General features: G+C 70.7%; 43 protein-coding genes (2 of these 43 only partly in view). 14 read left to right on the forward strand and 29 right to left on the reverse strand.

Annotated elements, in window-relative coordinates; genetic code table 11:
- A protein-coding gene (locus ACFT4A_RS21360; RefSeq protein WP_382832401.1) for a DNA topoisomerase (ATP-hydrolyzing) subunit A crosses the window boundary here: on the forward strand, nt 1-223 show its 3' end. 2234 nt of this gene lie to the left of the window's left edge; only the last 223 of its 2457 coding nucleotides appear in the window; its start codon lies beyond the left edge, outside the window; the stop codon is at nt 221-223.
- Between the two features lie 16 nt (nt 224-239).
- On the opposite strand, the gene ACFT4A_RS21365 is transcribed toward ACFT4A_RS21360, so the two are convergent.
- On the reverse strand, nt 240-1316 hold the full coding sequence (locus ACFT4A_RS21365; protein ID WP_382832402.1) for a CobW family GTP-binding protein: 1077 nt from the start codon (nt 1314-1316) through the stop codon (nt 240-242).
- Between the two features lie 322 nt (nt 1317-1638).
- Between ACFT4A_RS21365 and ACFT4A_RS21370 the strand changes: the two genes are divergently transcribed.
- Nucleotides 1639-2196 (forward strand): DUF6082 family protein, encoded by a 558-nt coding sequence (locus tag ACFT4A_RS21370; protein ID WP_382832404.1) that lies wholly within the window; start codon nt 1639-1641, stop codon nt 2194-2196.
- A gap of 59 nt (nt 2197-2255) precedes the next feature.
- On the opposite strand, the gene ACFT4A_RS21375 is transcribed toward ACFT4A_RS21370, so the two are convergent.
- Nucleotides 2256-2495: a hypothetical protein gene (locus ACFT4A_RS21375; protein ID WP_382832405.1), complete on the reverse strand. Its 240-nt coding sequence runs from the start codon at nt 2493-2495 to the stop codon at nt 2256-2258.
- 278 nt (nt 2496-2773) lie between these two features.
- Nucleotides 2774-3937, reverse strand: a complete 1164-nt coding sequence (locus ACFT4A_RS21380) for a citrate synthase/methylcitrate synthase (protein ID WP_382832407.1) — start codon at nt 3935-3937, stop codon at nt 2774-2776.
- Between the two features lie 110 nt (nt 3938-4047).
- On the opposite strand from ACFT4A_RS21380, the gene ACFT4A_RS21385 reads away from it, so the two are divergent.
- The 4 genes from ACFT4A_RS21385 to ACFT4A_RS21400 all read left to right on the forward strand — a co-directional run bounded on the left by ACFT4A_RS21385 (nt 4048) and on the right by ACFT4A_RS21400 (nt 8806).
- Nucleotides 4048-5304: a citrate synthase gene (locus ACFT4A_RS21385; protein WP_382832409.1), complete on the forward strand. Its 1257-nt coding sequence runs from the start codon at nt 4048-4050 to the stop codon at nt 5302-5304.
- A 53-nt stretch (nt 5305-5357) separates the two neighbouring features.
- Nucleotides 5358-6302 carry a sucrase ferredoxin gene (locus ACFT4A_RS21390; protein WP_382832411.1) on the forward strand — a complete coding sequence of 315 codons (945 nt, stop codon included), beginning with the start codon at nt 5358-5360 and terminating at the stop codon, nt 6300-6302.
- Between the two features lie 153 nt (nt 6303-6455).
- Complete coding sequence (locus tag ACFT4A_RS21395; RefSeq protein ID WP_382832412.1) at nt 6456-8126, forward strand: ATP-binding protein; 1671 nt, start codon at nt 6456-6458, stop codon at nt 8124-8126.
- Nucleotides 8126-8806, forward strand: coding sequence for a response regulator (locus ACFT4A_RS21400; RefSeq protein ID WP_189721818.1), 681 nt, complete (start codon nt 8126-8128; stop codon nt 8804-8806). Before ACFT4A_RS21395 ends, ACFT4A_RS21400 begins: the two co-directional genes overlap by 1 nt.
- A gap of 32 nt (nt 8807-8838) precedes the next feature.
- On the opposite strand, the gene ACFT4A_RS21405 is transcribed toward ACFT4A_RS21400, so the two are convergent.
- From ACFT4A_RS21405 to ACFT4A_RS21415, 3 genes are all read right to left on the reverse strand, one after another.
- Nucleotides 8839-10431, reverse strand: coding sequence for a cation acetate symporter (locus tag ACFT4A_RS21405; protein ID WP_382832414.1), 1593 nt, complete (start codon nt 10429-10431; stop codon nt 8839-8841).
- Nucleotides 10428-10988, reverse strand: coding sequence for a DUF485 domain-containing protein (locus ACFT4A_RS21410; RefSeq protein WP_382832532.1), 561 nt, complete (start codon nt 10986-10988; stop codon nt 10428-10430). The genes ACFT4A_RS21405 and ACFT4A_RS21410 overlap by 4 nt, the downstream gene beginning before the upstream one ends.
- A 319-nt stretch (nt 10989-11307) precedes the next feature.
- Entirely contained in the window at nt 11308-13431 is a 2124-nt protein-coding gene (locus ACFT4A_RS21415) for a type IIA DNA topoisomerase subunit B (RefSeq protein WP_382832416.1), read from the reverse strand.
- A 440-nt stretch (nt 13432-13871) separates the two neighbouring features.
- Between ACFT4A_RS21415 and ACFT4A_RS21420 the strand changes: the two genes are divergently transcribed.
- Nucleotides 13872-14102, forward strand: coding sequence for a hypothetical protein (locus ACFT4A_RS21420; protein WP_215118116.1), 231 nt, complete (start codon nt 13872-13874; stop codon nt 14100-14102).
- A 134-nt stretch (nt 14103-14236) separates the two neighbouring features.
- Here the strand turns inward: ACFT4A_RS21420 and ACFT4A_RS21425 are convergent, their stop codons facing one another.
- The 7 genes from ACFT4A_RS21425 to ACFT4A_RS21455 all read right to left on the reverse strand — a co-directional run bounded on the left by ACFT4A_RS21425 (nt 14237) and on the right by ACFT4A_RS21455 (nt 25834).
- Entirely contained in the window at nt 14237-15073 is an 837-nt protein-coding gene (locus ACFT4A_RS21425; protein WP_382832417.1) for a S1 family serine peptidase, read from the reverse strand.
- Nucleotides 15074-15212: 139 nt separating this feature from the next.
- A complete protein-coding gene (locus tag ACFT4A_RS21430) occupies nt 15213-16754 on the reverse strand; it encodes an RNA polymerase sigma factor (protein ID WP_382832419.1) in 1542 nt (513 codons plus the stop codon).
- A gap of 429 nt (nt 16755-17183) precedes the next feature.
- Nucleotides 17184-18071 (reverse strand): FadR/GntR family transcriptional regulator, encoded by an 888-nt coding sequence (locus tag ACFT4A_RS21435; protein ID WP_382832421.1) that lies wholly within the window; start codon nt 18069-18071, stop codon nt 17184-17186.
- 161 nt (nt 18072-18232) lie between these two features.
- Entirely contained in the window at nt 18233-20593 is a 2361-nt protein-coding gene (locus ACFT4A_RS21440; RefSeq protein WP_382832422.1) for an ATP-binding cassette domain-containing protein, read from the reverse strand.
- A gap of 110 nt (nt 20594-20703) precedes the next feature.
- A complete protein-coding gene (locus tag ACFT4A_RS21445) occupies nt 20704-21462 on the reverse strand; it encodes an NUDIX domain-containing protein (RefSeq protein WP_382832424.1) in 759 nt (252 codons plus the stop codon).
- A gap of 143 nt (nt 21463-21605) precedes the next feature.
- Nucleotides 21606-23474, reverse strand: a complete 1869-nt coding sequence (locus ACFT4A_RS21450) for a glycogen debranching N-terminal domain-containing protein (protein ID WP_382832426.1) — start codon at nt 23472-23474, stop codon at nt 21606-21608.
- Between the two features lie 683 nt (nt 23475-24157).
- Nucleotides 24158-25834, reverse strand: coding sequence for a DUF4192 domain-containing protein (locus ACFT4A_RS21455; protein WP_382832428.1), 1677 nt, complete (start codon nt 25832-25834; stop codon nt 24158-24160).
- Between the two features lie 143 nt (nt 25835-25977).
- Here ACFT4A_RS21455 and ACFT4A_RS21460 point away from each other — a divergent pair, with 143 nt between their 5' ends.
- Together ACFT4A_RS21460 and ACFT4A_RS21465 are read left to right on the forward strand one after the other, a co-directional pair.
- A complete protein-coding gene (locus ACFT4A_RS21460) occupies nt 25978-28143 on the forward strand; it encodes a RecQ family ATP-dependent DNA helicase (protein ID WP_382832429.1) in 2166 nt (721 codons plus the stop codon).
- 344 nt (nt 28144-28487) lie between these two features.
- Nucleotides 28488-29102, forward strand: coding sequence for a hypothetical protein (locus ACFT4A_RS21465; protein ID WP_382832431.1), 615 nt, complete (start codon nt 28488-28490; stop codon nt 29100-29102).
- 227 nt (nt 29103-29329) lie between these two features.
- Here ACFT4A_RS21465 and ACFT4A_RS21470 read toward each other — a convergent pair whose 3' ends face one another.
- From ACFT4A_RS21470 to ACFT4A_RS21480, 3 genes are all read right to left on the reverse strand, one after another.
- Nucleotides 29330-29959: a hypothetical protein gene (locus ACFT4A_RS21470; protein ID WP_382832433.1), complete on the reverse strand. Its 630-nt coding sequence runs from the start codon at nt 29957-29959 to the stop codon at nt 29330-29332.
- A 68-nt stretch (nt 29960-30027) separates the two neighbouring features.
- Nucleotides 30028-30729, reverse strand: coding sequence for a ribonuclease HII (locus ACFT4A_RS21475; RefSeq protein WP_382832435.1), 702 nt, complete (start codon nt 30727-30729; stop codon nt 30028-30030).
- Between the two features lie 82 nt (nt 30730-30811).
- On the reverse strand, nt 30812-31432 hold the full coding sequence (locus ACFT4A_RS21480; protein WP_382832437.1) for a TetR/AcrR family transcriptional regulator: 621 nt from the start codon (nt 31430-31432) through the stop codon (nt 30812-30814).
- A gap of 187 nt (nt 31433-31619) precedes the next feature.
- Between ACFT4A_RS21480 and ACFT4A_RS21485 the strand changes: the two genes are divergently transcribed.
- Nucleotides 31620-33167: an MFS transporter gene (locus tag ACFT4A_RS21485; protein ID WP_382832438.1), complete on the forward strand. Its 1548-nt coding sequence runs from the start codon at nt 31620-31622 to the stop codon at nt 33165-33167.
- A gap of 291 nt (nt 33168-33458) precedes the next feature.
- On the opposite strand, the gene ACFT4A_RS21490 is transcribed toward ACFT4A_RS21485, so the two are convergent.
- The 3 genes from ACFT4A_RS21490 to ACFT4A_RS21500 form a co-directional block, all read right to left on the reverse strand.
- The gene (locus ACFT4A_RS21490) at nt 33459-34364 is read right to left on the reverse strand and encodes an ADP-ribosylglycohydrolase family protein (protein ID WP_382832439.1); all 906 of its coding nucleotides are present in this window, start codon (nt 34362-34364) and stop codon (nt 33459-33461) included.
- Between the two features lie 12 nt (nt 34365-34376).
- Nucleotides 34377-35036, reverse strand: a complete 660-nt coding sequence (locus ACFT4A_RS21495) for a histidine phosphatase family protein (protein WP_382832441.1) — start codon at nt 35034-35036, stop codon at nt 34377-34379.
- Between the two features lie 156 nt (nt 35037-35192).
- Complete coding sequence (locus tag ACFT4A_RS21500) at nt 35193-35798, reverse strand: YdbC family protein (protein ID WP_382832442.1); 606 nt, start codon at nt 35796-35798, stop codon at nt 35193-35195.
- A 155-nt stretch (nt 35799-35953) separates the two neighbouring features.
- On the opposite strand from ACFT4A_RS21500, the gene ACFT4A_RS21505 reads away from it, so the two are divergent.
- Nucleotides 35954-36487 carry a TerD family protein gene (locus tag ACFT4A_RS21505; RefSeq protein ID WP_382832444.1) on the forward strand — a complete coding sequence of 178 codons (534 nt, stop codon included), beginning with the start codon at nt 35954-35956 and terminating at the stop codon, nt 36485-36487.
- Between the two features lie 89 nt (nt 36488-36576).
- Here the strand turns inward: ACFT4A_RS21505 and ACFT4A_RS21510 are convergent, their stop codons facing one another.
- Together ACFT4A_RS21510 and nrdR are read right to left on the reverse strand one after the other, a co-directional pair.
- Nucleotides 36577-39456 (reverse strand): vitamin B12-dependent ribonucleotide reductase, encoded by a 2880-nt coding sequence (locus ACFT4A_RS21510; RefSeq protein ID WP_382832446.1) that lies wholly within the window; start codon nt 39454-39456, stop codon nt 36577-36579.
- Between the two features lie 164 nt (nt 39457-39620).
- Complete coding sequence (gene nrdR, locus ACFT4A_RS21515) at nt 39621-40181, reverse strand: transcriptional regulator NrdR (RefSeq protein ID WP_382832448.1); 561 nt, start codon at nt 40179-40181, stop codon at nt 39621-39623.
- 631 nt (nt 40182-40812) lie between these two features.
- On the opposite strand from nrdR, the gene lexA reads away from it, so the two are divergent.
- On the forward strand, nt 40813-41592 hold the full coding sequence (gene lexA / locus ACFT4A_RS21520) for a transcriptional repressor LexA (RefSeq protein ID WP_184589888.1): 780 nt from the start codon (nt 40813-40815) through the stop codon (nt 41590-41592).
- A gap of 218 nt (nt 41593-41810) precedes the next feature.
- Here lexA and ACFT4A_RS21525 read toward each other — a convergent pair whose 3' ends face one another.
- The 4 genes from ACFT4A_RS21525 to ACFT4A_RS21540 all read right to left on the reverse strand — a co-directional run bounded on the left by ACFT4A_RS21525 (nt 41811) and on the right by ACFT4A_RS21540 (nt 48803).
- Nucleotides 41811-43787, reverse strand: coding sequence for an ATP-dependent DNA helicase (locus ACFT4A_RS21525; protein ID WP_382832450.1), 1977 nt, complete (start codon nt 43785-43787; stop codon nt 41811-41813).
- Nucleotides 43788-44132: 345 nt separating this feature from the next.
- Nucleotides 44133-45080 (reverse strand): GNAT family N-acetyltransferase, encoded by a 948-nt coding sequence (locus tag ACFT4A_RS21530; RefSeq protein ID WP_382832451.1) that lies wholly within the window; start codon nt 45078-45080, stop codon nt 44133-44135.
- A gap of 81 nt (nt 45081-45161) precedes the next feature.
- Nucleotides 45162-47192: an IucA/IucC family protein gene (locus tag ACFT4A_RS21535; RefSeq protein WP_382832453.1), complete on the reverse strand. Its 2031-nt coding sequence runs from the start codon at nt 47190-47192 to the stop codon at nt 45162-45164.
- Between the two features lie 90 nt (nt 47193-47282).
- A complete protein-coding gene (locus ACFT4A_RS21540; RefSeq protein ID WP_382832533.1) occupies nt 47283-48803 on the reverse strand; it encodes an aminotransferase class III-fold pyridoxal phosphate-dependent enzyme in 1521 nt (506 codons plus the stop codon).
- Nucleotides 48804-49149: 346 nt separating this feature from the next.
- Here ACFT4A_RS21540 and ACFT4A_RS21545 point away from each other — a divergent pair, with 346 nt between their 5' ends.
- Both ACFT4A_RS21545 and ACFT4A_RS21550 read left to right on the forward strand, forming a co-directional pair.
- Nucleotides 49150-50379, forward strand: a complete 1230-nt coding sequence (locus ACFT4A_RS21545) for a trypsin-like serine peptidase (RefSeq protein WP_382832454.1) — start codon at nt 49150-49152, stop codon at nt 50377-50379.
- 221 nt (nt 50380-50600) lie between these two features.
- On the forward strand, nt 50601-51803 hold the full coding sequence (locus ACFT4A_RS21550; protein WP_382832456.1) for a trypsin-like serine peptidase: 1203 nt from the start codon (nt 50601-50603) through the stop codon (nt 51801-51803).
- A 110-nt stretch (nt 51804-51913) separates the two neighbouring features.
- On the opposite strand, the gene hflX is transcribed toward ACFT4A_RS21550, so the two are convergent.
- The 4 genes from hflX to dapF all read right to left on the reverse strand — a co-directional run.
- Nucleotides 51914-53407: a GTPase HflX gene (gene hflX, locus ACFT4A_RS21555; RefSeq protein ID WP_382832458.1), complete on the reverse strand. Its 1494-nt coding sequence runs from the start codon at nt 53405-53407 to the stop codon at nt 51914-51916.
- A 126-nt stretch (nt 53408-53533) separates the two neighbouring features.
- Complete coding sequence (locus ACFT4A_RS21560; RefSeq protein WP_382832460.1) at nt 53534-55042, reverse strand: M1 family metallopeptidase; 1509 nt, start codon at nt 55040-55042, stop codon at nt 53534-53536.
- 91 nt (nt 55043-55133) lie between these two features.
- Complete coding sequence (locus tag ACFT4A_RS21565; protein ID WP_382832461.1) at nt 55134-57326, reverse strand: RelA/SpoT family protein; 2193 nt, start codon at nt 57324-57326, stop codon at nt 55134-55136.
- 295 nt (nt 57327-57621) lie between these two features.
- Nucleotides 57622-57671 carry the end of a diaminopimelate epimerase gene (dapF, locus tag ACFT4A_RS21570; RefSeq protein ID WP_382832463.1) on the reverse strand. The gene runs 829 nt beyond the window's last position, so 50 of the gene's 879 nt are visible here — the last part of the coding sequence; its start codon lies off the right edge, out of view; the stop codon is at nt 57622-57624.

Below are 57671 nucleotides of genomic sequence, written 5' to 3' on the forward strand. Positions count from 1 at the left end.
GTTCGACCAGTACCCGCGCAAGGGCCGCGCCACGGGCGGCGTTCGCTGCCAGCGGTTCCTGAAGGGCGAGGACTGTCTGTCCCTGGCCTGGGCGGGCCCGGTCCCGGCCCTCGCCGCGCAGAAGAACGGCACTCCGGTCGACCTCCCGGAGATCGACCCGCGGCGGGACGGCTCGGGCGTGTCCCTGGCGAAGACCGTGTGGGTGGTGGCGGGGCCGGTGTAGGCGGGCCCCGGCCGTTCTAGACGGGCTCCCCGAGATCCTCCTCGGTGCCCGGTACGTACCGCAGGACGCCCCACATGCCGTGCTCGTCGGCGTGTGGGGCCTCGCTCCGGCACGCGTCGAGCTGCTTGTCGAGGGCGGCGGTGTCGATCCCGGAGCCGATGAGGACCAGCTGGGAGAGGTGTTCGTCGCCGGCCGGCCAGGGCTCCGGGTAGAAGCGCAGGAACCGTCCGACGGCGTGGACGGCGTAGCGGTTCCGGACGTCGTGGGGCCCGAAGTCGACGTACCCCTTGATCCGGTACAGCCCCTCGGGCCGGCTGTCGAGGAACTCCATCAGCCGGCGTGGGTCGAGGGGCTCCCGGGAGGCGAACGACAGGCTGTCGTACGCGCTGTGCAGATGCCCGGCATGGCCGTCCGCGCCGGTCTCGTGCAGGTCGTCGAAGGACAGCTGCCCGACGCGTTCCGCGCTCGGCCGGCAGTCGAAGAGGAACTCGGGGTCGATCCGGCCGTAGGTGGCCGGGACGACGGCGGCGCGGTCGACGAGGGACCGGACCAGTCCGAGGACGCGCTCGCCGTCCGCCGCCCGGTCGAGCTTGTTGACCACGACGAGGTCGGCCAGCGCGAGATGCCGGTCGATCTCGGGATGCCTGGTCCGGGTGTCGTCGAACTCGGCGGCGTCGACGACCTCGACGAGCCCGCCGTACACGATCCGCGGATCCTCGCTCGCGAGCACCATCCGCACGAGTTCCTGCGGCTCGGCGAGACCGCTGGCCTCGATGACGATGACGTCGATGCCGAGGGACGGCTCCGTGAGCCGCTCGAGATAGAGATCCAGTTCACCGGCGTCGACGGCGCAGCACAGGCATCCGTTGCCGAGCGAGACGGTCGAATCGCCGAGCGCGCCCGCGACGGCCATCGCGTCGATCTCGATGGCCCCGAAGTCATTGACGACCGCGCCGATCCGGCTGCCTCCGCTGCGGTGGAGGAGATGGTTGAGCAGCGTGGTCTTTCCGGATCCGAGGAATCCGGCCAGGATCACGACCGGGATCTGCCGCGGACTCGTGCTCGTGCTCTGACTCGGGCTCGGCTGGCTCACCGTGCGACCTCTCTCACGCCGACGCGTGCACCGGCTCGCGTTCTCGGCACAGGGACGAAGAATGAATGCCGAACCAGGATACGAGCCGTAAGAATCGCGCCGAAGTGAACGATTGTTAGCAGCACTTGCGGGGCAGACGTTCGGCAAGGCGCCGGATCGTGCGACCCTCGCTTCCCTCCGTGCGCCGCCTCTCCGCCTCCCCGCCGATCAGAGCCGCTCGGCACTCTGGGGAGACGGCAAGCGCCGCCCACTGCTCGCCGGTCCCCTCCAGTCGACCCGCATCCCGACGACCGGCGGACGGCCGCCTGACTCGGGGGTTGACATGGCCACACGGAAAATTGGGATACAGGGACTGCGCTCCGCCGCCGCGGCAGGCCTCGGCATGGCGGCCGGCGCTCTCGTCGCCATGGCGGCACAGAAGCAGGCGATGGACACGCTGCACGAACGCCTGGACCAGCTGGAACAGCACGCTCGCACGCAGCAGCGCTCCAACCTGGCCAGGCAGCAGCGGCAGCACTGGGAGCTGCTGAGCAAGGCGATCGACGATCCCGAACTCGCCGAGGTCCTGGACATCTTCGAGAGGCCCGTCACCCCTGAGCGGCGTCGGCAGTACCTCTTCGCCAACGCCCTGTACACCAACCTGCTCTGCTACTACCGCATCGGCAACATGGGAAAGGACGAGTTCTTCAAGCACGTCCGGGGCATCTTCCAGAACCCGATCGTCAGGGAGTACTGGTACGCGACCCAGCAACAGCGCGCGAGTCTCACGGGCACCGAGGAGGCGGAACTCGGCCGGCTCGTCGACGACCTGCTCCTGCAACTCGATGAAGCGGACACCGATGAGTGGTGGGTGGTCGGAGAGCCTCCCACCGACCCATGACGCGAGGAGCCGGGCCGTACGGCACCACCGGGACGGACCGGCTCCTTACGACGACACCGCTAGGCGTCGGGGATGTCCTTCTTCGCCTTGACCAGGGTCTCCCGGGTGATGACGACGATGCGTTCGTAGTCGGCGCGTCCGGCGTCGTCGGGCAGTTGGGTCTCGAGCGAGTCGGTGACATCCGTGCCGATGACCGCGAAGTTCCCGTCGGCCAATTCAAAGATGTCGGGACATGTCCCGCCACCGGCACTGCCTCGATAGCGGGGAGCGACACCAAGGCGGCGGATGATCTGACTCACTGTTGAATTCCCTCTGTTCTCAAGGCACAAGCGCCTGCGCCCGCGGCCGCGCGAGCGGTGGCATCTTCGCAGGCCCGAGCCCTGGCCGCCGTGCGACACGCACGCACTCCACCCCCGCGCCCCAAGGAAGCAAGGCACCTTTGCGGCCCTGTTTTATCACCCGTGAGGGTGGGGGCACTCGTGTTCCTGGAGAACATCCGCAAGAGTGACGGAAGGCAGTGAAGAATCGATCATCAGCCCGTTTAGGATAGTTGTGGCTGTTTATCCAGTCGGCGCGATTACACAGTCGGCACCGACACCGGCGCCTCCGGCCCCACATACCGCGCCACCGGCCTGATGATCTTCGTGTCCTCCGCCTGTTCCAGGATGTTGGCGCTCCAGCCCACCGCGCGCGCGGCGGCGAAGGTCGGGGTGAACATCTCTCTCGGCAGGCCGCAGAGCTCCATGACCACGCCCGCGTAGTACTCCACGTTGGTGTGGAGTTCACGGCCGGGCTTCAGCTCCGCCAGGATCGCCTCCACATGACGCTCGACCTCCACGGCGAAGTCCACGCGCGGACCGCCGAACGCCTGGGCGACCTCGCGCAGCATCCGGGACCGCGGGTCCTCCGTGCGGTAGATCGCATGGCCGAAGCCCATGATGCGATCCCCCGCGAGCACCCGCTGACGCACCCAGGAGTCGATCCGGTCCGCGGTGCCGATCGCGTCCAGGGTGTCCAGCGCACGGCTGGGGGCACCTCCGTGCAGCGGCCCGGACAGCGCCGACACCGCACCGGCGAGGCACGCCGCCACGTCCGCGCCGGTCGACGCGATGACCCGGGCCGTGAAGGTTGACGCATTGAATCCGTGATCAATGGTTGAGATCAGGTATTGCTCGATCGCGCGTGCGTGCTGCTCGGCCGGTACCGAGCCGGTCAGCATGTAGAGGTAGTTCGCCGCGTACGACAGGTCCTCGCGCGGCTCCACGGGCTCGAGCCCTTGCCCCAGCCGGTGCAGCGCGGTGAGCAGGGTGGGTACGGCGGCGACCGCCTCGAGCGTGTCCCGCAGGCGCCGCTCGGCGTCGACGTCGTACACGGGACGGACCCCCTTCGCCGCACCCAGCAGCGACAGCGCCGTGCGCATCCCGGCGAGCGGGCCGGAGCGCCCGCCGGCCGCCGCGATGGCCGGCAGGGCGGCTCGGACCTCGTCGGGGAGCCGCCGCAGCGCGGCGGTCTCGGCCGCGAAGGCCGCGCTCCGCCCGGCGTCCGGCAGTTCGCCGTGCACGAGCAGGTGCCAGACGTCCTCGAAGCCGCGGGTCCGCGCGAGGTCGACGGCCGAGTACTGCCGGTAGTGGTAGAAGCCCTCGAGACCGCGGACGTCGCCGATCCGGGTGTCGGTGACGACGACCCCGGCGAGTCCCCGTGGCACGTCGAGAAGAGTGGTTGCGGACCTGTTGACGGACATGTCTTCCTCCCTGGACTTGATTCGACTGTCCATGATTGACTCAAGACGTGTCAATATTGATTCAATCAATACATCAATCAATGGGCCGCTAGGCGGATACGGTGACCCCCATGCGCGATCAAGAACCCGTCCCCCGCCACGCGGACAGGCGGCTGAGCACCAAAGAGGCCGCCGAGCTGCTCGGTGTGAAGCCGGAGACCGTGTACGCGTACGTCAGCCGCGGTCAGCTCAGCAGCCGGCGGGTGACCGGCGGCCGGGGCAGCACCTTCGACGCCGGGGAGGTCGAGGCGCTCGCCCGGCGCAACAAGCGGGAGGGCGCGGGCAGTTCCGGATCGGGCGGCGAGCTGTCCGTACGGACCCGCATCACACTCATCGAGAGCGACCGCTACTACTTCCGCGGTGTCGATGCGGTCGACCTGGCCGCACGGCACACCTACGAGGAGGTCGCCGAGTGGCTGTGGACCGGCCGGATGCACCCGGGCGGCACGTTCACCGCACCCCCCGCCTCCGTCGCCGTGGCCCGCCGTGCCGTCGACGCACTGCCCGAACACGCCGCGCCCACCGACCGGCTGCGCGTCGCGACGATCGCCGCCGCGACCGCCGACCCGCTGCGGTTCGACCTGTCCGAGGAGGCCGTGCTCGGCACGGCGCGCACGCTCATTCCCACGCTCGTCGACGCTCTGCCACTCGTGAGGCACGACCGCCGCGACGAGGGCCCCCTGGCCCACCGCCTGTGGTCCCGGCTGTCCGGGCAGGACGCCGACGAGGCGTCCCTGCGCGCCCTGGACGCCGCTCTCGCCCTCCTCGTCGACCACGACCTGGCCGCGTCCACGCTCGCGGTGCGCGTCGCCGCTTCGGCCCGTGCCCACGCCTACGCGGCCGTCTCCGCCGGGCTGGGCGTGATCGAGGGCCCGCTGCACGGCGCGGCCAGCGGCCTCGCCCACCGGCTGCTCCTCGACGTGCTCGACCAGGGCGACGCGGCGCCCGTCATCGCGGACGAGCTGCGCGCCGGCCGCCGTATCCCGGGACTCGGCCACCGGCTCTACCCGGGCGAGGACCCACGCGCGCGTACCCTGTTCACCTTCCTGGAACAGATCCCGCGCGCCGAGCCCGCCCTCCTCGCGGCCCGCGACATCGTCGAGACCACCGCCCGCCACGCCCCATTGCACGCCAACGTCGACCTGGCGCTCGCCGTGCTCACCACGGCCTGCGGCATGCCCTCGACCGCGGGCGAGACGATTTTCGCCGTGGCCCGTACCGCGGGCTGGATCGCTCATGCCCTGGAGGAGTACGGCGAACGCCCGCTGCGCATGCGCCCGAGCGGTCTCTACGCGGGTCCGAAACCGCCTCAGCCACTGCCGGAGTAGGGCACGGCGGGCCCGGACGTCGCCGCGCACCAACTCAGGTTAGGCTCACCTGTGTGAGTACGTGCACGAGCGTCTCCCGGGACTTCGACGAGCCCGTTTCGGCGACCGCGGCCACCGCGAGGACCTGGCTGTTGCTGGAACAGCCAGGTCCATGGGGTGCCAAGGCGCTCACCTCGAGCCATCTGGACCCCGCGCTGGGCCGTGCCCTGGAGGCGGCCGCGAAGGACACGGGCGTGCGGATCGTGCTCATCCGCCGCCCCGGGCGCCACGCGGACCGCCGTATGCCCGCCTCGCGCCGGGTGTACGCGGCCCACACCGTTCCGGGAAACGTGTGGCTGCACGGCGCCACGACCTCGGACCCGGAGCAGCTGCTCGACCTCGACTTCGCCGCGCTCGGCCGGGGCGACCACCACACGTTCGACGCGGTCCTCGGCGGCCGGCCCCACGACGGTGATCCGCTCGCCCTCGTCTGCACCAACGGCAAGCGGGACCGCTGCTGCGCCCTCCTGGGCCGGCCTCTCGCGGCCGAGCTCGCCACGTCGGGGGTCGAGGGCGTCTGGGAGGTCACCCATCTGGGTGGTCACCGCTTCTCCCCCACCGTGCTCGTGCTGCCGTACGGATACGCGTACGGCCGGGCCGAGGCCCACACTCTCAAGGAGGTCCTGCACGGCGCCGGGGAGGGGCGGATCGTCGTGGAGGGCTGCCGGGGCGGCTCGGCCTGGGAACGGCCCGGTCAGGCGGCCGAGCTCGCCGTGCGCACCCGGACCGGCGAGTATGCCGCGGAGGCGCTGAGCGTCGTACGGACCTCGGGCGCTGCCCCGCGCTGGGAGGTGACCGTCGCCCACACCGACGGGCGCCGCTGGCAGGTCGAGGTGGCCCAGGGTGCGGCTCTGCCGCCCCGCCCGGAGAGCTGCGGGGCGTCCGTCCTCGGTTCGCCCGCGCGGATGGACGTCGTGGCGGTGCGCGAGATGAGGGTGACGACGGCGCTCGCAAGCTGACCGGCAGGCCTCCGGGGGGGGCAGAACCGTCCCGATCAAGCATGGATGCCGCCTTCGCCCGGTTCGAGGCCGCGCCGCCTTCGCAAGCATTGATCAAGAGATCCACGCCACACCCGTTACGGCAGGTAGCCGGCCGCACGTACCGTCTTGGGTATGAGCCCCACTCCCCCCGCACGCCGCCTGCGCCTCGGCCTCCCTCGGCGGGTGTTCTCGCAGGTGCTGCTGATGCAGGTGGCGATCGCCGCGGGAGTCGCGGTCCTCGCGACCGGGCTGTTCCTCGCGCCTCTGAGCAACCAGCTGGACGACCAGGCGATGCGCCGCGCGCTCGCGATCGCGCAGACGACCGCCCAGCAGCCCGATCTCGCACAGGACCTGAGGGACACCCCTCCCTCCCCGAACGGTCCGGTGCAGCAGGAGGCGGAGCGGATCCGGAAGGCGACGCAGGCCGAGTACATCGTGGTGATGGACTGGCGCGGTGTGCGCTGGTCGCACACCGACAGGAAGCAGATCGGCGGCATCGTCTCGACCGACCCCGGCCAGGCCCTGGCCGGCAAGGAGGTCATGGAGATCGACAGCGGCACCCTGGGCCGCTCCGCCCGGGGCAAGGTTCCGCTGCGCGACAGCGACGGCTCCGTCGTCGGCGCCGTCTCGGTCGGCATCGCCTACGACAGCGTCCGGGCCCGGCTGATCCACGCGATCCCGGGGCTGCTCGCGTACGCCGGCGGCGCCCTGGCCGTCGGTGCGATGGCCGCGTGGCTCATCTCCCGGCGGGTCCACAGGCAGACCCGGGACCTGGCCTTCTCCGACATCGCGGCGCTCCTGTCGGAACGCGAGGCGATGCTGCACGGCATCCGGGAGGGCGTCGTCGCCCTGGACCGCACCGGCCGCATTCGCCTCCTCAACGACGAGGCGCAGCGGCTGCTGAGCATCGGCGACGCGGCGGTGGGCCGTTCCCCGGACGAGGCCCTGGGCACGGGCCGCACGTCCGATGTGCTGGCCGGGCGCGTGACCGGCACGGACCTGCTCACCGTGCGCGGCCAGCGCGTGCTGGTCGCCAACCGCATGCCCACCGACGACGGCGGCGCCGTGGCCACCCTGCGCGACCGCACCGAGCTGGAGCAACTGGGCCGCGAACTCGACTCCACCCGTGGTCTGATCGACGCCCTGCGCGCCCAGGACCACGAACACGCCAACCGTATGCACACGCTCCTGGGGCTGCTCGAACTGGAGATGTACGACGACGCCGTCGAGTTCGTCGGCGAGGTCGTCGGCGATCACCGGGCCACCGCTGAGCAGGTCACCGAGCGGATCAAGGATCCGCTGCTCGCCGCCCTGCTGGTCGGCAAGGCGACCGTCGCGGCCGAGCGGGGCGTCGCCCTGTGGGTGTCGGACCGGACCCGGCTGCCCGACCGGCTGGTCGACCCCCAGGGGCTCGTGACCGTCGTGGGCAACCTGGTGGACAACGCCCTCGACGCCGTGGCGGGCAAGCCGCACGCGCGCGTGGAGGTCGAGCTGCGCGCCGAGGGGCGCACGGCGATCCTCAGGGTGCGCGACACGGGCCCGGGAATCCCGCCGGAGCAGCGGGAGTTGATCTTCACCGCGGGATGGTCCACGAAGAAGCCGCCGGCGCACCGCGAGCGGGGCATCGGCCTCTCCCTGGTGCGCAGGCTCGCCGAGCGGCAGGGTGGCAGCGCGACCGTCGACGAGGCGTACGGCGGCGGCGCGGAGTTCACCGTCGTCCTGCCCGAGGCGCTCGCCGAGCCGGGTCCCGAACCGGCCCTGACCGTGCCGTCAGCTCCGCAGACCGCCAAGAAGGAGTCGTGATGATCGAGGTCCTGGTCGTGGACGACGACACCAGAGTCGCGCGGGTCAACGCCGCCTACGTCGAGAAGGTGCCGGGCTTCCATGTCGCCGGCGAGGCCCACAGCGCCGCCGAGGCGCTGCTCCAGCTGGAGACGCTGCCCGGGCTGGACCTGGTGCTCCTGGACCACTACCTGCCCGACGAGACGGGGCTGGCGGTCGTCCAGGAGATGCGGCGGCGCGGCCACCAGACCGACGTGATCATGGTGACGGCGGCCCGGGACGTGTCCACCGTGCAGGCGGCGATGCGGCAGGGCGCGCTGCAGTATCTGGTCAAGCCGTTCGCCTTCGCCGGCCTGCGCGCCAAGCTGGAGGCGTACGCGGAGCTGCGCCGCACCCTCGACGGCGGCGGGGAGGCCGAGCAGGCCGAGGTGGACCGCATCTTCGGGGCGCTGTCGACCCCGTCGGAGCCCGATCTGCCCAAAGGGCACTCCCCCACCACCGCGGAGCTGGTCCGACAGTCCCTGATGCACGCCGACGGGCCCCTGTCCGCCCAGGAGATCGCCGAGCGCACCGGGGTGAGCCGCCAGACCGCCCAGCGCTATCTGAAGCTCCTGGAGCGCACGGGACGGGCCAGGCTGACCCTCAAGTACGGGGACGCGGGCCGCCCCGAACACCGTTACGTGTGGGCGACCCGCGCCTAGCCGACAACAACCCCGTGGGAAGGCGGCTGCCCCTACGCCGCTCCCGCCCCGGTCAGCGACCGCACCTCGGTCTCCGCGTGCTTGGCCTCGTCCGGGACGTCCTCCGAGGTGACCGTGCCCAGCCAGCCCGCGAGGAAGCCGAGCGGGATCGAGACCAGGCCCGGGTTCTGCAGCGGGAAGTACTGGAGGTCGACGCCCGGGAACAGCGAGTCCGGGCTGCCCGAGACCACCGGTGACAGCACCACGAGCACCACGGCCGGAACGAGACCGCCGTAGACGGCCCATACGGCGCCACGGGTCGTGAAGCCGCGCCAGAACAGGGAGTAGAGCAGCACCGGTAGGTTCGCCGACGCGGCGACGGCGAAGGCGAGACCCACCAGGAACGCCACGTTGAGATCCCGCGCCAGCAGCCCGAGGGCGATCGCCACCACGCCCACTCCGACGGCCGCGACACGGGCCACCGCCACCTCGCTGCGCGGCTTGCCGCCCCGGCGCCGCAAGGACGCGTACAGGTCGTGGGCCACCGAGGCGGAGGACGCGAGCGTGATCCCGGCGACCACGGCGAGGATGGTGGCGAACGCGACCGCGGCGACGATCGCGAAGAGAACTGTTCCGCCCGTGGAGCCGGCACCTCCGCCCAGATCGAGCGCCAGCAGCGGAACCGCCGTGTTCCCGGACGCGTTCGACCCTCGTACGGCGTCCGGCCCCACGATGGCGGCGGCGCCGAAGCCGAGCACGATCGTCATCAGGTAGAAGCCGCCGATGAGTCCGACGGCCCAGACGACCGAGCGGCGTGCGGCACGCGCGGTGGGCACCGTGTAGAAGCGGGACAGGATGTGCGGCAGCCCGGCCGTACCCAGCACCAGGGCCAGTCCCAGACTGATGAAGTCGAAGCGAGCGGTCCAGTCCCCGCCGTACTTCAGGCCTGGCGCCAGGAACTCCGCCCCGTGACCACTGCGCTCGGCCGCCGTGAGCAGCAGCCGGTCCAGATCGCCGTGGAAACGCATCAGGACGAGCACCGTCAGCAGAACGGTGCCGCCGAGCAGCAGAACCGCCTTGACGATCTGAATCCACGTGGTCGCCCGCATCCCTCCCAACGACACATAGATCACCATCAGCGCGCCCACACCGATGACCGTCCAGGACCGCGCCGCCTCGCTCGTACCCCCCAGCAGCAGCGCCACCAGACTGCCCGCGCCGACCATCTGCGCCACCAGATACAGAACGGACACGGTGACCGAGGACGTTCCCGCCGCGATCCGTACCGGCCGCTCCCTCATCCGCGCCGCCACGACGTCGGCGAGCGTGAACCGGCCGCAGTTGCGCACCAGTTCGGCGACGAGGAACAGCACCACCAGCCAAGCCACCAGGAACCCGACGACATAGAGCAGCCCGTCGTAGCCGAACAGCGCGATGAGCCCGGTGACTCCCAGGAAGGAGGCGGCCGACATGTAGTCGCCCGCGAGGGCAAAACCATTCTCCATGGGTGAGAAGAGCCGCCCGCCCGCGTAGAACTCCTCCGCCGAACCACGCCGTTTACGACTCACCCAGGTCGTGATCGCCAGCGTGACGGCGACGAACGCACTGAACAGCAGCAGCGCCAGCGTCTGGTGCTCCCCGGTCACGAGACACCGCCGTTCGCTCCACGTGTCAGTTCCTGTGTGTCCCAGCGCAGTTCGAGCGCCGCCCGGTCCCTGCGCAGCCGCGCGTGCCGGGCGTACGCCCAGGTGAGCAGGAACGTGGTCAGGAACTGCCCGAGCCCCGCGGCCATCGCCACGTTCACCGCTCCCGCCACGGGCCGGGCCATCAGCTCCGGCGCGGTCGTGGCAGCCACGACATAGCCCACGTACCAGGCGAAGAAGGCCACGAAGGCCGGCACCACGAACCTCCGGTACCGCCGCCGCACCTCCTGAAAGGCCGCACTGCGCTGCACCTCCAGGTACACCTCGGCCGGTGCGGCCCCGGTCTCGCCCTCCCTTCGCGCCGACGGCACCACCGCCGGAGCGGGCTCCCCGGCACCGGCCGACTCGCCCCAGCCGGAGGCGAGGGCGTCGTACCAGGGGTCGTCGTACCTGAGGTGCCCGGCCTCTTCGGCCGGGACCGGGTCATGAGCGTCGAGAGTCTCGACCCAACTGTCCTGCCCGGCCCCGCTGTCACGGGGACGGTCCTTGCTTGGCTGCATACCCAAGGATGGACAGAACGGGAAGATCCCCGACTCTTCTTCCCCTCTCGCTTCACCCCTTCAGGTGACTCAACCCGCTGGTGGCCGCACCAGACCCTTTCGATAGGCGTAACGCACTGCGGCCGACCGAAGAGGCCGACACGCAGTCCGATGCCGACGCCCCAGACGGCGGCGGGCAGGGCCGGGGGCGTGTCCGGCCGCCTCATTCGGACACCGCTGACGCCGCCCCTGAACCAGGGCGGCACAGCGACGTCCACGAGCGGTTCACGCCGGCTGCCGACGACGCCCCGCCCCTGCCAGGCCTCAGCCCGCGCAGCGGCTACGCGTCGATCCGCGACCGGTCCAGTATCGCCGCCGAGTTGGAGATGAACTCCTTGCGCGGCGCGACGTCGTTGCCCATCAGCAGGTCGAAGACCTGCTCGGCCGACTCCAGGTCGGAGAGGTTGATCCGGCGCAGAGTGCGGTGGCGCGGGTCCATGGTCGTCTCGGCCAGCTGGTCGGCGTCCATCTCGCCGAGACCCTTGTAACGCTGGATCGAGTCCTTGTAGCGGATGCCCTTGCTCTGGAACTCCATGAGCTTGTCGCGCAGTTCCCGGTCCGAGTACGTGTAGACGTACTTGTCCTGGCCCTTCTTCGGCTGGACGATCTCGATCCGGTGCAGCGGCGGCACCGCCGCGAAGACCCGGCCGGCCTCGACCATGGGCCGCATGTAGCGGTGGAACAGGGTCAGGAGCAGGGTGCGGATGTGCGAGCCGTCGACGTCGGCGTCGGTCATCATGATGATCTTGCCGTAGCGAGCCGTGTCGATGTCGAAGGTCCGGCCCGATCCGGCTCCTATGACCTGGATGATCGCGCCGCACTCGGCGTTCTTCAGCATGTCCGTCACGGACGACTTCTGGACGTTGAGGATCTTGCCCCGGATCGGCAGCAGTGCCTGGAACTCGGAGTTCCGGGCGAGCTTCGCCGTACCGAGCGCGGAGTCGCCCTCGACGATGAACAGTTCGCTGCGGTCGACGTCGTCGCTGCGGCAGTCGGCGAGCTTGGCCGGCAACGAGGAGGACTCCAGGGCCGTCTTGCGCCGCTGCGCGTCCTTGTGCTGACGGGCGGCGATGCGCGTACGGGCCGCGGCGACGGCCTTCTCCAGCACCACACGGGCCTGCTGCGCGGCGTCCCGCTTCGTGGAGGTCAGGAACGCCTTGAGCTCCTTGACGACCACGTTGGTCACGATCCGGCGAGCCGCCGAGGTACCGAGCACCTCCTTGGTCTGGCCCTCGAACTGGGGCTCGGCGAGGCGCACCGTGACGACCGCGGTGAGGCCTTCCAGGGCGTCGTCCTTGACGATGTCGTCCTCGGCCACGCGCAGCAGCTTCTTGGTGCGCAGCACCTCGTTCATCGTCTTGGCGACGGCCTGCTCGAAACCGGCGACATGCGTACCGCCCTTGGGGGTGGCGATGATGTTCACGAACGACTTGAGCGTCGTGTCATATCCCGTGCCCCAGCGCAGCGCGACGTCGACGCCGAGTTCGCGAGTGACCTCGGTGGGCGTCATCTGGCCGTGGTCGTCCAGAACGGGGACCGTCTCCTTGAAGGTGCCCTGCCCGGAGAAGCGGAGGACGTCGCAGACCGGCTTGTCGTTCGCCAGGTACTCGCAGAACTCGCTGATTCCGCCGTCGAAGCGGAAGGACTCCTCGCCCTTGCTGCCGCCCTCGCCGAGCCCGTACTCGTCGCGCACGACGATGGTCAGGCCGGGCACCAGGAACGCGGTCTGGCGGGCGCGCTGGTGGAGCGTCTCCAGGGCGAGCTTGGCGTCCTTGAGGAAGATCTGGCGGTCGGCCCAGTACCGCACGCGCGTGCCGGTGCGGCTCTTCGGGATCTTCTTGGTCTTGCGCAGCCCGCCCTTGGCCTCGAACTTGGCGTCCGGGCCGTTCCCGGCGAAAGCGCCCGGGACGCCGCGCCGGAAGCTGATGGCGTGGGTCTGCCCGCCGCGGTCCACCTCGATGTCCAGGCGGGCGGAGAGGGCGTTCACCACGGAGGCGCCGACGCCGTGCAGGCCGCCGGAGGCGGCGTACGAGCCGCCGCCGAACTTGCCGCCGGCGTGCAGCTTGGTCATGACGACCTCGACACCGGAGAGGCCGGTCTTGGGCTCGACGTCGACCGGGATACCCCGGCCGTTGTCCCGGACCTCGACGGATCCGTCGTCCTGGAGGATGACCTCGATGTGGTCGCAGTAGTTGCCCAGGGCCTCGTCGACGGAGTTGTCGATGATCTCCCAGAGGCAGTGCATGAGACCGCGGCTGTCGGTCGACCCGATATACATGCCCGGGCGCTTGCGCACGGCTTCGAGCCCCTCAAGGACGAGCAGGTGCCGCGCGGTGTAGTTGGATCCGTCCCGGTCTGCTCCTGCCAGCAGAGCTGTGGACGGCACGGACGATTCGGCGGTCACGCGGTTCGCTCCTCGCTGAATTTCAGATGGGGCCCTTGTGGGTAAGGGCGCGGCTTCAGTCACCGGTGAGAGGGTACCGAGGCCTGGTAGAGCCGTTGTAACGCCACCCTCGTCAGAGACTCAGACTAGTCCAGGCTCGCATGTGTGTTCGATCCCTCGATGGAGTGAAGTACACATCACGTTCCCTTCCAGGCATGAACCATTTAGGCTCCGGGCACGTCCTCATGAACAACCGGCAACCCAGCCGGGAGGACCGACCACCGATACAACGCGAAGCCCCGTAAGCACATAGACACGCAATACGGCACATTCGCCGCCAACCGGCAGCAGACAGCCGCCTCGCAAGATTTTTTCGAGGAAAAGCCACGAGCGGGAACGTTTTATGGCTGGTTGGATGTTGACCCTGGTACGACAGCTCGTCGAGCTAGAGAAGAGGCGACGTGACTACTGTTCTGACCCCCGCGAGCCACCTGACGGCCGCTGATCGCTGCGACCGCTGCGGCGCCCAGGCGTACCTGCGCGTCGTGCTGCTCAGCGGCGGAGAACTGCTCTTCTGCGCCCACCACGGCCGCAAGTTCGAGCCGGAACTCAAGAAGATCGCCGCTGAGATACAGGACGAGACGGAGCGGCTCACGACCGTTCCCGCGACCGCCTCCGAAGAAGAGCGCTGACACCTCGCGTTCCGACGACGAGCCAGCCCGGCACAGGCCGGTGAATGGGCGGCTGCCTCTGACAGCAGAGGCAGCCGCCCATCCTCGTCCGCACAGGCCCGCCCAGGCTCCGCGGGACACCCTTCGAGCCTTCCTCACCCCCGCGTCCAGCGGAGCGCCCGCATGATGTCGGACACACGCATGTAGACCCCGGGGCTGCCGGCCCGCCCGCAGCCGATCCCCCAGGACACGAGCCCGATCAACCGCCCCCGGGCCACCAGCGGCCCCCCGCTGTCGCCCTGGCAGGCGTCCCGGCCTCCCTCCCTCTCCCCCGCGCACAGCATGCTCTCGGCTTCGTACGTGCCGTCGGATCCGCCCGGATAGGCGTCCTCGCACAGCTCATCGGAGATCACGCGCACCCGCGCGGCGCGCAGGCTGTTCGGATACTGGCCGGCGCCGGAGGTGTCGCCCCACCCGTAGACCATCGCGGTCCCGCCCACCGCGTACGCGGGATCACCGTCGGCCGCCATACCGATGATCGAACCGGCGGGCAGAGGTTCGGCCAGGGTGAGTACGGCGTAGTCCCCGAAGTTGCTGACGCCGTCGTACGCCGGGTTCACCCAGGAACGCCGCACGGCGATCTCCCGGCCGCTGCGGTCCGAGAGCAGGTCCGTGCGCCCCGCTATGACCTTGAGGTCACGTACGCGCTCCGGCGCCACACCCAGGACCTCCTTGTCCAGGCAGTGGGCGGCGGTGAGCACCGTGCTGCGACCGACCGCCACACCGCCGCAGAACTGTCCCGCACGCGTACCTCCGAACCGGTCACGGCTGGACAGAGCGACCGTCCACGGGCTCTGGGACACATCGACAGGGAAACCGCCTATGACCACGCTGTCGGCGGCCACAGGGGCGCTGGAGGCCACTGATATGGCGGCTGCCGCGGCTGCCAGGACCAGCGGTCGGGCCAGGGCCCGGGCAAGGCGACGACGCATACGCACTCCTCACTCCGTGGTGTTCGCTGAACACCCAGAGTGATTCACCCCGCGCCACGCCGCACCCCCGGGGAAGCAGGGCACGACGAAGGCCCGGCCCCCTGAGGGGGCCGGGCCTTCCGCGTCGTACGACCGGCGACTAGTCGAGGTAGTCGCGCAGCACCTGCGAACGGGACGGGTGGCGCAGCTTCGACATGGTCTTGGACTCGATCTGGCGGATCCGCTCGCGCGTGACGCCGTAGACCTTGCCGATCTCGTCGAGGGTCTTCGGCTGACCGTCGGTGAGACCGAAGCGCATGGAGACGACGCCCGCCTCGCGCTCGGACAGCGTGTCCAGGACGGAGTGCAGCTGCTCCTGGAGGAGCGTGAAGCTGACCGCGTCCGCCGGGACGACCGCCTCGGAGTCCTCGATGAGGTCACCGAACTCGCTGTCGCCGTCCTCGCCCAGCGGGGTGTGCAGCGAGATGGGCTCGCGGCCGTACTTCTGGACCTCGATGACCTTCTCCGGGGTCATGTCGAGTTCCTTGGCCAGCTCCTCCGGGGTGGGCTCGCGGCCCAGGTCCTGGAGCATCTGGCGCTGGACGCGCGCGAGCTTGTTGATGACCTCGACCATGTGCACCGGGATACGGATGGTGCGGGCCTGGTCGGCCATGGCGCGGGTGATCGCCTGACGGATCCACCAGGTGGCGTACGTGGAGAACTTGTAGCCCTTGGTGTAGTCGAACTTCTCGACCGCGCGGATCAGACCGAGGTTGCCCTCCTGGATCAGGTCCAGGAAGAGCATGCCGCGGCCGGTGTAGCGCTTGGCCAGGGAGACCACCAGGCGGAGGTTGGCCTCCAGGAGGTGATTCTTGGCCCGGCGGCCGTCCTCGGCGATGATCTCCAGCTCGCGCTTGAGCTTGGGGGCGAGCTTGTCGGCGTTGGCCAGCTTGTCCTCGGCGAACAGACCGGCCTCGATGCGCTTGGCGAGCTCGACCTCCTGCTCGGCGTTGAGCAGCGGGACCTTGCCGATCTGCTTGAGGTAGTCCTTGACCGGGTCGGCGGTGGCGCCGGCGGCGGCGACCTGCTGGGCGGGCGCGTCGTCCTCGTCCTCGTCGGACAGCACGAAGCCCGCGTTCTCCGGCGTGCTCTCGGGCTCCTCACCGGCCTTGCCGGGGGCTGCCTCCTCGAGCACCTCCTCTTCCAGGAGTTCGGCGTCGTCCTTCTTGGCGCTGGTCTTCTTGGCCGCCGTCTTCTTGGCGACGGTCTTCTTCGCGGCCGCCTTCTTGGCGGTCGTCTTCTTGGCGGCTGCCTTCTTGGCGGGCGCGTCGTCCTCGACGCCTGACTCGGCAGCGGGCGCCGTCGGCGTGGCGGTGGCGGTGGCCTTCCGGGTGGTCACCGCCTTGGCCGCGACCGTCTTGGTGGCGGTGCGCTTGGCGGGACTCTTCGCTGCGACGCTCTTTCGGGTGCGCTTGGGCTCTGCGGCACTGACCATCAGCGTCACACCCTCTTCCTCGAGGATCTGGTTGAGGCTGCGCAGTACGTTCTTCCACTGAGTGGCCGGAATCTGGTCAGCTTCGAAGGCCCGACGCACGTCATCGCCGGCGATCTGCCCCTCAGCCTTTCCCCGCTCAATGAGCGCCATGACAGAGACGGACTCGGCGATCTCCGGCGGGAGCGTACGGGATGTGCTGGCCGACACGAACAACCTCTCGGAACGTTGGAAAACGGCTTCCGGCTCCGTCCACGGTGGACAGGGGCCGACCGCCGGCTTGGGGATGGGCCGACGGCGCGGGCGGGGGCCGGGAAGATGCACAGCGCCGTGAACGGCGTCCGTATTCCCTCCGCGGCTGTCACCTCTTAGGTCATCGCGTTCTTCCCGCGAGCGTTACGCCCAATCCGCGTGGCCCGAGTCACACCCCGTAAGCGAATAAAAGCGGTCAGATACGGATAGAGGCAGTCACTCCTGGACGTGACTTTACCGCTGCGGCGGACGGGCGGCCCCCTTCGCGCCGTCGGACCCCGCAGGATCGCGAAGGATCCTGCGGGGTCCGACGGGAGGCGGTCCATCGATCGGGCGCTGCCACAGGAGGGGGGTGGCACACCCGACCGCGCCGCCCGCGGAACGCGGTCAGTGCTCGCGCGGGGCGGGCACTACCCGTTCCACCTCGGGGTGGACCGTGAGGAGTTGGCGCATCGCCGTCTCGGCCGCGGCTCCGTCACCGGCGGCGAGGGCGTCACAGATGCGGCCGTGGTGCGCCAGCGACGCCTCGTTCGGACGGTCACAGCCCGTGACCGGACCGCCCGAGACCTGGAGGGCCGAGGACACGATCCCCGAGAGGTGCTCCAGCATGCGGTTGCCCGCGACCTGGATGAGCAGCGAGTGGAACTCGGAGTCGGCGCGGGAGAACGTGAGCGCGTCGCCCTGAGCCATCGCGTGGCCCATGATCTCGACCATGTCCACCAGGCGCTGCTGGACGTCCTCGCGCCCGTGGCCGGCGGCGAGGCGGGCGGCGAGCGGCTCGATCGTCCACCGCAGCTCGCTCAGCTCGCGGCGCTGGTCGTCGCGCTGCGGCCCGAAGGCCCGCCACTCGATGATGTCCGGATCGAGGAGGTTCCAGTCGCTGACCGGGCGCACACGCGTGCCGACGTTCGGGCGGGCGCTCACCAGGCCCTTGGCCTCCAGGACGCGGAGCGACTCGCGGACGACGGTGCGGGAGACCTCGAAGCGCTGGCCGATCTCCTCGGGCACCAGCGGGCGGTCGGCGCCCAGATCGCCGGAGACGATCATCTGACCCAGCTGCTGGACGAGTTGGCCGTGCAGCCCGCGTCCGCGGCTGCCCGCGGCGCGTCGGCCCACACGGCCCAGCTCTGGGTCCGCGCCGTCCCAGGCAGAGACCCCGACGCGGTCGACGGCGGGCGCCTCGGCGTACGGGTAGCGGTCGAGTTCGCCCGGGCTCGTGAGGCCGGAGTCAGCGGAGCGGGCGGCGGTCATCATGGTGTGCGCAAGGGTACTCACGCATCCTTTGTCGGCGCCGTCTCCAACTCCCTTGAGGTCTTTGGTGAAAAGCACACGAAAGGGTGATCGCTCACCCCGTCGCAATTGACGCCTTATCGGAAAGAAATGGGCGTTCTGCGGGGAGTTGTGCGCATGGCTGGACGAGGGGTTACGGACAGTCGTCACCGGAATCTGCTCCGCAGGGTGGCGAGCAGGTACGCGCAGAGCAGTGCGGTCAGCGACAACGTCATTGCGCCGCCGACGGGTTGGGACAGCACTCCGAGCGCGGCTTCCAGGTAGCGCTCCCCTCCGAAGGGCCACCGCGGCACGAGGACCTCTCGCAGCCGCATGGGCAGCCCGGCCGCGGTTCGAACGGACGGTCCGTCCAGGAGCTTGTGCACGACGGGTACGACGAGGAGGGGTACGGCGGCCACCGCGGCGAGGCCCGCCGTCGTGGACCGGAAGACTCCGGCGGCCAGTACGCCCGCCCAGGCACAGCCGACGACGAGACCGATCCAACTCGCACTCAGCGGCAGCCAGTCGGCGGGAACCTGCGCGAGCTCCCGTCCGTAGACGAGATAGAGCACCTCGGTGTCGCAGCCGACGGTGAGGACGGCCAGCACCAGCGCGGTGGCCGAGGCGACGAGCAGTTTGGCGGCCAGCAGCCCCAACCGGCGGGGCACGGTGCCGCGGTCCGCTGCCAGGGCAGGGTGGCGGAACTCGTCACCGAAGGCCAGCGCGCCCAGCAGTCCCGCCCCGAGCGCCGCGGGCGGCAGGGGCAGCTCCCGCGGCCACGCGGCCAGCAGACGCGGCTGCGGCGTGTGCCCGATACGGGCGAGCACGACGGCGGTCACGGCGGACACGACGAGCACGACGGCCCCGGTGAGGAAGCCGGTGCCGATCCCGGCGGCACGGCGGATCTCGTAGCGGAGGGGGCGGAGCGGGCTGGGGGCGGGGCGGACGGAGATGGGAGGCGGCAGAGGGGGCAATGAGTCGAGGGCGCGCGCCATGCGGGCTTCGACGGCGTGGGGCACAGGGCGTGAGGAGGGGGCTGTCGCCTCCTCCTGGGGAGGGGCGGCGGCATTGCCCACGCGGTCGGCCGCGGGCGCGTCTGGGCGCTCGTGAGGCTCGGCGTCGGGCTGCGCAGGGCCGGAGGGGGGCAGCGCCTTGCCGGCGGCTGGTTCCGGTGCGGCAGCGGTGGGCTGCAGTTCGAGGGTGGGGCGCAGTTCAGGGGCGGGCTGTGCATGCCCGGGGGTGGGCAGCGGCTCGTCGACGGCTGGTCCTGGAACGTCGGCGGCAGACTTCAGCTCGATGCCGGGTCGCAGCTCCGGGACGGTGGCCACTGGCTCCGCTACGGTCGGCGTCGACGCGTCGAGGGAGGGCTCCGGCTCGTCGGCCCGGGGGGCGGCGGTTGGCCAGAGTGCGTTGGTGACGTGACCCGGCTGGGCAGGGATTCGCTCCGGCTCGGCACTGGCTCCCTCCGGCTCGACGCTGTTGTGATCCGGCTCGGCGTTGTCGTGATCCGGCTCGGGGCCGTCGTGATTCAGCTTGTCGGCGGAGGCTCGCGCCGCGTCGGCCCGCTGCCGCTCGTCCGCGGGTGGCTCCGATTCACCCCGGCCCTCATCACGCTCGCTGCACGGCTCACCCGGCCGCACAGCTCCCGCTCCGGGGCCCATGTCGCCGATCTCGTCGGCGAGTTGGTGGACGACGATGCCGTGGCGGAACGCGGTCTCCCCGACGTCCGCGCAGGTACTGCCGTACACGGAGAGGCGGTTGTCGCCTTCTCGTGCGACTTCGACGGAGCGCTGCGCGGTGCGGGCCTGCTTGGCCAGGAGAGCCGCCAGACGGGCCGCGTGCGGGCTGCGTACGGCTACACGGGGACGCAGGCGCGTGCGCGAGAACTCCGCGGCCTCCTGGTCGGCCACGAGTCTGCCCTGCTCCAGCGTGACGACCCGGTCGGCGGTGCGCGCGGCCTCCTTGGGGTCGGCCGTGGTGAACAGGACCGTGCCGCCGTGGCCGGCGTGTGCGCGAAGCATGCCGTGCAGCCAGCCACCCTCACGGACGGAGAGCCCGTCGGCCGGATCGTCCAGGACGAGGGTGTGCGGGTCGGCCAGCAGGACGCAGGCCAGGCCGAGGCGGCGGTCCATGCCGCGCGAGAGGGCACCGAGGCGTTCGTCGCGCAGGCTCACGAGTCCGACCGCCTCGAGGACTTCGTCAGCGCGCCGGACCGGAACCCCCGCGGCGGCGCACAGCATGCGCAGGTGGCCACGGACCGTGCGGGCCGGGTGCCCCGGCACGTCGCCCAGCAGCACGCCGACCTCGCGTGAGGGGTGGGCGATGCGGTGCAGAGGACGGCCTCGGAAGTAGGTGATGCCACGGCCTTGTTGGAGCTCGAGCATCAGCCTGAGGACTGTGGTCTTGCCGGCGCCCGGTGCTCCGAGCAGCGCGGTGACGCGGCCCGCTCGCGCCTCGAAGGAGACGTCGTCGGCGGCGGGCGGAAGCTCTTTGCGAGGGTTGCTGGTCAGTCCGAAGGCCTGGATCACTCACAGCAAGATAGCGCGCTATGTCCGTTTTTCCGGGCAGCGCGAGGCCGTCTCGAGTGGGGCAATCACCCTGGTCCGGGCTACGGGCGGGTCGCGTGCCAGGCCCGGCGTCACACTTCGGGGCGCAGCATCGGAGGGTTGAGCAGTGTCGCGCCACCTGCCCGGAAGAGCTGTGCCGGGCGGCCGCCCTGGCGGGTGGTCGTCCCACCGGTGGGCACCAGGAAGCCCGGGGTGCCCGTGACCTTGCGGTGGAAGTTGCGCGGGTCGAGCGCCACGCCCCACACCGCCTCGTAGACACGACGCAGTTCTCCGACCGTGAACTCGGGCGGGCAGAAGGCTGTGGCCAGCGACGAGTACTCGATCTTGGAGCGGGCTCGTTCCACTCCGTCCGCCAGAATCTGCGCGTGGTCGAAGGCGAGCGGGGCGACCGGCTCGGCGTCCCGCCCGAAACCGCCCTGCTGCAGCAGTTCCTCGACCGGGGCCCAGCGCGCGTTGCTGGCGTCGCCGCCCGCTCTGGGCGCGGGCAGGTCGGGAGCCAGGGCGAGGTGGGCAACACTGACGACCCGCATCCTGGGGTCCCTCTTGGGGTCGCCATAGGTGGCGAGCTGCTCCAGGTGCGCGCCGTTGTCCTGGGCGGGGACGGCCGGGTCGTGGACGCGCAGCCCTGTCTCCTCGGCCAGCTCGCGCGCCGCGGCCTGTGCCAGGTGCTCGTCGGCCCGTACGAAACCGCCGGGGAGCGCCCAACGCCCCTGGAACGGTGGTTCGCCCCTCCGTACCGCCAGCGCGCACAGGGCATGGCGACGCACGGTCAGTACGACCAGGTCCACGGTGACGGCGAAGGGCGGAAACGCTGACGGGTCGTAGGGCATGCGGCGATCATAGTCGTCTGCCTGACGATAAACACTCCCTTCGCGGCTCGCTTCGCTTACTGATCCACTTCGGTCGGGTATGCACTGCACTGTCGACTCCCGGTGATCAGGCGGTGGTCTGTCGTGGCAGGTCAGGTGGCAGGTCAGGCCCCCAGCTGCAGCCCTTCGGCCGCCTCCTCGACCATGACGAGGCCGAGTCGGCTGACCCGCACGGAGAACGGGGCGCCCACCACGCGCAGTCCCGTAAAGCCGACCTCGCCCAGGGGTGCGCTGCGCACCGGGCGCAGGGTGACGGTCCCGGCCGGGGCGTCGGGGCGGATACCGGCGAGCGTGGTGAGCAACAGGATTCCGGCCGCCGCAGGGGTGGCCGCGGGGCGGCAGGCCGCCGGGTGCGGGAGGGGAGCGCTTCCCTCCGTGCGCTGGTCCCCCGCGTACATCTCGGGCAGGCGATGGGCGAACGTCTCGGAGGCCTCGAGTACACCGCGCAGCAGCGAGCTCGCCTCCTTCTCGTAGCCCGCGGCGGCCAGACCGGCGACGGCGAGTGCCGTCTCCCCTATCCGTACGGCCCCGGCGCGGTGGCCGAACGGATTGAATCCCGGTTCCTTCGCGCCCAGTCCACGCAGGCCCCAGCCCGAGTCCATGACAGGGCTGCCGAGCAGCCGGGCGAGCTTCTCGGTCTGGACCTTGTCGAGCAGACCGGGTGCCACCGCGCCCCCGCCCAGCAGGCCGGTATCGAGGAGGTGGACGGCGGCCGCACCCAGGTGAGGCACGGGCCTGCCGTCAGGGGCACGGGCTGCCGCGGGCCGGCCGCCCCCGCGGTCGTCGAGCCAGAAGTCCTCCCGGAACGCGGGGCGTAAGGTCTGCGCCCACTCCCGGAGTGCCGCTCCGCCGGTACGGCCGCAGGCGTCGAGCAGATCGGCACCGAGCAGTGCGGCACGGTGGGCGTGGGCCTGTGTCTCGCAGCGAATGGGTCCGCCAGGGTGTGGGTCGCGCAGGTACGCGTCGTCGCCCACGGTGGTCCGCAGCCAGGTCAGGCAGCGCTCGGCTGCGGGCAGCAGTTCCTCCGTCTCCTGCTCGCCGAGCCCCCAGCGTCTGGCTTCGGCGAGCAGTACGGGGAAGAGCAGCGTCGCCTCCGTACCGGTGCACTGCGGCGGAAGGTACGGCCCGGCGTCCCGTCTCGGGCCGGGAATCATCCCGGACTGCGGTCCCGGGCCGGTGAGTTGGGTCCGGGCGAGGATCCGCAGCGTCCCCGCCGCCAGGCCGGTGCCGAGCGGCAGGGCCATCCGGGCGGCGACGAGCGCGTCGGCGGGTGCCAGACCGCAGCGCCAGGGTGCACCGGCCGCGAGATGGGTGTCGGCGGGGTTCGCGGAGTCACGCAGTAAGAGAGATTGGAGGTCCTCGATGCTCGTCCGTAAGAGGGCGGAGATTCTGGGGTCGTCGCCTTCCGCACACGCCGCGGCCAGAGGGCTGGTCGCGGCGCGGCCCACGGCTCGGAGAGGCCCGGCACCGTCCGGCCGCACCCGCAGTTCCACACTTCTGCTTCCGCCCGGCGGCAGGTCGAGCTCCCACCGCAGCAGCCCGGCCGAGGCCAGGGCGTCCGAGGGAGGCGGTTCGGCCGTCACGGACGCGTTGCCTGTGGGGCAGGACCAGCGCAGTCCGGAGCCGTGAACGCTTGCGGGGAGTTCGGGTCCCGCGGTGCCCGCGGCGATCGAACCGAGGTCGGCCAGGTCCGTGCCCAGGACCACCTCGACCGGCAGGCGCATCGGGCGGGGAGCCGCACTGTGCAGGGTGATCCGCTCCGTGCCGTCGGCGAAGCGGTTGCGTTCCACCACCACGTCCGGGTCCGGGCCGGCCTGCGGGGACGTGCGGAGCGTGCCCACGAACCTGGCGCGGTCGGCCGAGGCCATGCGAGCCTGCACCGCGAGCGGTTCCCGTCCGCCCACGCGGATCTCGCACCGGGAGAGCACGCGTCGGCCGCCGCGGTAGAACCCTTCCAGCCCCCGTCCGGTCATCTGCCCTTCCTCCGTCGAGATGGCCAGGCCGGGAAGGGCGACACAGATCATGGCGGTGTGGGCGGGCGGCAGGTCTGCGGACCAGCGCAGTCCGGGGATCGTGGCACCGCGGGGCGGGGGCGTGTGCCCCAGGGGCGCCGACGCTCGGTCTTGGCCCGAGGGCGGTGCGGGTGGGCCGTCGTGCCTCGACCTGGCTCCGGGGCGACGGCTCTGGCCCGCCCATCGAGGCGACGAAGGGCCCGGGCCCGGCGGTGAGGGGGAGCGAGAGTCCGGGCCGGTGGGCAGCGAGACGTGTGAGACACCTCCGGGGAACCTGGGCCCGTAACCGTCGACACGGGCCACTGGTCGCGGAAGGGCGCCCTGGTCCCCCGACGGCGGAGCGCCAACCCCGGGCAGGCCGAGGCCCGGCGCGAAGGGCGGTGGAGGCCCGTCTGTGGAGCGGCGGTCGCCGGCAGCGGAGGAGGGCGGAGTCGGCTGATGCATGGGAGGGCTTCCTCTGCGCTCTGTGCGCCTCGATCGGGTTCGGCGCCGGTGCCGGAGGGCTCCGACGGGGCAGGGGCGGTGGGGCGTCACACCCCGTTCGGGCGTTCCGCCACTCAGGTGAACGCCGTGGACGTCTTCCGAGTCACGCCCGTGCCCCGTCCCTTGTGCGCCAAGGCCACCCGGCGGCAGGGCGCGACGGGTCACTCCTCCCCCTCCGTACCGTGGCCAGGCTGCACGCCTTCCTGCCCCGCGTCCCGGCACGGCATGGCTGCCTTCCGTGAGGTGCGCGCACGCGTGCCTCCCGTGCGCGCACTGCCGGATCGCGCGGGACCCGTCGTCGCACGCTCGGAGCGAAGGCCGGCTTCCGCGGCACCTGCAGGGCGCCTGGTGCCTGTCGGCTTACGCCGGAGCGAAGTAGGCGTGCTCATGTCGCTGCCGGCACGGGTCCGGCCGGCGGCGGTGTCGGCGGCACCGGCGGAACGGGAGCGGCGGCGACGGCGTGAAGGCGCCGCTGTGAGCGTGGGTTCGGGGTGGGGCTGTGGCACCGCTGTCTCTCGCCCGACGGCGTCGGGGACGTGCGCACGGATCATGGCGTGGTCGACCACCGCTCGCCCACGGCCCTCGCGCTCCGCCCGCAGGCAGGTACGGATCGACTCCGGGTCGAGGCCTTCGTTGCAAGCCTGGTGCAGGAGACGGGCGAAGAGGTAGTCGGGATCCGCGCCCAGGGCCATGGCGAGGGCTTCCCTGGCCTCCAGTTCATCGCCGGTGGACCATGCGACCCAGCCCGCGAGAGTGAGCGGTGCAGCGGCATGTTCGCCGTAGGGGCCGACGCAGCGGCGGGCCAGCGTCCGCCAGAGACGAAGGGCGCGTGCGGCCTCGTCGCCCTCCATCCACTCGGCCGCGCGGTCGCGGGTCGCGCGGTCCTGGAGACCGAGGATCAGCCGGGCGGCCTCGTCGCACCCGAGAAGTTCGTCGTCGCGGAGGTCCGCCAGGAGCATGCCGGAGACGGGAGTCGCCTCGGCGAAGCGGTCCAGGACCCTCCCGGCCAGCTCCAGTGTCTCGTCGGCCACGGAGGCGCGGCCCACCTCGTCCAAGAGCCTCGGGACCAGCGTCACGCTGGCGGTGTCGAGGGCGGCCTCCTGTTCGAGGGCGGCGGCGTTCTCCCAAGGCAGCAGCCGGGCCCGCAGCTCCCGCAGCGTGCCGCGCACCTGGATCCCCGCGTAAGTGGCCGCGGCGGCCAGCACGGAGGTGCCGGGCAGGCCCATGGGCGCTCCCTCCTGCGGGCAGCATGCCGCGTTGTCACAGCAGTACGACCAATAGCGCCCCTCCGAGATGCACAGCGCCTCGACCACCACCACGTCCCGGGAGCCGCACTCGACGCGCAGCCTCTGGGCCAGCGGCCTCAGCCGCTCCATGACCTGCTGCCCGGTCTCGCCCTTCCGCGGCTCCTGGCAGAGGAAGGCGACCATCGACTCGGGCCTGGCCCCTCGGCGCTCGCTGCCCGTCACCAGGCCGTGGGCCAGTTGTCCGGCTGCGGACGGCCAGTCGTCCGCGTTGGCGGGGATACCGAGCCGGGCCCGCCCTCCGAACCGTCCGCGTCCGTCCTTGTCGTGCAGGGCGACCAGGACGATGCTGTCCTCGGGGCGGTACCCGAGCAGATACGGCAGGGCGTCGGCGAGTTCGGCCGGGGTGCGCAGGGTGACCTGGTGCTCGCCGCCGTGACCGTCGTGCATGGGGCTGGGGGCGTGCGGTCCGGCGGTGTCGCCCGCGTTCGGCTCCCGCTTCCGCCGCCCGTCGTCCTTGTGCCCGCCCGGTGCGTCGGGCCCGGCGATGTCGCTGTTCTCAGGGGATCCAGTCGCTTCGCTGTGGTTCGTCATGCGGAGACGATCTCGCGGAATGCGAAGCTCCGGTTTGCCCTGTGGATAACTTCAATCAGGGACACGTCACCGGGAGCCTCCCGGCTCTCGTGTCTCCCGGTGCACCGCTCCCGTTGTCACTGCCGTCCTGTTTCATGGAACGCATGGAGCACACGAACAACGCGGATCTGCGGGCGGCGGCCGACACGGTCCTCGCCCGTCTCGTCGGGGACGTCTCGGGAGCGGCCCGGCTGCGCGAGGACCAGTGGCGGGCGATCGAGGCACTGGTCGCCGACAGACGACGTGCCCTGGTCGTCCAGCGCACGGGCTGGGGCAAGTCCGCGGTCTACTTCGTGGCGACCTCGCTGCTGCGGGCGCAGGGCAGCGGTCCGACAGTGATCGTCTCCCCGCTGCTCGCTCTCATGCGGAACCAGGTCGAGGCTGCGGCCCGGGCCGGCATCCACGCCCGGACCATCAACTCCTCGAACACCGAGGAGTGGGAGGCCGTTCAGGACGAGATCGCCGCGGGTGAGGTGGACGTTCTGCTGGTCAGTCCGGAGCGCCTCAACAACCCGGACTTCCGGGACCAGGTGCTGCCTCGGCTCGCGGCGGCGACCGGGCTCCTGGTGGTGGACGAGGCCCACTGCATCTCCGACTGGGGCCACGACTTCCGGCCGGACTACCGCCGGCTGCGCACCATGCTCGCCGACCTCCCGCCCGGTGTGCCGGTGCTCGCGACCACGGCCACCGCCAACGCGCGGGTGACGGCCGACGTCGCGGAACAACTCGGCACCGGCGGCAGCTCGGACGCCCTCGTTCTGCGTGGCCCGCTGGACCGCGACAGCCTGAGTCTGAGCGTGCTGCGGCTGTCGGACGCCGCGCATCGGATGGCCTGGCTCGCCGAGCACCTCGACGAACTGCCCGGCTCCGGGATCATCTACACGCTCACCGTGGCCGCCGCCGAGGAGGTCACCGCCTTCCTCCGGCAGCGCGGGCACACGGTCTCCTCGTACACGGGCAAGACGGAGAACGCCGATCGTCAGCAGGCCGAGGAGGACCTGCTCGCCAACAAGGTGAAGGCGCTGGTCGCCACCTCCGCGCTCGGCATGGGTTTCGACAAGCCCGATCTGGGCTTCGTGGTGCACCTCGGCTCGCCCTCCTCCCCCATCGCCTACTACCAGCAGGTGGGCCGCGCGGGACGCGGTGTGGAGCACGCCGAGGTGCTCCTGCTCCCGGGGAAGGAAGACGAGGCGATCTGGAAGTACTTCGCGTCGCTCGCCTTCCCTTCGGAAGAGCTGGTGCGCCGCACGCTCGATCTCCTCGCGCACGCGGAGAAGCCCCTGTCGCTGCCCGCTCTGGAGCCCCTGGTGGAACTGCGCCGGTCCCGCCTGGAGACCATGCTCAAGGTCCTCGACGTGGACGGTGCGGTCAAGCGGGTCAAGGGCGGCTGGATCTCGACCGGGCAGCCATGGACGTACGACGCCGAGCGGTACGCGTGGGTGGCGCGTCAGCGGGAGACCGAACAGCAGGCCATGCGCGCGTACGCGTCGACGACGGACTGCCGCATGGAGTTCCTTCAGCGCCAGCTTGACGACGAGGCCGCCAAGCCGTGCGGTCGTTGCGACAACTGCACGGGCCCGCGCTTCGTCGCCGACACGTCCGAGGAGGCACTCGACGCCGCGCGCGTGGACCTGGGCCGGGCGGGGGTCGAGGTGGAGCCCCGTCGCATGTGGCCCACGGGGCTGCCGGCGATCGGAGTGGATCTCAAGGGACGTATCCCGGCCGGCGAACAGGCCGCATCGGGACGCGCCTTGGGGCGTCTGTCGGACATCGGCTGGGGCAACCGGCTGCGGCCCCTGCTCGCGCCCCAGGCTCCAGACGGGCCCGTTCCGGACGACGTGGCGAAGGCAGTGGTGAGCGTGTTGGCCGACTGGGCCAAGGGTCCCGGCGGCTGGGCTTCTGGCACGTCGGACGCCCAGCCGCGCCCGGTCGGCGTCGTCACTGTGGCGTCCCGCACCCGCCCCGCGTTGATCCACTCCCTGGGAGCGCGCATCGCGGAAGTCGGCCGACTGCCGCTGCTGGGTGCCGTCGAGTACACCGGCGACGCGCACCCGGGTTCCCGGAGCAACAGCGCCCAGCGGCTGAAGGCACTCGACGGCGCTCTGACCGTGCCGCCCGCCCTCGCTTCCGCCCTGGCCGAGGCCCAGGGCCCGGTCCTCCTCGTGGACGACTACACGGAGACGGGGTGGACCCTCGCGGTCGCGGCCCGCATGCTCCGACGCTCCGGTGCGCAGGGGGTGTTGCCGCTCCTGCTGGCCTTGCAGGGCTGATGCCCGACACTCCGGGGCACGGTGTCAGCCCCGGAGCGCAGGGCACCGTCACCTGGCCACCCGCGCACACCTCTGGACGCCGCACGCCCCCGTGACGTACGAACGTGTCGTGCTCGAACGCCCCATGGGTGGCCCGGCGGCGCACTGGGTAGGGATATTAGCCGCGCATCATCTGATAACGGTCGACGGCCTCAATTGCTCGTTGCCGCATCCAAGTTCGACAGGAAGAATTGAGGTCCGCTCCCGCACGGCGCGCCCGCCGATCCGGTAGGGCTTCGCTGCGGTGCGCGCTCCCAGGAATCCGACCTCGCCCGCAGTGTGGGCGCGTAGCCGAAGGGAGGACCGTGACCTTCGGATTCGCTCCGGCCTCGGCAGCGGCGTCGACGTCCGCCGCTTCCGCCAACCGCTTGCTCGAACCCGCGGAATGGGCCGCCGCCGGGATCCCACTGTTGCGCGACCCCCGTGAGGTCGTCAGCGGACTGCATGCCCGGCACCACCCGCAGCCGGCGACCGCTGTCGTCGCCGTGCTCGACCCGGACGAGCGGCTGCGGGCGAGCGCCTCGTTCGTACGCCGCCAGGCCCCGGCCGACGGCTGGATGTTCCGCAACGTGCTGCTCGCGCAGCTGCGCCGGATCATCCCGCACGATCTGCGGCGCCGCACTCCGGTGCGGACCGCGGTGCTGCTCTACTGCCGTGACGGCGACGCGCGTTGGACGGAGGAGGACGGCGCGTGGATGTGGGGTCTGCGCGACGCCTGCACCCTGCACGGGCTGCGCTGCGGGGCGTACATCACGCTGACGCGTGACGGCTGGCAGGTCCTCGGTGAGGGGCGCGGCGGACGCCGCCCCCACTCGGCCTCGGCACCGGAGCCGTTCGCCACTTCCGGGGCGGCGCCACCGCTGCCGCGCACCGGTGGCGCCGCCTCGGAGGTCCTGCGCCGCGCAGCGGCGGCACGCTGAAGCCCTCGGGCCGGACCGTCTCACGCGGGTGCTGTGCCGTGCCCCCAACGCACGGCATACGAGCCCTTGTACCGATCCGCGACCCACGCAGGGCTGCAGGCGGCCAAGGCCCGTACGCAGCCACGGCGTCCAGCCCCTCCGGGCATGCCGAACCGCCCACCCTGCAAAGCCGCCGTAACGGCGCCTGAAGTCCTCCCCAGCGCCCGACCGGACGCCGAGGAAGCGACTCAGACGCCCGCGCCCAGCACCGAGTTGATCTGCTGCGGGTCACCGCAGACGATCAGCAGGGTGTTCGCGCGGGAGTGGGCCAGGGACAGCGCGCTCGCGGCTGCGGCCTCGGAACCGCCGTTGACGGCGACCACGACCACCGGACGCGACGCGGCGCGGGCCGCGATGGTGCCGTCCGTGTAGAAGACGTCGTCACGGGCGTCGTGCTGGGCCCAGTAGGAGGTTTCACCGAAGGACAGCTCGTGGGTGGCCCACGGGTGCTGTTCGCCGGTCGTGATCACCAGGACGTCGCTGGGCGTGCGCCCCGCGTCCAGGAGCAGGTCCACGGCTTCCTCGGCGGCGTCGAGCGCGCCCTGTGCGGAAGCCGGGATCAGCTGGATCTGCGGGGCGGCCGGAGCGACGGCACCGGCGGCGGGCCCGGACGGACCGGGCTTGGCGGCTGCGTCACGCGGCGTACGTTGCACCGGCGGCGTGGGCCGGAGAGGGCCGGGACGACCGGGACGCGACGGAGCCGCGGGACGGGGGCCGGGTACGGGACGGGGGGTCGGCGCGGTACGGCCGCTGGCCGGAGTGGCGCGGGGACCCTGGGCACTCTCGTGAATCTGAGGCTCCTCGGGAATGAGAGGCATGAGTTGATATTTATCAAACGCTGGTACGACCCGCGTCGGCGGGTGGCGCATGAGTGCGAACGAAACCGTCAGAAATCGAAGCCGAGCTGACCCTCGATTTCCGGAACACTTCCGTCCGCCCAGCTGCGGACCTTCTTGAGGTGCCGCCACTGGGGCAGCGCATCAAGATACGCCCATGACAACCGGTGGTAGGGGGTGGGCCCCCGCTCCGCCAGTGCGGCCTTGTGCACGGGGGATGGATACCCGGCGTTGTCCGCAAAACCGAAGTCTGCATGGTCGATACCCAGTTCGGCCATCATTTTGTCGCGCTGAACCTTGGCGATCACCGATGCCGCGGCTACCGCCACGCAGGACTGGTCGCCCTTGATCACCGTACGGACCCGCCAAGGCGCACCGAGATAGTCGTGCTTGCCATCGAGGATGACCGCGTCCGGACGGACCGGCAGGGCATCCAACGCACGCCCCGCAGCGAGCCGCAGCGCGGCCGTCATCCCCCGTGCGTCAATCTCCTCCGGAGAGGCATGACCCAGGGCGTACGACGTCACCCACGTCCGCAGCGCCTCGGCGAGTTCGGTGCGCCGCTTGATGGTGAGCAGCTTCGAGTCCGTGAGGCCCTCGGGCGGCCGGCGCAGTCCGGTGATCGCCGCGCAGACGGTGACCGGGCCGGCCCACGCGCCCCGCCCCACCTCGTCGACACCTGCAACGATCTTCGCTCCGGTCGTGGCGCGAAGGGAGCGCTCGACGGTGTGAGTAGGTGGTTCGTACGGCATGGCGCCCCTAGGTTACGCCGCCCGGAAGCGCCCGCGACACCCTGGTCCGCCCTAGCGCCATCACGCCCCTCGCGAACTCCTGTCAGGAGCGGCCCGGCCGCAGCAGCGGAACCATCAACTGGTCGATCATCTCCTCGATTTCATGATCCTTCCATTCGCAGCCGCACATCTTGGAGCGGTACATCATCATCGCCGGGATGGCGTCGAAGACATAGCCGTTCGCAGCGTCAGAACGCACCTCTCCTCGCTGGATTCCGCGCTCGATGACCTCCCGCAGCATCTGGATGGTGGGCTCCACGACCCCCTCGAAGATCACGGCATGAAACCGCTCGGCCTGCGTCGTGTCGCATTCGTGAATCACGGAGCGAAGCGCGACACCGGGGCGGGAGAACATCGCGTCCCGGGCTCGCAGACACAGCGCCAAGAGGTCCTCGCGCACGCCGCCCTCGTCGGGTGCCGCGTCGAACTGCGGCAGACCGGCGCGCAGAGCGTCGGCGACAAGGTCTTCCTTGGACGGCCAGCGCCGGTAGACCGCGGCCTTGCCGGTCTGAGCGCCGGCGGCGACGCCCTCCATCGTCAGGCCGTTCCAGCCGACGGTGCTGAGTTGGTCCAGTGCGGCATCGAGAATCGCTCGCTCGAGCACGGCGCCGCGGCGGCGGGCGACTGTCTGAGCGGAGGCATCCGCCCAGCTCGGGGTAACCATCTGACTCTCTCCAACGAACAGAGAAGCGGGGATTTCGGGGATGTGGGGGCATGCCGGACGACGACAGAGGGGGACACGCCGAACGACAACGCCACGAGTGAACGCTTGCGTTCACTGTCGGGGACTCACTACCTTTGACGCGACAGTGAACGCGAGCGTTCACTAAGGCACTCGTGGGGGACCCATAGTGACAACCTCTCCATTGCTCCAGGACCAGAAGCCAGGTGCGGCCCGCCGGGAGGGGCATCCCGGCATCGCACTCACCGTCATCGCGGCCTGCCAGCTCATGGTCGTACTCGACGCGACAATTGTGAACATCGCGCTCCCGCACATTCAAGACGCGCTCAAGTTCAGCACCACCGACCTCACCTGGGTCGTCAGCTCCTACACACTCACCTTCGGCGGTCTGCTTCTCCTCGGCGGCCGGGCCGGTGACATCCTCGGCCGCCGCCGGGTCTTCATGACCGGCATCCTGCTGTTCACCCTCGCCTCGCTGCTCGGCGGGCTCGCCCAGGAGCCCTGGCAGTTGCTGGCCGCACGGGTCCTGCAGGGCGTGGGGGGCGCCATCGCGTCGCCCACCTCGCTGGCGCTCATCACCACCACGTTTCCCGAGGGCCCGGAACGCAACCGGGCCTTCGGTGTCTTCGCCGCGGTGTCGGCGGGCGGTGGCGCCATCGGCCTGCTCGCCGGCGGCATGCTCACCGAGTGGCTCGACTGGCGCTGGGTGCTCTTCGTGAACGTACCGATCGGCGTGCTGATCGCCGTGCTCACACCGCTCTACATCAGCGAGTCCGATCGGCACAGCGGCCGGTTCGACATCGCGGGTGCGGTGACCTCGACCACGGGCATGGCGTCTCTCGTCTACGGCTTCATCCGCGCTGCGGACGAGGGATGGCGGGACAGCCTCACCATCGGGTCCTTCGGTGCCGCGGTGGTCCTGTTGCTGGCCTTCGGGATCATCGAGTCCCGGGCCAAGGAACCGATCACCCCGCTGCGGATGTTCGCCGACCGCAACCGCTCCGGCACGTACGTGATCATGCTGAGCCTGGCAGCGGCGATGTTCGGCATGTTCTTCTACATCGTGCTGTTCGTGCAGAACGTGCTCGGCTACAGCCCGATCGAGGCGGGGCTCGCCTTCCTGCCCGTCACGGTCGTGATCGCGCTCGGCGCGGGTCTGTCGCAGCGGTTCCTGCCGGTGCTGGGCCCAAAGCCGTTCATGATCGCGGGCTCGGCGCTCGCGATGACCGGACTGGCCTGGCAGGCGCTCATCAGCTCCGACAGTTCCTACGTCGGCGGCGTTCTCGGTCCGATGCTGGTGTTCGGCTTCGGAATGGGGCTGAACTTCGTGACGCTGACGCTCACCGCCGTCTCCGGTGTCGCCCCGCACGAGGCTGGCGCCGCGTCCGGGCTGCTCAACACGACGCAGCAGGTGGGCGGATCGCTGGGCCTGGCCATCCTGACGACGGTCTTCGGCACGGCGACGCGGGACGAGGCGGAGAAGCAGATTCCGCAGTTCATGGCCGAGGGCTCCGCAGAGCAGAAGGCGGAGTTCGCCCGTACGCAACAACTGCCCGCACCGTGGGGACACGAGGTGCTGGCCCAGGGCATCTCGACGGCCTTCATCCCGGCCGCGGCAATGGCCGTCCTCGCCCTGGCCACGGCCTGGCTGGTGATCCGGGTCCGCAAGAGTGACCTGGAGGCACTCGCCGGGTCGGCCGGGCCGGGACTCGGCTGACGCGGCAGCACCACGAGCCGGCTGCGGCGGCTCGCCGATGGGCGTGACACTTGCCTGGCGGCGGCTGCCGGGCCGGTTCGCGACCGGTTCGCTCCCCGGGCTGCGCCGGAGAATGCCCCACCAGTGGATCAGAACCGCGAGCAGGACGCCCATGTTCACCCCCATCGCTCCACTCCGGTGCCTGCGCGCCCTGACGGCTCACGCAGCGGATGTCACGACAACGAGCGGGCGATTACGGAGAGTTCCCGCGATGTACGGAGAGTTCCCGACCAGGGGTAAGAGTCCATGCCGCTAGGCCGACCCGGGCACCCAGTCCGGGAGCGGTTCCGTCCGCCCCACCCACTCGGCGGGCGGCGTTCCGACCTTGCCCGCGGCGATCACACCGCCGACGATGGCACAGGTCGTGTCGACGTCCCCGCCGACCTGCGCGGTCGTCCAGAACGCCCGCTCGTAGTCGCCGAGGCTTCTCGCCGCCGACCAGAGGGCGAAGGGCACGGTGTCGTGGGCGGTCGTGCGTCGGCCGCACCCCAGTACCGCCGCCACCGTGGCAGGGTCGCCGTAGTCGAGCATGTCCCGGGCCCGGCGCAGCCCCGCGCCCACCGCGCTCTTCGGCACCAGGCCGATGACCCCGTCGAGGAGGGCCTCGGCGCCGGGCGGCCCGCTGGGGTCGGCAGCGAACGCGGCGGCCGCGGCAACGGCCATCGCACCGACGACCGCCTCGCGGTGCTGGTGGGTGGTGTAGGCCGAGATCTCCGCCTGGTGGGTCGCCTGCTCCGGGTCGCCCGCGTACCAGGCACCCAGCGGGGCGATCCGCATCGCGGCGCCGTTCCCCCAGGACCCCTGTCCGTTGAACAGCCCGGCGGCGAGTTCGCGCCAGTCCCCGCCCTCCCGGACGAGTCGCAGCAGTCGGTTGACCGCGGGGCCGTAGCCGCGGTCGAAATCGTGGTGCTCGGCGAAGGAACGGGCCAGGGCGTCCTGGTCGACGCGGTGGTGGGCGGCCAGGACGGCGACGACGGAACCGGCCATCTCCGTGTCGTCGGTCCACTGCCAGGGCCCGGACGGCAGCTCGCGGCGCTTCAGCAGCGGGTAGTTCACCGGCACGAAGTACTGGGAACCCAGGGCGTCCCCGACGGACAGTCCGCGCAGGCTGGCCAGGGCGCGGTCCAGGCGCCCGTCGAGGGAGGAGTCAGCGGTCATCGCCCTGCCACTCTATCCGGTGATCCCGTAGGGTTCGGGATCTCGCCAGCGGTCGAACGGCCGGTCGAGCGTGTACTTGCCGTCGTCACCCAGAACGAGCATCCGCACCTCGCCGTTCCCCGGATTCGACAGCGACTCGAACTCCGCCACCGTCCAGTGGAACCACCGCATGCAGAACAGCCGCATGGCCAGACCGTGGGTCACGATGAGGACGTTCGGCGGATGGTCGGGGTCCTCGAAACTGCGGAACAGGCTCTCCAGGAAGCCGCCGACCCGGTCGTAGACGTCGGCGCCGGACTCGCCCTGGGCGAAGCGGTAGAAGAAGTGGCCGTACGCGTCCCGGTAGGCCTTCTGGAGACGGACCTCGTCCCGGTCCTGCCAGTTGCCCCAGTCCTGCTCGCGCAGCCGGGGCTCCTCGCGTACGCGTATGAGCTCGGGGTCGAGATGGAAGGAGCGCAGCGTCTCGTGCGTACGGCGGTACGGGGAGACGTACACGCTGACGTGCTCACCGCCGAACCGTTCGCGCAGTTGCTCGCCCGTCGCCTCCGCCTGTCGCCGGCCTTTCTCGGTCAGCGACAGGGCGTGGTCGGGTACACGCTCGTACACGGAGTCATCAACATTGCCCGTTGACTCGCCGTGCCGGACAAGGACGATGCGCCGTGGTCGTGCCATGCCAAGACCCTAGATCGGGTGAGCGCTTGCGCAGCACTCATACCCCACCCATACAGCGTAGGTCACACAGATCCTGCACCACAGGTCACTCAGGTCACGCCCGTCGCCGCCCGAAACCAATCCGTCCGGACCGTTCCGAATCGGACCGTTCCCGAGTCAGACGGTCCAGCTCGGCTCCATGCCCACGATGTCCCCGGTGAGCGCAGCCACGTCCGCCTCCGTCTGGGCCCTCAGGGCGAGCCGTTCCACGCGTTCGGTGCGGTACTTGCCGTGCTCGGCGTCCGAGCGCCACATCGACAGCACCAGGAATTCGTGCCCGGGCGCCTCGCCGAACAGCCCGCGCACCATGCCGGGAGAGCCGGCCATCGCCGGATTCCAGACCTTCTCCTGCATCAGCACGAAATGCTCGGCCCGCTCCTCGTGGACACGGCAGAGCGCCACCCGCAGCAGGTCGGCGTCCGTGAAGCGCGGTTCGAAGCCGGTCTTCACGTCGAAGCGGTAGTCGAAGAGCCTGACCTGGGCGTCCTTGAAGGTGCCCGACTGGGTCGACGCCAGCCGGTCGTGGGACCGTGCCATGAACGAGTCGTAGAAGGCGCGGCTCTCCCAGAACGCGAATATGTGTGCCACATCCGGCCGCCCCCGGCTCCAGCCACCCCCCTGCCCGCGAAACCCCGGCTCCCCCAGAAGCCCCGCCCACTTCCGCTGCCCCCGCTCGAAACCGCGGCGGTCCACCACGGTGCAGCGAATCCACTTGACCAGCACCGCGCCATGGTAAGGCCACGGAGCGTGGCGCCGGTCACTCTCGGCCGGACCGCTCCGCCACGCGCGCACCCGCACGCGTGGCAGGATGGACAAACAGTGGTAAGCGCCCGGCAGTTGGGGCGAACAGGCGGGTCGGTACGGGGAAGGGGACTCTGGTGGACGGGCTCAACAAGGGACTGAGCAAGATCGAGATCGCGATGAGGTGGGATCCCAGTCCGGCGGGGCAGCCGTCCACCGATCTGGACCTCGTCGCGGCGACGTACCTGGCGGACGACCCGCACGGCGAACCCGCCTATGTGGTGCACTTCGACAGCCGCTCCCCCGACGGCACCATCTACCTCAACCGGGACAGCAAGGACGGCCAGGGCTTCGGCTACGACGAGGTCATGATGCTGGAACTCAACCGCCTCGACGACCGCTACGCGCGCGTGGTGGTCGGAGTCGTCATCCAGCAGCGCCCGGCGGAGCGCACCTTCGTCAGCGTGGTCAACCCCGGCCTGCGCATCCGCGAGGGGTACACGGTCCTCGCCGAGGACGACTTCGGCGGTGTCCTGGGGGCGACGGCCGCGACGGTCGCGGAGTTCGTCCGGGAGGGCTCCGGCCCCTGGGCCTTCCACTCCGGCCTGCGCGGTTTCGAGGGCGACCCCGTGGCCTTCACCAGGACGATGGGCGCGGCACCCCGGGCATGAGCACCATGCGTGACATCCGCAGCCTGTGACGACGAGAGGGGCACCGCCCAAAGGCGGTGCCCCTCCGTCATCGGCTCAGGCGCTCAGTGTCAGCTGCAGCCGCTGGTCGAGCCGCAGCCCTCGCAGATGTAGCACGAACCGGCGCGCTGCATCTTCGTACCGCAGGAGAAGCACAGCGGGGCGTCGGCCTGGATGCCCAGCTGCATCTCCACCAGTTCGGCACTGGTGTGGGCCTGCTGCGGGGCGGGCTGGGCCGCCGCCTCGTTCTTCGGCGGGGTGACGGCCTTCAACTCCTGGGCGCGCGGCGCCGACTGGGCCAGACCCTCGACGTCGACCTCGTCGTCGTTCGGCTCGTACGAACCCGTCTCGAGGTGACGCTGGCGCTCATCGGCGGAGTGGATGCCGAGCGCGGAGCGCGTCTCGAAGGGCAGGAAGTCCAGCGCCAGGCGGCGGAAGATGTAGTCGACGATCGACTGCGCCATCCGCACGTCCGGGTCGTCCGTCATGCCGGCCGGCTCGAAGCGCATGTTCGTGAACTTCGAGACGTACGTCTCCAGGGGGACGCCGTACTGGAGGCCGACGGAGACCGCGATGGAGAAGGCGTCCATCATGCCCGCGAGGGTCGAGCCCTGCTTGGACATCTTCAGGAAGACCTCGCCGAGACCGTCGTCCGGGTAGGAGTTGGCGGTCATGTAGCCCTCGGCACCGCCGACGGTGAAGGACGTGGTGATGCCGGGACGTCCCTTCGGGAGGCGCTTGCGGACCGGGCGGTACTCGACCACCTTCTCGACCTTGGCCTCGACGGCTGCGGGCTCCTCGACCTTCTCCGCCTCCTTCTTCTTGGCGGAGAGCGGCTGGCCGACCTTGCAGTTGTCGCGGTAGATCGCGAGCGCCTTGACGCCCAACTTCCAGGCCTCGAAGTAGATCTCCTCGACCTCCTCGACGGTCGCCGACTCCGGCATGTTGACCGTCTTGGAGATGGCGCCGGAGATCCACGGCTGGATCGCGGCCATCATGCGGACGTGGCCCATCGCGGAGATGGCCCGGTCGCCCATGGCGCAGTCGAACACCTCGTAGTGCTCGGGCTTCAGGCTCGGAGCGTCGATCACATTGCCGTGGTCGGCGATGTGAGCGACGATCGCCTCGATCTGCTCTTCCAGGTAGCCCAGGCGACGCAGCGCCTGCGGCACGGTGCCGTTGACGATCTGCATCGAGCCGCCGCCGACCAGCTTCTTGAACTTGACCAGCGCGAGGTCCGGCTCGACACCGGTGGTGTCGCAGGACATCGCGAGGCCGATGGTGCCGGTCGGGGCGAGCACGGACGCCTGGGAGTTACGGAAACCGTTCTTCTCACCGAGGCGCACCACGTCCTGCCAGGCCTCGCTGGCGGCGGCCCACACCGGGGTGTCCAGGTCGTCCATGCGGACGGCCGTGTCGTTGGCGTCCGAGTGCTGCTTCATGACGCGCTTGTGGGCGTCGGCGTTGCGGGCGTAGCCGTCGTACGGGCCGACGACCGCGGCGAGTTCGGCGGAGCGCCGGTACGCCGTGCCGGTCATCAGCGAGGTGATGGATCCGGCGAGGGAACGGCCGCCGTCGGAGTCGTAGGCGTGACCGGTGGCCATCAGCAGGGCGCCGAGGTTGGCGTAGCCGATGCCGAGCTGGCGGAACGCGCGCGTGTTGTCGCCGATCTTCTGGGTCGGGAAGTCGGCGAAGCAGATCGAGATGTCCATCGCGGTGATGACCAGCTCGACGACCTTCTGGAAGCGCTCGGCCGCGAAGGACTGGTTGCCCTTGCCGTCGTCCACCAGGAACTTCATCAGGTTCAGCGAGGCCAGGTTGCAGGACGTGTTGTCCAGGTGCATGTACTCGCTGCACGGGTTCGACGCGGTGATCCGGCCGGACTCGGGGCAGGTGTGCCAGTTGTTGATGGTGCCGTCGTACTGAATGCCGGGGTCGGCACAGGCCCACGCGGCCTCGGCGATCTTGCGGAAGAGCGCCTTGGCGTCGACCTCCTCGATGACCTCGCCGGTCATCCGGCCGCGCAGCCCGAACTGGCTGCCCTGCTCGACCGCGGTCATGAACTCGTCGTTCACGCGGACCGAGTTGTTGGCGTTCTGGTACTGGACGGACGCGATGTCGTCGCCGCCCAGGTCCATGTCGAAGCCCGCGTCCCGCAGGATGCGGATCTTCTCCTCTTCCTTGACCTTGGTCTCGATGAAGTCCTCGATGTCCGGGTGGTCCACGTCGAGGACGACCATCTTGGCGGCACGACGGGTGGCGCCACCGGACTTGATCGTTCCTGCGGAGGCGTCGGCGCCGCGCATGAAGGAGACCGGACCGGAGGCGTTGCCGCCGGAGGAGAGCAGCTCCTTGGAGGAACGGATCCGGGAGAGGTTCAGGCCGGCGCCGGAGCCGCCCTTGAAGATCATGCCCTCTTCCTTGTACCAGTCGAGGATCGACTCCATGGAGTCGTCGACGGCCAGGATGAAGCAGGCGGAGACCTGCTGGGGCTGCTTGGTGCCGACGTTGAACCAGACAGGGCTGTTGAAGCTGAAGATCTGGTGCAGGAGGGCGTACGCCAGCTCGTGCTCGAAGATCTCGGCGTCAGCGGGAGAGGCGAAGTACTTGTGGTCCTCTCCGGCCTTCCGGTACGTCTTCACGATGCGGTCGATCAGCTGCTTGAGGCTGGTCTCGCGCTGCGGGGTGCCGACGGCACCGCGGAAGTACTTGCTGGTGACGATGTTGACCGCGTTCACCGACCAGAAGTCGGGGAACTCGACGCCGCGCTGCTCGAAGTTGACCGAGCCGTCGCGCCAGTTGGTCATGACGACGTCACGGCTCTCCCACGCCACCTCGTCATAGGGGTGGACCCCAGGGGTGGTGTGGATGCGCTCGATACGCAGGCCCTTGTTCGCCTTGGTGCCCTTGGCGCGGGAACTCCGTGCCGGACCGCTCGCCGTCTCTGTCATGCCGCCTCCCTGTACGGGCGAAAACGCCCTGAAGTGCCCCGTTGTTCCCGTGGCACGGTGTTCTGTCTGGTGTTGCGGGCACCCACTCACATGGCCCGCAACAGGTCTTCACATCGCCGCCGCCCGGCCGGGCCCGGAGCTGCCGTCCGGGTCCGGCCCGCCGGTCAGTCGGCGGCGCCTGCGGGCTCGGGGACCTGTGTCGTCCCTCCGGACCCGCGGTCGTCTTCCTGGCTCCCCGCACCCGCGTCCTCGCGGTCGCCGTCGTCCGCGTCGGGGGATCCCGTCTCTTCCCTCAGTTCCGCGATGGCCGCCTCGAAGTCCTCGAGCGAGTCGAACGCCCGGTAGACGGAGGCGAATCGCAGATAGGCGACGAGATCGAGCTCCTGCAACGGGCCGAGAATGGCCAGCCCCACGTCGTGGGTGGTCAGCTCGGCGCTTCCGGTGGCCCGCACCTGCTCCTCGACCCGCTGGCCGAGCTGGGCGAGCGCGTCCTCGGTGACGGGCCGTCCCTGGCACGCCTTGCGCACACCATTGATGACCTTGGTGCGACTGAAGGGTTCGGTGACTCCGGACCGCTTCACCACCATGAGCGAGCACGTCTCCACGGTCGTGAAACGACGGGAGCAGTCAGGGCACTGGCGGCGCCTGCGGATCGACGTGCCGTCGTCGGTCGTACGACTGTCGACGACACGGCTGTCGGGGTGCCTGCAGAAGGGGCAGTGCATGAACTCCCAACCCTCCTCACAGCAGACTCAATAGCCTCGCCGGGCCTCTTGCGCCCCACGAAGCAGTCCCAAGCATAGGCGATGACCATGGGCGCTGAGACCCGGGGGACCACAACTTGTGGGCTGCTGCTGCAATCCAACCACTAGATGTGGGGATTGGCTCATACATCCACGCCGTCCACGCGTGTCGCACGCATAGACGCAGGTGGGGACGACGGACCGAATCACGCCCGCCTTCACCGCACACCGCCGCCCCGCTTTTCACGCCCGATCGCACCCGCCGCTCGCCGCGCAGCGGCACCCGTTGACGCGCAGCCGTATCGCCACGGCACATGCGGAGATAGCGTGGGCGCCGCGAGGAGGGGGCGTGGGACTCCCGCACAGATGAGAGCCGATCCCAGGGCAGGGGAATGCCGGATGGCAGACTGGGGCAACAGTCCACAGACGGTCACCCCGGCGGTGAAGAGTACAGCAATGAGCCCTTTTGCCCGCCAGGCAACGCGGTAGCCAATACACCCGGACACATGATCGCGTCAGTCGATTCGCGATTTTTCACTCGAACGTGTGTTTGGCGCAACCTTTCGAAACCAACTACCGTTGTCCAGCAGGGAGACCATCGAGAGGGGCCGACGTGACCACCACCGCAGACAGTGCCACCATCACTGCCCAGGACCGCTCCCAGAGCCGACTCGAGCCGGTGCACGCGATGAACGAAGCCACGAACCCGGAGGGGCACAAGCGTTCCTTGCCCGGACGACCTCCCGGCATCCGGGCGGACAGTTCCGGACTCACCGACCGCCAACGCCGCGTGATCGAGGTCATCAGGGACTCAGTGCAGCGGCGCGGCTACCCGCCGTCGATGCGGGAGATCGGTCAGGCCGTCGGCCTTTCCAGCACCTCCTCCGTCGCACACCAGCTGATGGCACTGGAGCGCAAGGGTTTCCTGCGCCGCGACCCGCACCGGCCCCGCGCCTACGAGGTGCGCGGCTCGGACCAGGCCGCCTCGGTGCAGCCCACGGACACCGCGGGCAAGCCGGCCGCGTCGTACGTCCCGCTGGTCGGCCGCATCGCCGCCGGTGGCCCGATCCTCGCCGAGGAGTCCGTCGAGGACGTCTTCCCTCTCCCCCGCCAGCTCGTCGGCGACGGTGAGCTGTTCGTCCTGAAGGTCGTCGGCGACTCGATGATCGAGGCCGCGATCTGCGACGGCGACTGGGTCACGGTCCGCCGCCAGCCGGTCGCCGAGAACGGCGACATCGTGGCCGCCATGCTCGACGGAGAGGCCACCGTCAAGCGCTTCAAGCGCGAGGACGGCCATGTCTGGCTCCTGCCGCACAACGCGGCCTACGAGCCGATTCCCGGCGACGACGCGACCATCCTCGGCAAGGTGGTGGCCGTACTGCGCCGCGTCTGACGCCACGCACCGCGTCGGGTGGGCCCAGCGGGCCCGCCCTCTGACCGGGCCCCGGGACCCCTGCGCCGGTTCCGGGGCCCTGTGCTGTCCGGGCCCGGTATCTGCGGGGCAGCCTGATGCTGAGTAGTGGGGGTCCCTGAGGCTGGGTGGTGGGGGCCCTGAGGCTGAGTGGTGGGGGTCGGCGTGTGGCTCCGCCGCCGCGGACCGACCCTCGAGACTCAACCGGCTTCAGTCTGCTGCGCCGCCGCGTCGATCGCCGCCAGCGACTTCCGCACCTGATTGCGGTCGGCCGTGAACCAGAAGTCGGGCAGCGACGCCTTCAGATAACCCCCATACCGGGCCGTCGCGAGCCGCTGGTCCAGCACGGCGACCACACCGCGGTCGCCCGATGCCCGTACGAGACGGCCGGCGCCCTGGGCCATGAGGAGCGCGGCATGCGTGGCGGCGACCGCCATGAAGCCGTTGCCGCCCGCGTCCTCCACGGCCTTCTGGCGGGCGCTCATCAGAGGGTCGTCGGGGCGCGGGAAGGGAATCTTGTCCATCACGACCAGCTGGCAGCTGGGCCCGGGTACGTCCACGCCCTGCCACAGCGACAGCGTGCCGAACAGACAGGTCTTCGGGTCCGCCGCGAAGTTCTTGATGAGCTCGCCGAGCGTCTCCTCGCCCTGGAGGAGGATCGGGAACTCCGGGATCCGGGAGCGCAGTTCCTCGGCGGCCAGCTGGGCTCCCCGCATGGAGGAGAACAGGCCCAGGGTGCGGCCGCCCGCCGCCTGGATCAGCTCCGTGAGCTCGTCGAGCATGTCCGCGCGATCGCCGTCCCTTGCGGGGCGCGCCAGGTGCTTGGCGACGTACAGGATGCCCTGCTTGCGGTAGTCGAAGGGCGAGCCGACGTCGATGCCCTTCCACTGCGGGAGGTCGTCGCCCTCGGTGCCCTCGGGGGCGAGGCCGAGGGAGGCACCGACGCCGTTGAAGTCGCCGCCCAGCTTCAGCGTCGCGGACGTCAGGACCACGGAGCGGTCCGCGAAAAGCTTCTCCCGCAGGAGGCCCGAGACGGACATGGGGGCGACGCGCAGGGAGGCACCGAAGCGGTCGTGGCGCTCGTACCAGACGACGTCCCATTCGGAGCCGTTCGTGATCCGCTCCGCCACGTCGTGCACGTTCTCCACGGACGCCAGCGCCTGCTTGCGGATCGCGTCCTCGTCCTGGACGGACTTGTCGCGGGTCGCGCCGATCCCGGAGATGACGGTGCGGCACGCGTCGCGCAATGCCATGAGTGCGTAGCCGAGGTCCTCGGGGATTTCCTCGAGCCTGCCCGGCAGCGCCAGCTCCATCAGCCGCTCGAACCCCTCGGAGGCGGTCTGGAGCTGGTCCGCCGCCTTCTCGTTGACGAGTTTCGCGGCGCGGCGCACCGCGCGGTTGACCTGGCCGGGGGTGAGCTCGCCGGTGGCGACTCCGGTGACCCGGGAGACCAGCTCATGGGCCTCGTCGACGATCAGCACCTCGTGCTGGGGAAGGACCGGGGCGCCCTCGATGGCGTCGATGGCGAGCAGAGCGTGGTTCGTGACGACGACGTCGGAGAGTTTGGCCCGCTCACGGGCCATCTCGGCGAAGCACTCCGCTCCGTACGCGCACTTCGAAGCGCCCAGGCACTCCCTCGACGACACCGACACCTGGGCCCAGGCCCGGTCCGAGATACCGGGCGTGAGGTTGTCACGGTCGCCGGTCTCGGTCTCGTCGGCCCAGTCGCGCACCCGCAGCAGATCCTGCCCCAGCTTGCTGGTGGGAGCGGCGGCCTCGAACTGGTCGAAGAGGCCCTCTTCCTCGTCCTGCGGGACACCCTCGTGCAGACGGTGCAGGCACAGGTAGTTCGACCGGCCCTTGAGCATCGCGAACTCCGGGCGGCGGCGCAGCAGGGGGTGGAGCGACTCGACCGTTCTCGGCAGGTCGCGCTCCACCAGCTGGCGCTGCAGGGCCAGGGTGGCGGTCGCGACGACCACACGCTCCCCGTGCGCGAGCGCGGGCACCAGGTAACCCAGCGACTTACCGGTGCCGGTGCCGGCCTGGACCAGCAGGTGGGAGCCGCCGTCGATCGCTTCCGCGACGGATTCGGCCATGGTCACCTGACCGGGGCGCTCCGTACCGCCGACGGCAGTGACGGCAGCATGCAGGAGTTCGGGGAGTGAGGGCTTCGTCATAGCGCGACCACCCTACGACCCGGCACTGACAATCGGGTGCTCAAGGCGGGAGTGGGGGCGGGGGCGGGGGGCGGGATCAAGACCTTGGGCTCCTCGGCACGGGGGTGTGACGGGCGGGATGGATCGGGTGGGCCGTGGGCCGTTGGGACAGAGCAAGTCGCAGTGGCCCCCGACCGGCCATTGCGGAAGCGCCCAGAGATCCTCGAAGAGGTCCACGAAAGACCACGAAAGGACCACGAAGAGACCCGCGGAGAGATCGTCGAGCACATCGAGAAATTCGTGCGGCTCGTGGGAACCACGGCGTCACGCGTCGCGTTCAATGAGTGATGGCGCGATGACACAGCGCTACAACAGATGCCGAAGTGGCCGGTCTCGGACCATGAGGGCGGCCCGCTTGGCGGGCAGGTCGACCTCGGCGGAGAACCGGAAGCCGGCGGTCAGGAAAGCGGCGATGGAGGGGGTGTTGCGAATGTCGGGTTCCGCGATGACGCGTGCACAGGAGGACCGCTGGGCGAGAGCGAGATCGGCCACGGCTCGCACCAGCAGACCGCCCAGACCTCGCCCCCGGTCGGCGACCGCACCCACCAGGAGGTGCAGTCCCGTGTCATGAGGCCGGGCGGGGTAGTGGCGCGCCAGCGGGTCGAGGTCCGCACGGTAGATCTCCCAGTAGCTCATCGGTTTTCCGTCCAGAACGCCGATACACGGGACGCTCCGTCCGTCGTCGGCGAGCTGGGCCCGCAGGTGGTCCTCGGTCACGTTCTGCGGTCCGGACAGCTCCCAGAACGCCGAGGCCGGGTCGTTCATCCAGCGGCTGATGAGCGGAAGGTCACGGTCGACGCGCACGGGGACGAGGTGGAAGACACCCACGGATGTGTGGGCCGGGCCCCAGTCGGCGACGCGGTCGAGGAGGTCGGCCTCGGTCAGGAGGGGCGAAGTGTCGCGGGCCGCGGTGAGGGAGACGGACAGCTGAGCCGTGCCCTGGTCCCGCCGTCGGGCTCCGAGACGGTCGGACGCGTCGTCCGCGTCGTCGTCCGCGACGAGGGCGATGAGTTCGTCCGGGATCCTCAGATCCACCCTGTCCTGGCCGTGCCCGCCCTCACCGGCGTCCCCCTGACCGGCGGCATCCGCACCGGGATGAGCGCCGGGATGCGCATCGGCTCCGCTGCGGCGATCGACGTCGGAACCGGCACCGCGACGGTGACCGAGGGGGGCGTCGAAGTCGGCATCAGAGCCGCGGTCGGCCGTGACGGGACCAGCGGTGCCGGGGTCGGTGGTGGGGTCGGTGAAGGGCACCGAACGCTCCTCTCAGTCAGGGGGGCGGCACGTCCTCAGGGATGGAAGGAGGTCGGTTGTGGTCAGGGACGGTCAGGCTGGTCAGGAGTGCAGGGGGTTGGCGATGGTGACGTAGACGGACTGGGTGTCGACCGGGCCGACGAGTTCGTCGAGGCCGTGCAGCCGGGTCAGCAGGTTGGCCTTGCAGCGCAGGACCGGTGAGTCGAGCAGTCGGGCGGGCAGCGACGTGCGCAGCCGGGCCGGGCCCGAGGCGACGATTCCGAGGAAGCGGCGGAAGGCGGCGAGCAGCAGCCGCTCGTCGGCCAGCCCCTGGGAGCCGAACGCGCCGATGAGGCCGAGGACGTTGTTGACGGCCAGGTAGTACGCGAAGCGCTCGTCGGCGACCTCGTCACTGACGAATGTGTCGCTCTGCTCTCCGGTGCCGGGCAACCTGGCTTCGAGCTCCGCGCGCCGGGACTCGCGGAAGTAGTAGCCCTGGTTGTCGCGGTACCGGCCGCCCGTGGGCCAGCCCTCGGCGTCCAACAGGAGCAGGGTGTTCTGCTGGTGCGCTTCCAGGGCGATGCCGGCCTCGGCGTCCAGCCACAGGACGGGGCGCACGACGTGCTGGAGGTAGCGCAGGAACCACTCGGCGGCAACGGCTCCGTGCGGTCGGCCGGTCCGGCGGGCGAGACGCGTGACGACCTCGGCCAGCCTGGACCGAAGTACTGGGCCGTGTGTCTCCGGGCGGTCCGGAGCGGCACCCGGCCGAGGCGGGGAGCTCGGGCGCGGCGAGACGAGTCCGGCGACACAGGAGACGTCGTCGGAGGGGACGAACGGGTTGTGGCGGATCACCACGTCCAGTCCGGGCAATGGGGCACCGTCGGGATCGTCGACAGCCAGCCAGGCCGGGTCGCGCACGATGTCGAAGCCCGGATGGACGGCATGCCACTGCCGCGCGAGGCCGCTGCGGAGCAGGCGGTGGACCTCCACGCCCCGGTGGAGTTCCTTACGGAGGTTCTCGCGGCGGGAGTTGGTGATACGCAGGCCCAGCGACAGCTTGAGCATCGCGGGGGCATTAGTTCGGTAGACGGTTCGTAGGGAGGAGGTGGGCTGCCAGGGAGTGCCGTGGGTGCCGAGGTCACGGAGCAGTCCCGTGTCCAGCAGGGCAGCCGTCTCCGGACGGTGCCGGATCTCGCACGCCTGCCAGGGGTGCAGGGGCAGTAGGGCGTACCCGTCCGGCAGTGGCAGGCCGGTACCGGCCAGGCGGGCGGCGAGCTGGGCGGCGGGGACAGAGCGGCCGCGTTCGGTCCAGGCGGAGTCGGTGGCGAGGACGGAGGGAGCGACAGCCATCCAGCGCAGAGGAAAGGATCCGCGCAACTCGGGTGAGTACAGTCGGGCTTCGGTCTCGGAAAGGCCCTCGCGGCTCTTCGGGGACGGATGCAAGGGGTGTCCGAGGAGAAGTACCTGCTCCGCGGCCAGGAAGAGGTCAGGGCCGTCGGCCGGATGTTCCCGGCGGTCGCTGACGAAGGCGGCGACATGGCGGAGGGAGTCGGCGACACCCGCGACCAGCGAGACACCGTCGAGGCTGTGGAGGCCGTCGAGGCCTTCGCCGGAAGTGACGCCGACCGTCGGGGTGCGGGCGCCGGTGAGACCGGCATCGTGGCCGGGGCAGGTGTCGAGGCCGACGTCGAGGCTTTCTCCGCACGTCTCTCTGGTGAGCAGGGCGGCGACCGTGACGGCATCGGCCGGCGGGGCGTGGTCGGGGGCGCCGGCCAGCTGCGGCAGGCCGAAACGGTGCCAGCCCGTCGGGGACCAGTAGCGAACTGGGGCGAGAAGGGCCGTTCCGCTGGCGGGAAGGGGGATGCGGAGGTTCCCGTCGGCAGGAGCGGGCTGGTTGTTCTCGCGCACCCAGCAGCGCAGCAGGTTCTCCACGGCGGCTGCCTGGGCGGCGATGTGCGGGTCGGGGTGGTCCAGGAGGTCGGTGACCGGGCCGGTGTTCAGCCCCTCGGCGGGCGGTGACCCGGGCCTCGGACCGGGGACCGCCGATTCCACTGACGCACCCGACAGCCGGGCGTCGACGGATCCATCTCCCCGCATGGTGGCATGCTCGTCGGGCTCGGGGATGGCGTTCAACACGGTGACCTCGTGGGGTGGTTCAGGGGCGTACGGTCGGGGGTGCGAGCCGAGGCTTTCCACTCGGCTCGGTGATCGGAGGCCGAGGGCTCACGGCGCATAAGGCGCCGCTGCCGCGCCCCTATGGCACCGGGCGGCCGCTCGGACGGCGTCGGCCAGGCGATCCAGTACGGCGGCCGCCTGTTCGTCGCTGATCGTCAGCGGCGGCAGCAGTCGTACGACGCTCGTGTGACGGCCGCCGAGTCCGACGATGAGGCCGCGCCGCAGGCACTCCCGCTGGACCGCGGCGGCCAGTTCGGGGGCGGCGGGAAAGGGCCGGCGCGCACGGCCCGGCATCACCGATGCCCCCGCAACGGCGAATGCCTCCACCGCACCGTCCCGGCCACGTGCCCCGGTCCCACCGCCGACCGAGTCGCCATCTACCCCAGCCGCGGGAATCCGGCCGACTACCCCGGCTTCCCCCTCGGGATCCACGAACTCCACTCCGATCATCAGCCCCCTCCCCCGCACATCCCCCACGCAGGGAAAGTTCACTGCCAGGCCTCGGAGTTGGCTCAGCATGCGCGCCCCGAGAGTCGCCGCGTGCTCGGCGAGGCGGTTCTGCCGGACGTGGGCGAGGGTTGCCGTGCCGGCGGCCATGGCGAGTTGGTTGCCGCGGAAGGTGCCGGTGGGGGCGCCGGGTTCCCCGGTGTCGAGGTCGTCGCGGTGGACGACGACGGCCAGTGGGAGGCTCCCTCCGATGGCCTGGGAGAGGACCATCACGTCGGGGGTCACTCCGCTGTGTTCCACGGCCCAGAAGGCGCCGGTGCGCCCGACGCCCGTCTGGATCTCGTCGGCGATCAGCGGGACGGACCGGTCGGCGGTGAGCTGCCGCATGCGCCGCAGCCAGGCGTCCGGTGCGGGGATCACCCCGCCCTCGCCCTGGACGGGCTCGACGATCATCCCCGCGGGGAGCGGCACGCCCGACCTGGGGTCGTCAAGGACGGACTCGGTCCAGCGGGCGGCGAGGTCGGCCCCGGCCTCGCCGCCGACTCCGAACGGGCAGCGGTAGTCCTGCGGGTAGGGCAGGCGGGTGACCCGTACGTCGGGTGCGGCCGTGGGTGATTCGGGCAGCTCGGCCGTCCTGCCGTGGCAGGCGCCGGTGAACGCGATGAGGCCGGTCCGTCCGGTCGCCGCGCGGACGATGTCGCAGGCGGTCTCCACGGCGTCGCTGCCGGCCGGTCCGCAGAAGCGCACACGGGCCCGGTCGGCGAGTCCCGGCGGCAGGGTGTGGAACAGCTCGGTGATGAAGGCGTCCTTGACGGGGGTGGCCAGGTCGAGGACGTTCAGAGGTGCGCCGGAGTCGAGGACCTTGCGGATGGCTTCCAGGACGACGGGGTGGTTGTGCCCGAGCGCGAGCGCGCCGGCGCCCGAGAGGCAGTCCAGGTAGCGGCGGCCGTCCGCACCCTCGATGGTCAGCCCTCGCGCTCGCACCGGGACGATCGGCAGGGCCCGGGCATAGGTCCGGGCCGCGGACTCGCGCGCGGACTGGCGGCGCAGAATTCCCTCGTGCGCGGCGCGCGTTCCAGGCGCCGTGTCGTCGTCGACCGCATCACCGGGGAGGGTTGTCACCGGCGTACGCCGCACCACGGCCTCCTCTGACGCACATCCCCCACGGGTGGATTCCGCCACGACTTCCCTGACCTCCCACTGGGCACGGGCACACGGGACCGCACACAGACAGCAGACCCCCCACCGCTACCAACCCCCGACCGCTCACCGGGTTACGGGTTGCCTCAAGATCCTTTCCGTGACGGAACTGTTGCGGTTCCGTCGGAGCGCCCCCACAGCCACCGCATAGTGTGTGGTGCCGTTCCCGGGCGCCGGGAGGTCGGGCCGAACTCCCCGCGAGTTCGGCGGACACCGCGCCCGAGGTGCCGGTTCGTCCCAGTTCGTTCACATCAGGGGGAGTCAGATCATGCGATCCATACGACCGTCGTCCACCACCGGCCGAGGGGGGTGGACGCGCCGCAGGAACTCCCCCGTGCTGGCCGCCGTGGCCCTCGCCTCGGCGCTCGCTCTGACCACCACCGCCTGCGAGTCGGGCGACGCAGCGGCGGGCGGTGAGGCCTCCGCCTCCGCCACGGCCTCCGCCTCCGACGACGGCAAGCTCAAGATCCCGGAAGACATCAGGGACCGGCTCCGCGAGCACGGGATCGACGTCGACAAGTGGAAGAACGGCGCCTGGAAGAACTGGGACCGGGACGACTGGCTGCGCGAGGCCAACGAGTACATCAACCCGATCATCGAAGGCCTCTGGGACCCGGACCGCATGCGGGAGGCCGAGGAGCCCGACCAGGGCGTGGACGACAGCGACCTCGCCGGTGACCAAGGCGTGACCGACCCCACGCCGGAGCCCGTCGAGGCGCAGGCCGTGCCGCCGTCGTACCACGCCAACGCCCCCACGGCCGGGAAGGTGTTCTTCGACTCCCCCAAGGGCTCGGCCGTCTGCTCGGCGACGGTGGTGAAGGACCCCGCCCACCCGGGCAAGTCCAACCTGGTGTGGACGGCGGGCCACTGCGTGCACGCCGGCAAGAAGGGCGGCTGGTACCGCAACATCGCGTTCGTACCGTCGTACAACGACGACGGCAAACCGGTCGCGGAACTGGAGAACGTCACCCGGGAGGACGTGGCTCCCTACGGTGTCTGGTGGGGCGACTGGGCGCAGACCTCGGACCAGTGGATCGAGCAGGGCGGTGCGACGGGCGGGGACGGCGCTCCGTACGACTTCGCGGTCATCCATGTGACGCCGGAGAAGGGCAGCGGCGGCAAGTCGCTGGAGGAGATGGTCGGTTCGGCGCTGCCGGTCGACTTCAAGGCTCCCTCCGCACCGAAGACGAAGAGCCTCACGGCGATCGGCTACCCGGCCGCGCCGCCGTTCGACGGGCAGAAGCTGTTCCGGTGCCAGGACCGGCCCGGCCGGCTGTCGGTCACGGCGTCGGACCCGACGATGTACCGCATCGGCTGCACCATGACCGGCGGTTCCTCGGGCGGCGGCTGGGTCGCGCCGGGCTCTGACGGCAAGCCGGCGCTGGTGTCCAACACCTCGATCGGCCCGGTGACGTCGGGCTGGCTGGCCGGACCGCGTCTGGGCGACGTGGCCAAGGGCGTGTACGACTCGGTGAGCGAGAAGTTCGCGGGCCGCTGACGGCAGGCTGATCAGCGCGGCGGTGAGGCCGGGGGTTCACGGAAACCTTCACCGGCCCACCGCCGTTCGCACTCAACTCCCCGGGCATAGTGGGGTGTCGCGCATCGGAGGCCACGCTGCGGCCTATGCGTGACAAGCGCATGACATCCACACGCAGCAGCACCCAAGCAAACACAGCACGCACAGCACGCACAGCACGCACCAACGGGGGTCATCGCACCATGCGTTCCACACGTACGCCCGCGGCACCGAGCCGCGGGCGGCGCACCGTCCTCGCCGCCACCGGGCTCGTCGCCGCCCTGGCGCTCACGGCCACCGCCTGTGACGGTTCGGCGGACTCGGCGAGCGACAAGCCCGACGCCACCACCTCGCAGGCCGCGGACGGCGGCGGCAAGGTCCGGATCCCGGCCGAGCTCGCGGGCAAGCTCGAGGAGCACGGGATCGACGCCGACCGGTGGAAGGACGGGGGCTGGAAGGACTGGGACAAGGACAAGTGGCTCAGTGACGCCAAGGACTTCGTCAACCCGGTGATCGAGGGCCTCTGGAAGCCGGACCGGATGCAGTCCGCGGAGGAAGCCGACAAGACGGTCACCACGAAGGACGCGTCGGCCGGCCAGGGCGTCAGCGACCCGGATCCTGCGCCCGTCCGGGCGCGGGCGGAGAAGACGCCGTACCACCGGAACGCGGCACCGGTCGGCAAGGTCTTCTTCGACTCCCCCGACGGCCCGGCCGTCTGCTCCGGCACGGTCGTCAAGGACGTCAACCACCCGGGCAAGTCCAACCTGGTGTGGACGGCGGGCCACTGCATACACGCCGGCGGCAGCGGCGGCTGGTACCGCAACATCACCTTCGTCCCCGCCTACAACGACTACGGCAAGTCCGAGGCGGAGCTGACCAACGCGAACCCGACCGAGATCGCCCCGTACGGCAACTGGTGGGCGGACTGGGCCTCGACCTCGAACCAGTGGATCAAGGGCGGCTCGGAGACCGGCGGCGAGGGGGCCGCGTACGACTACGCCGTGCTGCACGTGAAGCCCGAGCGGGGCGGCAAGTCCCTGGAGGAGACGGTCGGCGCCGCGCTGGACGTGGACTTCTCCGCCCCCTCCGCGGCCGAGGCGGGCAAGATGGGCGCCTGGGGCTACCCGGCAGCGCCGCCCTACAACGGCCTGAAGATGTTCAAGTGCGTCGACGTCCCAGGCCGGTTCTCGCTCAGCCCGTCCCTGCCGACGATGCACCGCATCGGCTGCACCATGACCGGCGGTTCGTCCGGCGGCGGCTGGTTCCGGGTGCTGAACGGCAAGTCCGTGCTGGTGTCCAACACCTCGATCGGCCCGGCCGACAACACCTGGCTGGCGGGCCCGCAGCTGGGCCGTGACGCCGAGGCGCTCTACCAGAACATGAGCAAGACCTACGGCGGTCGCTGACCGGAGCATGCCGAAGGCCCGCCTCCCTGCGGACAGGGAGGCGGGCCTTCGGCGTGCTTGCGTGCTTGCGCGCCTGCGCGCCTGCGCGCCTGCGCGCCTGCGCGCCTACGTCAGAGCGCCGGCGCCGGAGCGTACGGCGCGAGTTCCGCCGCCAGCTCCTCGTGCACCCGCACCTTGAGCAGGGTGCCCTCCGGGGTGTGCTCCTCGGAGATCACCTCGCCCTCGTCGTGGGCACGGGCGACCAGCTTGCCGTGGGTGTACGGCACGAGCGCCTCGATCTCGACCGACGGGCGCGGCAGCTCGTTGTCGATGAGCGCGAGCAGCGTGTCCATGCCCTGGCCGGTGCGGGCCGAGACGGCGATGGACCGCTTCTCGACGCGCAGCAGCCGCTGCAGGGTCAGCGGGTCGGCCGCGTCGGCCTTGTTGATCACGACGATCTCGGGTACGTCGGTGGCGCCGACGTCCCTGATCACCTCGCGTACGGCGGCCAGCTGCTCCTCCGGGTTCGGGTGCGAGCCGTCCACCACGTGCAGGATCATGTCGGACTCGCCGACCTCCTCCATCGTGGAGCGGAACGCCTCGACCAGGTGGTGGGGCAGATGGCGGACGAAGCCGACGGTGTCGGCCAGCGTGTACAGCCGTCCGCTCGGGGTCTCGGCCCGGCGCACGGTCGGGTCGAGGGTCGCGAACAGGGCGTTCTCGACCAGCACGCCCGCGCCGGTGAGGCGGTTGAGCAGCGAGGACTTGCCGGCGTTGGTGTAGCCCGCGATGGCGACCGAGGGCACCTTGTGGCGCTTGCGCTCCTGGCGCTTGATCTCGCGGCCGGTCTTCATCTCCGCGATCTCCCGGCGCATCTTCGCCATCTTCTCGCGGATCCGCCGCCGGTCCGTCTCGATCTTGGTCTCACCGGGACCACGGGTGGCGAGGCCGCCGCCCTTGCCGCCGCCCATCTGTCGGGACAGCGACTGACCCCAGCCGCGCAGCCTCGGCAGCATGTACTGCATCTGCGCGAGCGCGACCTGCGCCTTGCCCTCTCGGGACTTGGCGTGCTGGGCGAAGATGTCCAGGATCAGGGCCGTACGGTCGATGACCTTGACCTTGACGACGTCCTCGAGGTGGATGAGCTGGCCGGGGCTGAGCTCACCGTCGCAGATGACGGTGTCCGCGCCCGACTCGAGGACGATGTCCCGCAGCTCCTCGGCCTTGCCGGAGCCGATGTACGTGGCCGCGTCGGGCTTGTCGCGGCGCTGGGTGACGCCGTCGAGCACGAGCGCGCCCGCCGTCTCCGCGAGGGCGGCGAGCTCCGCGAGGGAGTTCTCCGCGTCCCGCACGGTTCCCGACGTCCAGACGCCGACGAGGACGACCCGCTCCAGGCGGAGCTGGCGGTACTCGACCTCGGTGACGTCCTCGAGCTCGGTGGAGAGGCCCACCACACGGCGCAGGGCCGCGCGGTCGGAGCGGTCGAACTGTTCGCCGTCCCGCTCTCCGTCGATCTCATGGCTCCAGGCGACGTCCTCTTCCATCAGGGCATCGGCCCGAAGACCCTCGGGGTGGCTCTGCGTGAAGCGCTTGGTGTCCTGGGAGGGGGAAGAAGAGGAGGTCATTGGATCCTTACGTCGATGGGAAGCCGTTCACTGTTCGCAACGCACGAGCGGTCCGGGAGATTCCCGGCGCTCCGTGCCGCGCCGACCCGTCGATAGTCGCACGGCACGGGGCGTCTCGTCACCGTGTTATCGGGCGGCTCCCGGCGCGGGCACACCCGGGTTCGCGGGCGCCTGAGGCTTCCAGTCCGGGTGTCCCGGCATCGGCGGGGTCTTCTCGCCGTACAGCCAGCTCTTGAAGAAGCCGCTCAGGTCGCGCCCGGAGATCTCGGCGGCGAGCCGGACGTAGTCCTGCGTCGAGGCCGTGCCGTCCTGGTGGCGGCCGAGCCAGGCGCGCTGCAGGCGGTCGAAGGCCGTGCGGCCGATCTCCTCGCGCAGGGCGTACAGGACGAGCGTCGCGCCCTCGTACACGTTGTGCCGGAAGATGCCGGTCTTGCGGCCGGGCTCGGGAACCTTCGGGGCGGCGGGCGGGCCGCCGACCGTCCGCCAGCCGTCGGAGGAGGCGTACGCGGCCTTCATGCGGTCCCGCATCGGCTTGCCGCCCCGCGCCTCGGCGTACTGCGCCTCGTACCAGGTGGCGTATCCCTCGTTGAGCCACAGGTCCGACCAGGTGCGGGGGCTGACGCTGTTGCCGAACCACTGGTGGGCCAGCTCGTGGACCATGATCGACTCGACGTACCACTCCGGGTAGGCGGACTCGGTGAAGAGCTCCCGCTCGAAGAGGGAGAGCGTCTGGGTCTCGAGTTCGAAGCCGGTGGAGGCGTCCGCCACGAGCATGCCGTACGTCTCGAAGGGATAGCGGCCGAGGTGCCTCTCCATCCAGGCGATCTGGGCGGGGCTCTTCCTCAGCCAGGGTTCGAGCGCCTTGCGGTCCCGGGTCGGTACGACGTCCCGCATGGGCAGGCCGTGCGGGCCGGTGCGGTGCAGCACGGTGGAGCGGCCGATGGAGACCTGGGTGAGCTCGGTGGCCATGGGGTGATGGGTGCGGTAGGTCCACGTGGTCGAACCGTCGGACCTGGCCACCCCGGCGGGCAGGCCGTTGGCCACGGCCGTGAGGCCCTTGGGTGCGGTGACCCGGATGGTGAACATCGCCTTGTCGGAGGGATGGTCGTTGCCGGGGAACACCCGGTGCGCGGCATCGGCCTGGTTGGCCATGGCGAGGCCGTCCGTGGTGCGTACCCAGCCGCTCTCGCGGCCCCTGACGGACACGGGGTCGCTGGTGTGCCGCACGGTGATCCGCATCCAGGTGCCGTCCGGCACGGCTTCCTGGGGCGTGATCACCAGGTCCTCGCCGGCGGTGCCGAACGCGGCGGGCTCGCCGTCGACCTCGACCGAGTCGACCGTGCCGTTGGCGAAGTCGAGATTGACGCGGTCCAGGTCGGCGGTCGTCCGGGCCTTGATCGTGGTGACGGCCCGCAGCGGCCGGCTGTTGCTGCCGGGATAGGTGAAGGAGAGGTCGTACGACGCCACGTCGTAGCCGGGGTTGCCCAGGTACGGGAAGAGGCGGTCGCCGACGCCGAGCGGCACGACGGGGGCACTCGCGGCGACGAGGCAGACGGAGACGGCCGAGGCGAGCAGCGCCGCGGCCGTCTTCCGGCGGCGCGAACGGGGGGCCTGGCTCTGGGGGGTGAGGAGCATGCCCCACGGCTATCAGCGCAGGCGAGCGCGGTGGGGACGGCGCGCGTCCGGCCCGTCCGGGGCTCACCCGCCCGGCCGTCGTCCGTACCGGTCAGCCGCCCTGCGTCTGCGGCTGAGCCCGGCTGACGTCGTACACCCCGGCCACGTTGCGCATGGCGCGCATGAGGGCGGGCAGGTGGGCCGCGTCCGGGAGTTGCACGGTGTAGGTGTGCCGTACCTGCTGCTGGGTCGGGGGTTCGACGGTCGCGGAGACGATCTCGGCGCCTTCGAGGGCCATGGCCTCGGTGAGGTCCGCGAGCAGATGGGGCCGGACGAACGATTCGGCGACCAGCGTGACCCGGCACTCGGTGGTGTCGCCCCAGCGCACGCCGACCTCGGGACGCCCCGCGTCCTTCATACGGGCCACGGCGGCGCACTCGACGCGGTGCACTGTGACCGCTCCGCCGCGTACGGAGAAGCCGGTGATCTCGTCGCGCGGTACGGGCGTACAGCAGCCGGCGAGCCGGACGGTCGCGTCGGTCAGGTCGGCGAGGACGTGGCCGGTGGCGGGGCGGGCGGACGTCTGCTCGGGGGCCGCGCCGGTGCCGGACGCGTCGCCGGTGGCCGGCCGGGGAGCGGCCGCGCGCTCCTCGGCCTGGCGGTCCTGCCGGGCCTCGGTGCGCTGGGCCTCGGCCTGCGCCGGGTGGGCGGTGAGCCACCGCTGGATGGCGATCCGGGCCCCGGGGGTGTGGGCGTGCTCCAGCCACTCCCGGGACGGCTCGGACGCCGGGTCCTGGCCCATGAGGAGCTGGACGGTGTCGCCGTCCTTGAGGACGGTGCTCAGCGTCGCCAGGCGGCCGTTGACCCGGGCGCCGATGCACGCGTGCGCGTCCTCGCCGTACTGCGCGTACGCGGCGTCCACACAGGTCGCCCCCTCGGGCAGGCCGATCGTGCCGCCGTCGGGCCGGAACACGGTGATCTCGCGGTCCTGGGCGAGGTCCTCGCGCAGTGTCGACCAGAAGTGGTCCGGGTCGGACGCCGCCTCCTGCCAGTCGAGGAGCCGGGAGAGCCAGCCGGGGCGGGTGGGGTCGACGCGCTCGCCGTCGGCCGGGTCCTCGGGAGCCGGTGCGTAGGGGTTGCCGAGTGCGACGACCCCTGCCTCGGCGACCTTGTGCATCTGATGCGTACGGATGAGGACTTCGACGACCTGGCCGTTCTCCCTGGCCACGGCCGTGTGCAGCGACTGGTAGAGGTTGAACTTCGGTACGGCGATGAAGTCCTTGAACTCCGAGACCACCGGCGTCATACAGGTGTGGAGTTCGCCCAGGACGCCGTAGCAGTCGGCGTCCTCGTTCACCAGGACCAGGAGGCGGCCGAAGTCGGAGCCGCGGAGCCGGCCGCGTTTGCGGGAGACCCGGTGCACGGAGACGAAGTGACGGGGCCGGATGAGGACCTCGGCGGGGATGCCCGCCTCGCGCAGCACGGTCCGCACCTCGTCGGCGACCTCCGCGAGGGGGTCGTCCGCGCGGGCGGCGTTGCGGACGATCAACTCCCTTGTGTGCGCGTACTCCTCGGGGTGCAGGATCGCGAAGACCAGGTCTTCCAGTTCGGTCTTGAGCGCCTGGACGCCGAGCCGTTCGGCGAGCGGGATGAGCACGTCACGTGTCACCTTGGCGATGCGCTCCTGCTTCTCGGGGCGCATGACGCCGAGGGTGCGCATGTTGTGCAGCCGGTCGGCGAGTTTGATCGACATGACGCGGACGTCGTTGCCGGTGGCGACGAGCATCTTGCGGAAGGTCTCGGACTCGGCGGCGGCGCCGTAGTCGACCTTCTCCAGTTTGGTGACGCCGTCGACGAGGTAGCGGACCTCCTCGCCGAACTGGTCGCGGACCTGGTCGAGCGTCACGTCCGTGTCCTCGACGGTGTCGTGGAGCAGGGACGCGGTCAACGTCGTGGTCTCGGCGCCGAGTTCGGCGAGGATCAGGGTCACGGCGAGCGGGTGCGTGATGTACGGCTCGCCGCTCTTGCGCATCTGCCCGCGGTGCGAGGACTCGGCCAGGACGTAGGCGTGGCGCAGGGGTTCGAGGTCGGCTTCGGGGTGGTGGGCGCGGTGGGCCTCGACGACGTGGCTGATGGCGTCGGGCAGCCGGTCGCGCGCGGCGGGGCCGAGGAGCGCGGCACGGCCCAGGCGGCGCAGGTCGATCCGAGGGCGGGCCTTTCTCCGCGGGGCTGTCGGCGTCACCGGTGCTGACACCGCACCCGGCATCGGGCCTGGGGTCACGGAATTCGTGGCCTCCGCACTCATGGGCACCTCCGGCTGCGTGGACCGGCGGACGGGTGCCCCAGGGCGGACACGGCTCACGGGGCGGCTTCGGTCCCCCGTCCGGGCCGGTGCTTGATGCTACCGAGCCCACCATGCCCGACTGACCGCCTCTCGCCGAGCGTGAAACTGATCACCCATTCGAGGGATGAATGTGAGGTTTGTGCCCCGTTACGTCGCGACCATGACGGTTGGTTTTCCGCCAAGTGGCTGGTTCTCACGGCGGTTTCGGGTCGGGTGGCCGAGGGTCAGCGGCTGTTTCGGGCCGATCGGCCCCCGCTCACGCGCCGCTGGCGGATTCCAGCCAGACCGAGTCGATCTCGCCCTCGG

The organism is Streptomyces sp. NPDC057099 (assembly GCF_042671245.1).
Taxonomy (GTDB): domain Bacteria; phylum Actinomycetota; class Actinomycetes; order Streptomycetales; family Streptomycetaceae; genus Streptomyces; species Streptomyces purpurascens.

What these genes read in the sequence shown, in the direction of transcription:
- ACFT4A_RS21370 (WP_382832404.1), top strand. Translation starts at nt 1,639, where the DNA reads ATGGCCACACGGAAAATTGGGATACAGGGACTGCGCTCCGCCGCCGCG.
- ACFT4A_RS21380 (WP_382832407.1), bottom strand. Translation starts at nt 3,937, where the DNA reads ATGTCCGTCAACAGGTCCGCAACCACTCTTCTCGACGTGCCACGGGGA.
- ACFT4A_RS21385 (WP_382832409.1), top strand. Translation starts at nt 4,048, where the DNA reads ATGCGCGATCAAGAACCCGTCCCCCGCCACGCGGACAGGCGGCTGAGC.
- ACFT4A_RS21395 (WP_382832412.1), top strand. Translation starts at nt 6,456, where the DNA reads ATGAGCCCCACTCCCCCCGCACGCCGCCTGCGCCTCGGCCTCCCTCGG.
- ACFT4A_RS21400 (WP_189721818.1), top strand. Translation starts at nt 8,126, where the DNA reads ATGATCGAGGTCCTGGTCGTGGACGACGACACCAGAGTCGCGCGGGTC.
- ACFT4A_RS21410 (WP_382832532.1), bottom strand. Translation starts at nt 10,988, where the DNA reads ATGCAGCCAAGCAAGGACCGTCCCCGTGACAGCGGGGCCGGGCAGGAC.
- ACFT4A_RS21425 (WP_382832417.1), bottom strand. Translation starts at nt 15,073, where the DNA reads ATGCGTCGTCGCCTTGCCCGGGCCCTGGCCCGACCGCTGGTCCTGGCA.
- ACFT4A_RS21445 (WP_382832424.1), bottom strand. Translation starts at nt 21,462, where the DNA reads ATGCCCTACGACCCGTCAGCGTTTCCGCCCTTCGCCGTCACCGTGGAC.
- ACFT4A_RS21450 (WP_382832426.1), bottom strand. Translation starts at nt 23,474, where the DNA reads ATGACCGGACGGGGGCTGGAAGGGTTCTACCGCGGCGGCCGACGCGTG.
- ACFT4A_RS21455 (WP_382832428.1), bottom strand. Translation starts at nt 25,834, where the DNA reads ATGACGAACCACAGCGAAGCGACTGGATCCCCTGAGAACAGCGACATC.
- ACFT4A_RS21460 (WP_382832429.1), top strand. Translation starts at nt 25,978, where the DNA reads ATGGAGCACACGAACAACGCGGATCTGCGGGCGGCGGCCGACACGGTC.
- ACFT4A_RS21470 (WP_382832433.1), bottom strand. Translation starts at nt 29,959, where the DNA reads ATGCCTCTCATTCCCGAGGAGCCTCAGATTCACGAGAGTGCCCAGGGT.
- ACFT4A_RS21475 (WP_382832435.1), bottom strand. Translation starts at nt 30,729, where the DNA reads ATGCCGTACGAACCACCTACTCACACCGTCGAGCGCTCCCTTCGCGCC.
- ACFT4A_RS21480 (WP_382832437.1), bottom strand. Translation starts at nt 31,432, where the DNA reads ATGGTTACCCCGAGCTGGGCGGATGCCTCCGCTCAGACAGTCGCCCGC.
- ACFT4A_RS21490 (WP_382832439.1), bottom strand. Translation starts at nt 34,364, where the DNA reads ATGACCGCTGACTCCTCCCTCGACGGGCGCCTGGACCGCGCCCTGGCC.
- ACFT4A_RS21495 (WP_382832441.1), bottom strand. Translation starts at nt 35,036, where the DNA reads ATGGCACGACCACGGCGCATCGTCCTTGTCCGGCACGGCGAGTCAACG.
- ACFT4A_RS21510 (WP_382832446.1), bottom strand. Translation starts at nt 39,456, where the DNA reads ATGACAGAGACGGCGAGCGGTCCGGCACGGAGTTCCCGCGCCAAGGGC.
- nrdR (WP_382832448.1), bottom strand. Translation starts at nt 40,181, where the DNA reads ATGCACTGCCCCTTCTGCAGGCACCCCGACAGCCGTGTCGTCGACAGT.
- ACFT4A_RS21525 (WP_382832450.1), bottom strand. Translation starts at nt 43,787, where the DNA reads ATGACGAAGCCCTCACTCCCCGAACTCCTGCATGCTGCCGTCACTGCC.
- ACFT4A_RS21545 (WP_382832454.1), top strand. Translation starts at nt 49,150, where the DNA reads ATGCGATCCATACGACCGTCGTCCACCACCGGCCGAGGGGGGTGGACG.
- ACFT4A_RS21550 (WP_382832456.1), top strand. Translation starts at nt 50,601, where the DNA reads ATGCGTTCCACACGTACGCCCGCGGCACCGAGCCGCGGGCGGCGCACC.
- hflX (WP_382832458.1), bottom strand. Translation starts at nt 53,407, where the DNA reads ATGACCTCCTCTTCTTCCCCCTCCCAGGACACCAAGCGCTTCACGCAG.
- ACFT4A_RS21560 (WP_382832460.1), bottom strand. Translation starts at nt 55,042, where the DNA reads ATGCTCCTCACCCCCCAGAGCCAGGCCCCCCGTTCGCGCCGCCGGAAG.
- ACFT4A_RS21565 (WP_382832461.1), bottom strand. Translation starts at nt 57,326, where the DNA reads ATGAGTGCGGAGGCCACGAATTCCGTGACCCCAGGCCCGATGCCGGGT.